General features: G+C 68.4%; 58 protein-coding genes, 1 tRNA gene and 1 riboswitch (2 of these 60 only partly in view). Of the genes, 49 read left to right on the plus strand and 10 right to left on the minus strand.

From position 1 onward, the window contains the following. The 4 genes from HBK84_RS03120 to HBK84_RS03135 form a co-directional block, all read right to left on the minus strand. Positions 1-734: the 5' portion of a thymidylate synthase gene (locus HBK84_RS03120; RefSeq protein WP_098055932.1), read on the minus strand. 85 nt of this gene lie to the left of the window's left edge; 734 of the gene's 819 nt are visible here — the first part of the coding sequence; it begins with the start codon at positions 732-734; its stop codon lies beyond the left edge, outside the window. Between the two features lie 137 nt (positions 735-871). Further along, positions 872-1822: an NUDIX hydrolase gene (locus tag HBK84_RS03125; protein WP_167318168.1), complete on the minus strand. Its 951-nt coding sequence runs from the start codon at positions 1820-1822 to the stop codon at positions 872-874. A 75-nt stretch (positions 1823-1897) separates the two neighbouring features. After that, positions 1898-2809, minus strand: coding sequence for a mycothiol synthase (gene mshD, locus HBK84_RS03130; protein WP_085108431.1), 912 nt, complete (start codon positions 2807-2809; stop codon positions 1898-1900). Between the two features lie 32 nt (positions 2810-2841). Next, positions 2842-3531 carry a response regulator transcription factor gene (locus tag HBK84_RS03135; protein ID WP_035960005.1) on the minus strand — a complete coding sequence of 230 codons (690 nt, stop codon included), beginning with the start codon at positions 3529-3531 and terminating at the stop codon, positions 2842-2844. A 181-nt stretch (positions 3532-3712) separates the two neighbouring features. Between HBK84_RS03135 and HBK84_RS03140 the strand changes: the two genes are divergently transcribed. From HBK84_RS03140 to HBK84_RS03150, 3 genes are all read left to right on the plus strand, one after another. Next, positions 3713-4321 carry a hypothetical protein gene (locus HBK84_RS03140; protein ID WP_035959995.1) on the plus strand — a complete coding sequence of 203 codons (609 nt, stop codon included), beginning with the start codon at positions 3713-3715 and terminating at the stop codon, positions 4319-4321. 115 nt (positions 4322-4436) lie between these two features. Continuing rightward, positions 4437-5045, plus strand: coding sequence for an FABP family protein (locus tag HBK84_RS03145; RefSeq protein WP_035959982.1), 609 nt, complete (start codon positions 4437-4439; stop codon positions 5043-5045). After that, complete coding sequence (locus HBK84_RS03150; protein WP_167318169.1) at positions 5042-6265, plus strand: folate-binding protein YgfZ; 1224 nt, start codon at positions 5042-5044, stop codon at positions 6263-6265. The genes HBK84_RS03145 and HBK84_RS03150 overlap by 4 nt, the downstream gene beginning before the upstream one ends. Before the next feature lie 72 nt (positions 6266-6337). On the opposite strand, the gene HBK84_RS03155 is transcribed toward HBK84_RS03150, so the two are convergent. Beyond that, positions 6338-7369, minus strand: a complete 1032-nt coding sequence (locus HBK84_RS03155; protein ID WP_085108437.1) for a 6-phosphofructokinase — start codon at positions 7367-7369, stop codon at positions 6338-6340. A 204-nt stretch (positions 7370-7573) separates the two neighbouring features. Here HBK84_RS03155 and ppk2 point away from each other — a divergent pair, with 204 nt between their 5' ends. The 3 genes from ppk2 to HBK84_RS03170 all read left to right on the plus strand — a co-directional run bounded on the left by ppk2 (position 7574) and on the right by HBK84_RS03170 (position 9836). Next, a complete protein-coding gene (gene ppk2 / locus HBK84_RS03160) occupies positions 7574-8485 on the plus strand; it encodes a polyphosphate kinase 2 (RefSeq protein ID WP_172644385.1) in 912 nt (303 codons plus the stop codon). A 71-nt stretch (positions 8486-8556) separates the two neighbouring features. Beyond that, positions 8557-8979: a hypothetical protein gene (locus HBK84_RS03165; RefSeq protein WP_167318170.1), complete on the plus strand. Its 423-nt coding sequence runs from the start codon at positions 8557-8559 to the stop codon at positions 8977-8979. After that, a complete protein-coding gene (locus tag HBK84_RS03170; RefSeq protein WP_370520581.1) occupies positions 8976-9836 on the plus strand; it encodes a PepSY domain-containing protein in 861 nt (286 codons plus the stop codon). The genes HBK84_RS03165 and HBK84_RS03170 overlap by 4 nt, the downstream gene beginning before the upstream one ends. Positions 9837-9912: 76 nt before the next feature. Here the strand turns inward: HBK84_RS03170 and HBK84_RS03175 are convergent, their stop codons facing one another. Both HBK84_RS03175 and HBK84_RS03180 read right to left on the minus strand, forming a co-directional pair. Then, on the minus strand, positions 9913-10281 hold the full coding sequence (locus HBK84_RS03175; RefSeq protein ID WP_144931497.1) for a hypothetical protein: 369 nt from the start codon (positions 10279-10281) through the stop codon (positions 9913-9915). Then, positions 10278-11489 carry a pyridoxal phosphate-dependent aminotransferase gene (locus HBK84_RS03180; protein WP_167318172.1) on the minus strand — a complete coding sequence of 404 codons (1212 nt, stop codon included), beginning with the start codon at positions 11487-11489 and terminating at the stop codon, positions 10278-10280. The genes HBK84_RS03175 and HBK84_RS03180 overlap by 4 nt, the downstream gene beginning before the upstream one ends. 323 nt (positions 11490-11812) lie before the next feature. Here HBK84_RS03180 and HBK84_RS03185 point away from each other — a divergent pair. From HBK84_RS03185 to HBK84_RS03210, 6 genes are all read left to right on the plus strand, one after another. Then, a tRNA-Trp gene (locus HBK84_RS03185) sits at positions 11813-11885 on the plus strand. A 63-nt stretch (positions 11886-11948) separates the two neighbouring features. Then, complete coding sequence (gene secE / locus HBK84_RS03190; RefSeq protein WP_064845237.1) at positions 11949-12215, plus strand: preprotein translocase subunit SecE; 267 nt, start codon at positions 11949-11951, stop codon at positions 12213-12215. A gap of 45 nt (positions 12216-12260) precedes the next feature. Next, complete coding sequence (gene nusG / locus HBK84_RS03195) at positions 12261-13133, plus strand: transcription termination/antitermination protein NusG (protein WP_167318173.1); 873 nt, start codon at positions 12261-12263, stop codon at positions 13131-13133. Positions 13134-13269: 136 nt separating this feature from the next. Beyond that, positions 13270-13698 carry a 50S ribosomal protein L11 gene (rplK, locus tag HBK84_RS03200; protein WP_035959909.1) on the plus strand — a complete coding sequence of 143 codons (429 nt, stop codon included), beginning with the start codon at positions 13270-13272 and terminating at the stop codon, positions 13696-13698. Between the two features lie 86 nt (positions 13699-13784). Then, positions 13785-14495 (plus strand): 50S ribosomal protein L1, encoded by a 711-nt coding sequence (gene rplA / locus HBK84_RS03205; RefSeq protein ID WP_167318174.1) that lies wholly within the window; start codon positions 13785-13787, stop codon positions 14493-14495. Positions 14496-14691: 196 nt separating this feature from the next. Further along, positions 14692-15858, plus strand: a complete 1167-nt coding sequence (locus tag HBK84_RS03210; protein ID WP_167318175.1) for a GNAT family N-acetyltransferase — start codon at positions 14692-14694, stop codon at positions 15856-15858. A gap of 16 nt (positions 15859-15874) precedes the next feature. Here HBK84_RS03210 and HBK84_RS03215 read toward each other — a convergent pair whose 3' ends face one another. The 3 genes from HBK84_RS03215 to moaA are packed head-to-tail and all read right to left on the minus strand — an operon-like array spanning position 15875 to position 18528. Further along, entirely contained in the window at positions 15875-17179 is a 1305-nt protein-coding gene (locus HBK84_RS03215; protein ID WP_167318176.1) for a molybdopterin molybdotransferase MoeA, read from the minus strand. Between the two features lie 4 nt (positions 17180-17183). Beyond that, on the minus strand, positions 17184-17447 hold the full coding sequence (locus tag HBK84_RS03220) for a MoaD/ThiS family protein (RefSeq protein ID WP_064845233.1): 264 nt from the start codon (positions 17445-17447) through the stop codon (positions 17184-17186). A 4-nt stretch (positions 17448-17451) separates the two neighbouring features. Beyond that, the gene (moaA, locus tag HBK84_RS03225; protein WP_167318177.1) at positions 17452-18528 is read right to left on the minus strand and encodes a GTP 3',8-cyclase MoaA; all 1077 of its coding nucleotides are present in this window, start codon (positions 18526-18528) and stop codon (positions 17452-17454) included. A 66-nt stretch (positions 18529-18594) separates the two neighbouring features. On the opposite strand from moaA, the gene glp reads away from it, so the two are divergent. The 37 genes from glp to rpsQ all read left to right on the plus strand — a co-directional run. After that, on the plus strand, positions 18595-19944 hold the full coding sequence (gene glp / locus HBK84_RS03230) for a gephyrin-like molybdotransferase Glp (RefSeq protein ID WP_167318178.1): 1350 nt from the start codon (positions 18595-18597) through the stop codon (positions 19942-19944). Then, the gene (gene moaC, locus HBK84_RS03235) at positions 19941-20438 is read left to right on the plus strand and encodes a cyclic pyranopterin monophosphate synthase MoaC (protein ID WP_167318179.1); all 498 of its coding nucleotides are present in this window, start codon (positions 19941-19943) and stop codon (positions 20436-20438) included. Before glp ends, moaC begins: the two co-directional genes overlap by 4 nt. Continuing rightward, positions 20435-21610, plus strand: a complete 1176-nt coding sequence (locus tag HBK84_RS03240) for a molybdenum cofactor biosynthesis protein MoaE (protein WP_167318180.1) — start codon at positions 20435-20437, stop codon at positions 21608-21610. The genes moaC and HBK84_RS03240 overlap by 4 nt, the downstream gene beginning before the upstream one ends. A gap of 1 nt (position 21611) precedes the next feature. Beyond that, the gene (gene fdhD, locus HBK84_RS03245; RefSeq protein ID WP_085106395.1) at positions 21612-22448 is read left to right on the plus strand and encodes a formate dehydrogenase accessory sulfurtransferase FdhD; all 837 of its coding nucleotides are present in this window, start codon (positions 21612-21614) and stop codon (positions 22446-22448) included. Between the two features lie 305 nt (positions 22449-22753). After that, positions 22754-23287, plus strand: a complete 534-nt coding sequence (rplJ, locus tag HBK84_RS03250; protein ID WP_035959878.1) for a 50S ribosomal protein L10 — start codon at positions 22754-22756, stop codon at positions 23285-23287. A gap of 122 nt (positions 23288-23409) precedes the next feature. Continuing rightward, positions 23410-23796, plus strand: a complete 387-nt coding sequence (rplL, locus tag HBK84_RS03255; protein ID WP_035959869.1) for a 50S ribosomal protein L7/L12 — start codon at positions 23410-23412, stop codon at positions 23794-23796. Between the two features lie 158 nt (positions 23797-23954). Beyond that, a riboswitch (glycine riboswitch) is annotated at positions 23955-24088 on the plus strand. Between the two features lie 162 nt (positions 24089-24250). Continuing rightward, positions 24251-27154 carry an aminomethyl-transferring glycine dehydrogenase gene (gene gcvP, locus HBK84_RS03260; RefSeq protein ID WP_167318181.1) on the plus strand — a complete coding sequence of 968 codons (2904 nt, stop codon included), beginning with the start codon at positions 24251-24253 and terminating at the stop codon, positions 27152-27154. Next, positions 27151-28296 (plus strand): glycine cleavage system aminomethyltransferase GcvT, encoded by a 1146-nt coding sequence (gcvT, locus tag HBK84_RS03265; RefSeq protein ID WP_167318182.1) that lies wholly within the window; start codon positions 27151-27153, stop codon positions 28294-28296. The genes gcvP and gcvT overlap by 4 nt, the downstream gene beginning before the upstream one ends. A 134-nt stretch (positions 28297-28430) precedes the next feature. Beyond that, positions 28431-29174, plus strand: coding sequence for an MBL fold metallo-hydrolase (locus tag HBK84_RS03270; protein WP_035959847.1), 744 nt, complete (start codon positions 28431-28433; stop codon positions 29172-29174). Positions 29175-29413: 239 nt separating this feature from the next. Beyond that, positions 29414-32923, plus strand: coding sequence for a DNA-directed RNA polymerase subunit beta (rpoB, locus tag HBK84_RS03275; protein WP_131332461.1), 3510 nt, complete (start codon positions 29414-29416; stop codon positions 32921-32923). A 65-nt stretch (positions 32924-32988) separates the two neighbouring features. Continuing rightward, positions 32989-36879, plus strand: coding sequence for a DNA-directed RNA polymerase subunit beta' (locus HBK84_RS03280; RefSeq protein WP_167318183.1), 3891 nt, complete (start codon positions 32989-32991; stop codon positions 36877-36879). 268 nt (positions 36880-37147) lie between these two features. Then, entirely contained in the window at positions 37148-37924 is a 777-nt protein-coding gene (locus tag HBK84_RS03285) for an IclR family transcriptional regulator (protein WP_167318184.1), read from the plus strand. A gap of 188 nt (positions 37925-38112) precedes the next feature. Next, entirely contained in the window at positions 38113-39312 is a 1200-nt protein-coding gene (locus tag HBK84_RS03290) for a 4-hydroxybenzoate 3-monooxygenase (RefSeq protein ID WP_167318185.1), read from the plus strand. 45 nt (positions 39313-39357) lie between these two features. Continuing rightward, positions 39358-40170 (plus strand): protocatechuate 3,4-dioxygenase subunit beta, encoded by an 813-nt coding sequence (pcaH, locus tag HBK84_RS03295; protein ID WP_085106480.1) that lies wholly within the window; start codon positions 39358-39360, stop codon positions 40168-40170. Continuing rightward, positions 40163-40735: a protocatechuate 3,4-dioxygenase subunit alpha gene (gene pcaG, locus HBK84_RS03300; protein ID WP_064845221.1), complete on the plus strand. Its 573-nt coding sequence runs from the start codon at positions 40163-40165 to the stop codon at positions 40733-40735. Before pcaH ends, pcaG begins: the two co-directional genes overlap by 8 nt. After that, positions 40735-42177: a lyase family protein gene (locus tag HBK84_RS03305; RefSeq protein ID WP_167318186.1), complete on the plus strand. Its 1443-nt coding sequence runs from the start codon at positions 40735-40737 to the stop codon at positions 42175-42177. The genes pcaG and HBK84_RS03305 overlap by 1 nt, the downstream gene beginning before the upstream one ends. Further along, positions 42174-42962 carry an alpha/beta fold hydrolase gene (locus tag HBK84_RS03310; RefSeq protein ID WP_167318187.1) on the plus strand — a complete coding sequence of 263 codons (789 nt, stop codon included), beginning with the start codon at positions 42174-42176 and terminating at the stop codon, positions 42960-42962. Before HBK84_RS03305 ends, HBK84_RS03310 begins: the two co-directional genes overlap by 4 nt. A 146-nt stretch (positions 42963-43108) precedes the next feature. After that, entirely contained in the window at positions 43109-43507 is a 399-nt protein-coding gene (locus tag HBK84_RS03315; protein ID WP_167318188.1) for a carboxymuconolactone decarboxylase family protein, read from the plus strand. Positions 43508-43648: 141 nt separating this feature from the next. Continuing rightward, positions 43649-44860, plus strand: coding sequence for a thiolase family protein (locus HBK84_RS03320; protein ID WP_085106404.1), 1212 nt, complete (start codon positions 43649-43651; stop codon positions 44858-44860). Positions 44861-44892: 32 nt separating this feature from the next. After that, positions 44893-45591 carry a 3-oxoacid CoA-transferase subunit A gene (locus HBK84_RS03325; protein WP_167318189.1) on the plus strand — a complete coding sequence of 233 codons (699 nt, stop codon included), beginning with the start codon at positions 44893-44895 and terminating at the stop codon, positions 45589-45591. After that, a complete protein-coding gene (locus tag HBK84_RS03330; protein ID WP_167318190.1) occupies positions 45588-46247 on the plus strand; it encodes a 3-oxoacid CoA-transferase subunit B in 660 nt (219 codons plus the stop codon). Before HBK84_RS03325 ends, HBK84_RS03330 begins: the two co-directional genes overlap by 4 nt. 107 nt (positions 46248-46354) lie before the next feature. Then, complete coding sequence (locus HBK84_RS03335) at positions 46355-47173, plus strand: IclR family transcriptional regulator C-terminal domain-containing protein (RefSeq protein ID WP_240919083.1); 819 nt, start codon at positions 46355-46357, stop codon at positions 47171-47173. A 230-nt stretch (positions 47174-47403) separates the two neighbouring features. Then, complete coding sequence (gene rpsL, locus HBK84_RS03340) at positions 47404-47778, plus strand: 30S ribosomal protein S12 (RefSeq protein WP_012397684.1); 375 nt, start codon at positions 47404-47406, stop codon at positions 47776-47778. Further along, positions 47778-48248 (plus strand): 30S ribosomal protein S7, encoded by a 471-nt coding sequence (gene rpsG / locus HBK84_RS03345; RefSeq protein ID WP_064845213.1) that lies wholly within the window; start codon positions 47778-47780, stop codon positions 48246-48248. The genes rpsL and rpsG overlap by 1 nt, the downstream gene beginning before the upstream one ends. Before the next feature lie 79 nt (positions 48249-48327). Beyond that, positions 48328-50442, plus strand: a complete 2115-nt coding sequence (gene fusA, locus HBK84_RS03350; RefSeq protein ID WP_085106407.1) for an elongation factor G — start codon at positions 48328-48330, stop codon at positions 50440-50442. Between the two features lie 160 nt (positions 50443-50602). Further along, positions 50603-51793 (plus strand): elongation factor Tu, encoded by a 1191-nt coding sequence (gene tuf / locus HBK84_RS03355; RefSeq protein WP_064845211.1) that lies wholly within the window; start codon positions 50603-50605, stop codon positions 51791-51793. A 514-nt stretch (positions 51794-52307) separates the two neighbouring features. Then, positions 52308-52616 carry a 30S ribosomal protein S10 gene (gene rpsJ / locus HBK84_RS03360; protein ID WP_003803825.1) on the plus strand — a complete coding sequence of 103 codons (309 nt, stop codon included), beginning with the start codon at positions 52308-52310 and terminating at the stop codon, positions 52614-52616. Between the two features lie 16 nt (positions 52617-52632). After that, the gene (gene rplC / locus HBK84_RS03365; RefSeq protein WP_035959743.1) at positions 52633-53289 is read left to right on the plus strand and encodes a 50S ribosomal protein L3; all 657 of its coding nucleotides are present in this window, start codon (positions 52633-52635) and stop codon (positions 53287-53289) included. 5 nt (positions 53290-53294) lie between these two features. After that, on the plus strand, positions 53295-53918 hold the full coding sequence (gene rplD, locus HBK84_RS03370; protein WP_035959733.1) for a 50S ribosomal protein L4: 624 nt from the start codon (positions 53295-53297) through the stop codon (positions 53916-53918). Beyond that, entirely contained in the window at positions 53915-54220 is a 306-nt protein-coding gene (gene rplW, locus HBK84_RS03375; RefSeq protein WP_035959727.1) for a 50S ribosomal protein L23, read from the plus strand. The genes rplD and rplW overlap by 4 nt, the downstream gene beginning before the upstream one ends. A 31-nt stretch (positions 54221-54251) precedes the next feature. Then, a complete protein-coding gene (rplB, locus tag HBK84_RS03380; RefSeq protein WP_035959718.1) occupies positions 54252-55091 on the plus strand; it encodes a 50S ribosomal protein L2 in 840 nt (279 codons plus the stop codon). Positions 55092-55103: 12 nt separating this feature from the next. Further along, on the plus strand, positions 55104-55385 hold the full coding sequence (gene rpsS, locus HBK84_RS03385) for a 30S ribosomal protein S19 (RefSeq protein ID WP_035959716.1): 282 nt from the start codon (positions 55104-55106) through the stop codon (positions 55383-55385). A gap of 53 nt (positions 55386-55438) precedes the next feature. After that, positions 55439-55804, plus strand: coding sequence for a 50S ribosomal protein L22 (gene rplV, locus HBK84_RS03390; RefSeq protein WP_167318191.1), 366 nt, complete (start codon positions 55439-55441; stop codon positions 55802-55804). Further along, positions 55805-56638, plus strand: a complete 834-nt coding sequence (gene rpsC / locus HBK84_RS03395; RefSeq protein WP_085106408.1) for a 30S ribosomal protein S3 — start codon at positions 55805-55807, stop codon at positions 56636-56638. Then, positions 56638-57054 carry a 50S ribosomal protein L16 gene (rplP, locus tag HBK84_RS03400; protein WP_085106409.1) on the plus strand — a complete coding sequence of 139 codons (417 nt, stop codon included), beginning with the start codon at positions 56638-56640 and terminating at the stop codon, positions 57052-57054. Before rpsC ends, rplP begins: the two co-directional genes overlap by 1 nt. 3 nt (positions 57055-57057) lie before the next feature. Next, entirely contained in the window at positions 57058-57354 is a 297-nt protein-coding gene (rpmC, locus tag HBK84_RS03405; RefSeq protein ID WP_085106410.1) for a 50S ribosomal protein L29, read from the plus strand. Next, positions 57351-57419: the 5' end (the start) of a 30S ribosomal protein S17 gene (gene rpsQ, locus HBK84_RS03410; protein WP_035959699.1), read on the plus strand. 219 nt of this gene lie beyond the right edge of the window; the window shows 69 of its 288 coding nt (coding positions 1-69); it begins with the start codon at positions 57351-57353; the stop codon falls past the right edge of the window. Before rpmC ends, rpsQ begins: the two co-directional genes overlap by 4 nt.

Consider the following 57419-nt stretch of genomic DNA (forward strand, 5'->3'; position numbering starts at 1 on the left):
TCCGGGTGCCGGCGCAACTGCAACCGGGGGTACGGGTAGGGCTCACGCGCGAGCTGGGTGCGCACTTGCTCCAAATGGTTGGAGTAGATGTGGCAGTCACCCCCGGTCCACACGAACTCACCCGGGACCAGATCGCACTGCTGCGCGACCATCACGGTGAGCAGTGCGTAGGACGCGATGTTGAACGGCACGCCCAGGAACAGGTCCGCCGAACGCTGGTACAGCTGGCAGCTCAGGGCGTCCGGACCGTCCTCGCGCGGCTGCACGTAGAACTGGAATAGCGCGTGGCACGGGGGTAGCGCCATCCGGTCCACCTCCGCGGGGTTCCACGCGGTGACCATGTGCCGGCGCGAGTCCGGAGTGGTGCGGATGGACTCGACCACGCGGGCAATCTGGTCGATCGTCTCCCCGTGTCCGGCGGGCCAGCTGCGCCACTGCACGCCGTAGACGGGCCCCAGGTCCCCGTTCTCGTCCGCCCACTCGTCCCAGATGCTCACCCCGCGCTCCTGCAGCCAGCGCACGTTGGAGGAGCCAGAGAGGAACCACAGCAGTTCGAGCGCCACCGAGCGGAAGTGCACGCGCTTGGTGGTCAGCAGGGGGAAGGAGCCGCCCAGGTCGTAGCGGATCTGGCGTCCGAACACCGACAGCGTCCCCGTGCCGGTGCGGTCCGTCTTGGGGGTCCCGTTCTCGAGCACGTCCCGCAGGAGGTCCTCGTAGGGAGTGGGGATGGGCATGGGTCTCCTCTCACGACGCCGCTGCGGCGGCCTCCGCGCGGCGCGCACCTCACGAACGGTCGGGGCGCGCCCGGGTGGGGACAGCGGCGTCGGCGTGGGCATGAACGCGGGCCGGGGGCCCGGCGGTCGGGGTGGTGTCAGTCGTCGAACGGGGAAATGATCTCGAAGCCCACGGCGCGGGCGCTCTGCGAGGCCCGGGGCATGTGCAGCACGATCATCTGACCGGGGCTCAGGTACGGGTCCGCGTCCGGCAGTTGCGCTGCGAGCGCGGGCGGCAGGTGCTTGGCGAGCACCTTCAACACGGTGGGCAGCACGGGGCGGTGGGTGCACAGCACCACGGGACGCTCGGTGTCGAAGAGCTGCTCGGTGACCTGGGCCGCGCGCTTGGGATGGCGCTTGTGGGCGGCCTCCGTCAGCTGTGAGCGCTCCTTGACCTTGATCCCGTACTTCTTGGCGTAGGGCACCACGGTGGAGATGCAGCGCAACCACGGGGACGTCACCACGCGCGTCGGTTGCCACGCGGCGAGCAACCGGGTCACGGCGAGCGCCTGACGCTTGCCCGTGGCGGCGAGCGGGCGGTCCCCCTCGGCGCGCTGCCAGGAGGAACGCGGCTTGGCCTTGGCGTGGCGGATCACGATCACGGGGCGGGTGGCCAGGGAGGCGCGCGCGTACAGGCGGGCGAGTTCGTCCAGGGGAGCGGTGTCGTCCTCGTTGGTCAGGATCGAGCGGGCCCGGGCCACGGGCAACCAGCTCATCCGGTCCACCTCGTCGTCCTCCGGGGACGTGTGGGCGAAGGGGGAGACCTCCGCGGCCCAGTAGCGCACGAGCTTGTCATGACCGCGGACGGTGTACTCGGTGTCCGCGAGGTGGACCCCCAGGGTGATGTGCAACCCCGTCTCCTCGCGCAGCTCGCGCACGGCCGTCTCCGGCAGCGTCTCGCCGTCGTCCTGCTTGCCCTTGGGCCAGGACCAGTCGTCGTAGCGGGGGCGGTGGATGACCAACACCTGGAGTTCGCCGTCCACCACCCGCCAGCACACACAGCCGGCGGCGAGGATGTCGTACTTGCTCAGGGTCTTGTTCTTCGCCATGACCTGCTCTCCGTAGTCGGACGCTCGACTCGACCGCGCGGCGCGGGCGGGGTTCGGTAACGATCGTAGCCGTCGTCAGCTGCGGTACATGACGTCCACGTGCCAGCGCTCGAAGCCCAGGGATTCGTACAGCGCCACGGCCGCGGGGTTGTCCGCGTCCACGTACAGCATGACCTCGTCCAGCCCCTGTTCGGCCAGGTGGTTGATGCCCGCCGCGGTCAGGGCGCGGCCGAGTCCGTGGCCCTGGTGGTCCGGGGCGATCCCCACGGCGTAGACCTCACCGATGGCCGCGGCGTCCCCCGAGGCCGGGTGCACCTTGGTCCAGTGGAAGCCCGCGACGTCGTCCGGGTCGTCCGCGGCGACCGCGAGCAGGAAACCCCGGGGATCGAACCACGACTCGTTCTCGCGTTCCTGCAGATCGGCGAGCGTCATGCGGCCCTGTTCGGGGTGCTCGGCGAACGCCGCGGCGTTGACCCGCAACCACGACTGCTCGTCCCGGCCCACCTCGAACGCCCGGATCTCGAGATGTTCCGGTAGGTCCACGGGCAGGGGGACGTCCTCGGCGCCGGCCACGGCGCGCTTGAGCTGGTAGAGGTCCCGCACGGCCTCGAGGCCGTGGAGCTCGGCGAGGCGTTGCGCGGCCACGTGGTTGCCGTGGGCCCAGGCCTCCACGGTGCCGTCCAGCTGAGCGCGCAGCTGCCCCGCGATCGCCGTGGCCACACCCCGGTTGCGGTGCTCGGGGTCCACCACGAGCTCCACCGTGTACGTGGACGCGCGATCCGGCTGCGGCACGACCACCGCGGCACCCACGAGGCGCTCGCCGTCGGTGGCCGCGACGCACGTGACCCCCGCACGGCCGGAGCGCACGTCCACGAGGGTCTGGTCGGAGAACGGCGGTTCGCCGTCCGCGGCGTGGGCGCGCTCGGCGAGCGCCACGAGATCGTCGGGGAACGGGATGTCGTCGTGGGCGGTCACGGTCACGGACATGGGATGCCTCCTCGGTGGGTTATGGCGCGCGATCAGGGCGTCTGGTCCCTGCCCGCGGTGTAGCTGTACCCCACGTTACGCACCGTGGTGATCAGGTGCTCGTGATCCGCACCCAGTTTGGCTCGCAGCCGACGGATGTGGACGTCCACCGTGCGCGTCCCGCCGTAGTAGTCGTAGCCCCACACCTCGGAGAGCAACTGGTGGCGCGTGAACACCCTGCCCGCGTGCTGGGCCAGGAACTTCAACAGCTCGAATTCCTTGAACGTGAGGTTCAGGGCCCGCCCGCCCAGTTTCACGGTGTAGGAGTTCTCGTCGATCACCACGGCCCCGGCGCGGATCACGGCGTCGTCGTTCTCGAGCGCGTTCGTCCCGGCGTCGGCGAGCGCGAGGCGCAACCGCGCCTCGATCTCGGCGGGTCCCGCGGTGTGCAGCAGGACGTCGCTCACGCACCATGACGGCGCCACGGCCGCCATCCCGCCTTCGGTCACCGTCACGAGCACGGGCAGCGGGCGTTCGAGCCCGGACAGGGAGACGGCCGTGTTGCGCGCCGTCACGAGGTTGCGGGTGCCGTCCACGATCACCACGTCCGGGCGCGCGGACCCGGTCAGTGCACTGCTCTCGTCCGGGGCGTGCACCCGCACCCGGTGCGGCAGCAGCTCGAGCGCGGGCAGCGCGGACTCCACGGCGGGGGATGCGGTGCTGAGCAGGGCGATGTGGGTCACTGTGGGATCCGCTCGGACGCGAGGTGACCGCTCCCGCGCGGGCACGGCCGATGACCGGGCCAGTATAGGCGGGCCCCGTGGACGTGCGGGGGTACACGTGACCCGCCGCGAGGCCCGCGCCGGTTACGCTGAAACGGGTACGCACCACACCGCCCGCCCTCGGCCCCGAAGGAACCCCGCCATGAAGTACGCGCGCATCATCGTCGCCGCCGTGGTGGCGCTCGTCCTCGCGCTCACGGCGGGCGTGATCGGCTCGTGGGCGCCGCTGCTCGTGTCCGTGGCCATGGCCGTGACGATCGGTGTGGGGTGGCCCGCCGCCGCGGGGATCCAGGCGCGGCGCCGGCACAACGTGCTCATCGCGGTGGCCGGCACCCTCGCGTGCCTGCTCGTACAACTCGTCCCGTCCCAGCGCCTCGTGTGGTTGCCCGCGATCATCGGTGTGTCCTTCATGGCCGTGTGCGTGGCCGAACTCGTGCGGGGGGAGGGTGCCAAGTACCGTCTGGAATCCGCGCTGGCCTCCGCGACGGGGGTCCTGGCCGCGGTTGCCGCCTCGGGGTGGATTGCGTTCTCCCGCGTGGCCCACGACCAGGGACTGAGCAGGTGGCTCACCGTCGCGGGCGTGGGCGCCCCGCTGACCATCATCCTGGTGGTCGCCGGTGCCCGCGTGATCTCCGCGGCCCCCGAGAACCTGCGCCGCAGGGGCATGATCACGCTCGGTGTCACACCCGTGGCACTGTTCGGTATGGTGGCCGTTTTCGCGACCCAGCTACTGGCCGCCGTGGTAGCGTGAAGCCATGCTTGCTCTCGAAATCTTCTACCTCGTCCTGCTGGGCCTCGCGGGCCTGTGCATCCTCGGAATCTCCTTGAAGGTCGTGTTCAGCCTCTTCAAGGGCCAGCTGTAACTCGTGCCCGTCGAGATCCCCACGGACCTGACCCCCGAACTCGTTCCCTTCGCATGGCTGTTGGGCACGTGGGAGGGCAACGGCTTCATGGGATACGGCGACGCCGAACAGCGTGCCTTCCGGCAACGCGTCACGTTCGAACAGACCGGCTTACCGTTCATGATCTACCGCGCGCAGACCACGCTGCTCAACGAAGAGGGCGAACCCCAGCGCGAGGCCACGTACGAACAAGGGTTCTGGGAGCTCGCCCGTCCTCGTGAGGACGGCGACATCGGACCCGGGATGCTCCCGCCGGACCCCGTGCCCGTGCTCAAGTCCGCACAGGACGTCGAGGACCTGCGCAACGCGGACGGCGGCTTCGACATCTCCGTGACGATCGCCCAGCCCGGCGGCGTCGCCGAGCTGTACCTGGGCCAGATCAAGGGCCCGCGCGTGGACCTCAGCACGGACGCCGTGATCCGCGCCCGCGGTGCCAAGGAGTACGTCTCCGGGACCCGGCTCTACGGGCTCGTCAACAACCACCTCATGTGGGCGTGGGACATGGCCGCGCAGGGCCACGAACTCGCTACGCACGCTTCCGCCGAACTGAGCAAGGTCGAACCCCAGAAGTGACTGACACCGCACCCTCATACTCCTCCGTCCTGTTGCACCGCCACGGTGCCGTGACCGCGGAAGCGCTGGACGAGGGGGTCGCGGCGCACTACGGCGCCCCCGTGCACGAACAGCGCGCCCTGGCCCGGGGGAGGGCCGTGGTGGACCAGTCCCAGCGCGGCGTCGTGACCGTGAGTGGCCCCGATCGACTGAGCTGGCTCACCACCTTGTCGTCGCAGGTGCTTACCGGACTGACCCCGGGAGTCAGTACCGAAACCCTCTTCCTGAGCATCCAGGGCCGCGTGGAATTCGCTCCGCACGTGGTTGACGATGGCGGGACCACGTGGTTGATCACCGAGGCCCGGGAGGCCGCAGGGCTCGCCGACTGGCTGACCACCATGCGCTTCGCCCTGCGGGTGGAGATCGAGGACGTCAGTGACCGCTGGGCGGTGCTCGTCGCCACGCGGGACCTTCGTGAGCTGCTTCCCGCCCAGACCAACCCCGTGCTGGTGTGGCACGACCCGTGGCCGGGCGTCGGCGCGGGCGGTCACGCCTACGCCGTGACCGAGGACCACCCGGGTGCCGCGCGCTCGTGGTACGAACACCTGATTCCGCTCGCGTCGTTGGAGACCGCGGTCGCGGCTCTCGAGGAACAGGGGTACTCGCTCGCCGGTTCGTGGGCCGCGGAGGCCCTGCGGATCGAGGCCTGGCGGCCGCGCTGGGGCGCGGACACGGACGAGAAGACCATTCCGCACGAACTGGACTGGATGCGCACCGCCGTGCACCTGGCCAAGGGCTGCTACAAGGGCCAGGAGACCGTGGCCCGCGTGCACAACCTGGGCCACCCGCCGCGCCGGCTCACGTTCCTGGACCTGGACGGTTCCCAGCACACGCTCCCGGGCCCCGGGGCCACGGTCGAGCTGAACGGCAAGGTCGTGGGTCGCGTGACCGCGGCCCAGTTGCACCACGAGGCCGGCCCCATCGCGCTCGCCGTGCTCAAACGCTCGGTCGCCCCGGACGCGGTGCTCACCGTGCGGGACACCGTCGTGCAGGGCTCGGAGCAGGCCGCATCGAACGGCAACGGCGCGTCCGACGACGCCGCGGGCGGCACGTCCGCGGACGCACCCGCCGAACAGTGGGCCGCCGCCCAGACCGTGGTGGTCCCCCCGGATGCCGGGTCCGTGGTGGGCCGGGCCCAGGGGCTCATGCGCGGTCCGCGCGGCGGCGGAATGCGGCTCTGACCTGACACGACTGACATGTGGTGACGCCCCGTTCCCCTCCGAGGGGAACGGGGCGTCACCACGAGTCGGGGCTCAGCGACCGAACAGCACCTTGGCCTCGTCATAGCGGTCCTGCGGTACCACCTTGAGCCCGTCGAGCGCCTCGGAGAAGTCCACGCGCACCACGTCCGTGCCGCGCAGCGCGCACATCTTGCCCCACTGCTTCTCGGTGGCCATCCCCACGGCGGCGATCCCCAGTCGCGTGGCCAGGACACGGTCGAAGCCGGTGGGCGCGCCACCGCGCTGGATGTGACCCAGGATCGTGTTGCGGGTCTCGATGCCGGTGTTCTCCTCGATCTCCCGCGTCACGAAGTCCCCGATGCCCCCCAGCCGCGGGCGCCCGGACGCCTCGGTGCCCTTGCCCGCGATGGCCTCCTCGCGGTCGTCGGGGATGAAGCCCTCCGCCACGACGACGAGCGGTGAGCGGCCACGCTCGTGGACCTCACGGACCCACTCGGAAACCTGCTCCATGGACTCCCGGAATTCGGGGATCAGGATGGCGTGCGCGCCGGCGGCCATGCCGGAGTGCAGCGCGATCCAGCCCACGTGGCGGCCCATGACCTCCGCGACCATGCACCGGTGATGCGATTCGCCGGTGGTGCGCAGCCGGTCCATCGCATCCGTTGCGATCGAGACCGCGGTGTCGAAACCGAACGTGAAGTCGGTGGCCTGCAGGTCGTTGTCGATGGTCTTGGGCACGCCCACCACGGGCAGCCCCGCATCCGCGAGCCGCTTGGCGCCGGCCAGGGTGCCTTCGCCGCCGATCGCGACCACGGCGTCGATCCCGTGACGCTCCAGGACCTTGGCGATGTTCTCGGGACCGCCCTGGGGGCCGTCGAAGGGGTTGGTGCGCGAGGTGCCCAGGATGGTCCCGCCCTGGCGCGCGAGGCCGCGTACACTCTGCCGCGGCAAGTCGATGATGTCCCCTTCGACGACGCCGCGCCAGCCGTCCCGGAAGCCCACGAACTCGTGATCGAAAGATTTGATGCCGTGTAACACCGCGCCGCGGATCACCGCGTTGAGTCCGGGGCAGTCCCCGCCGCTGGTCATGAGCCCGATTCGCATGTGTGCCTCAGTTCCCCTCTGTCGTGTCGTATCGTTGTTCCCTTTCCATCCTAGTAACGCGCGCTCGGCGTTGCCCGGGACACCGGATAAACGGATGCGCGGCACATGGCGGGTCCCGTCCACCCGTGGTTAATGTGGACAACTAAGATCGGGGGAGGATCTGTGAACACGCCGTTCGCGATGTCAGGCCACCAGGAGGACGTTATGACCGCCCAGCAAGAACCGGCCCGGGAGAACCTGCGCGAGTTCATCGACAAGCTCGTGGACCAGGGTTACACCGTGCGGGACGGGCAGTCCCCGGACCCCGATCTGATCGACCCGGGTGGAAGCGCGGTGGAGACGTGGCGGGAGGGGTACCCGTACGACGAGCGGATGTCCCGCGAGGACTATGAGCTCGAGAAGTACCAGTTGCAGATCGAACTGTTGAAGTTTCAGTACTGGGGTCAGGACAACGACCTCAAACACGTGATCGTGTTCGAGGGTCGGGACGCCGCGGGCAAGGGCGGGACCATCAAGCGTTTCACCGAGCACCTCAACCCCCGCGCCGCCCGCGTGGTGGCCCTGAACAAGCCCTCGGACCGCGAGCAGGGCCAGTGGTACTTCCAGCGCTACATCCAGCACCTGCCCACCAACGGTGAGATCGTGCTGTTCGACCGCTCGTGGTACAACCGCGGCAACGTGGAGCGCGTGATGGGCTTTTGCACGGACGAGCAGTACGAGAGCTTCATGCTGCAGGCGCCCGTGTTCGAGAAGATGCTCGTGGACTCGGGGATCCACCTGACCAAGTTCTGGTTCTCGGTGACGCAGCACGAGCAGCGCACGCGCTTTGCGATCCGCCAGATCGACCCGGTGCGCCGCTGGAAGCTCTCGCCCATGGACCTCGCGTCCCTGGACCGCTGGGAGGACTACACCGTGGCCAAGGAGGAGACCTTCCGCCGCACGGACACGGACCACGCCCCGTGGATCACCATCAAGTCCAACGACAAGAAGCGCGCCCGCCTCAACGCCATGCGCTTCTTCCTCAACCAGTTCGACTACGAGGACAAGGACACCTCCGTGGTGTACCCGCCAGACCCGCTGATCGTGCGCCGCGGCCGCGACGCCGTGGACGACTGATACCCGGCTCCTCCCGCCGTCCCCCGGAAGCGTCCATGGTTGGTTCCACCCCCGTGAGCCGCCCGGCCTGATTGATTCGTGGCTGGGCGGCCGCTGGCGCATCCACCCTGTGCGAGGCCACGTCCCACTACGCGGTGGATCCGAACCCGCCGAACATGGCCCTCCTGGCGTTGACCCTCTCGATCGCGGGGCTCGTGTGCGTGCTTCTCGCCGGGCGGCGTCTCGGCGCCGTACGAACCGCGTGTGTCGTGGCGCTGAGCCAGCTGCCCTTCCACGCGCCGTTCTCGCTGGGCGGTCATGCCGCGGGGTCGCCCTCCCACGTGATCGGGACGGCCCACGCCCTGCACGCCCACGCCCCGTCCCCGCACCTCACGGACGCCCAGTCCCTCGTGCCTCCCGATCCGGCGGCCATGGGTCACGACCCCATGGTGAGGGCCCACGTGGCCGCGGCCGCCCTCACCTTCGTGCTCGTGCGGCACGCGGAGGACGGGTGACGGCGGCTCGCGCACGCCGCCGCGCGTGTGTTCTTCAGCGCTCTCGCACTCGTGGCCCCGGCGCTCGTGTCGTGTCACGCCCTGCGCCCCGTCCCCCTGGCCTACCCCTCCCGCCCCCGCGCGCGTGGTCACCCGTGCGCGCCCCTCCCACGCCTGGTTCATGGCCCTGCTGCAAAGACTGCACTCTGCCGCTGCGCACCACGATCGACCGGTTGTACCGGGACCTGCTGCTGGGTGAGCCCGGGCGGCTCTACAGCGAACTCGCGGCCTCGTGGCTGGGTGTCATGGCCGTGAGCAGGATCGTGCTCGTGGTGCTGCACCGACGCCGCGTGGGGCGGGGCCGCTGCGCCCGGGTCACCCTGGTCCCGCGACCGGGGGAGGCCCATGCGTATCGCCGGACCCGGTCGTGCCACACGGCCACGGGCGTGTGGCTGGCCCTCGATTTCCTGTTTCTCGCGTCGTTGGGACTCACGTGGTCCGCGCACGCGGGGGAGAACGTCTCGCAACTGCGCAGCGCGTTGCACTGGACCGCCCCCAAGGTGTCCACGGCCCTGCCGGGGTCCGCACAGCGGCAGGGTGTCGGGGACGAGCACGCCGAGCACCGCGGGCGCGGGTTTCGGCCCCGTACCCCCGCGGCGGTGCGCTGCTGCTCGTGGTGGGTCTCGGCGCGGGGCTGTTCGTGCCGCTGCTGGGCATCTCGCTCGTGGCGTTGCTCGCGGCGGATCTCGCGGTCGCCGTCGTCGCACAACGCCGCTCGGCCCGGGAATCCGCGCACTGATCATCCGTGCGGACGGCGCTCCCCGAACGGGCCGCGCCGTCTGAACGGATGTCGCTCCCCGCACGAACAGCGCCCCTGAACGAGCAGCACCCCCGACAGCGGTCATCCGCCGTCGGGGGTGCGTGCGCTGGGGAGGGTGCGTCCGCGCGGGGGCCTCAGGCGGTCTCGCCCCGGAAGTTGTGCCGGTCCACGAGCGCCCACGACGCCGCGGCGTTGACAGCGGCCACGGTGAACACCGAGGGCCACGCGCCGATCTTCTTGGCCAGCGGGTGGGACAGTCCGAACCCGGCGAGGTACAGCACGCTCAGGCCCGCGGTCGTGGCGGGTCCCGCGGAGCGGTACCACGTGCGCCCGGCGACCACGCCCTTCGCGAGCAGGACCGCGCCGCCCAGGGCGCGCACCCCCGTGAAACGGGCCACCGCGTAACCGCCGATCAGTCCGCCGGCCACCACAGCCGAGCTGGGCATGGCCACGGCGGAGGGCAGCAATTCGTTTAGCTCGTGCAAGGTCTCTTTGACGCTCATTCGGTGCCTCCCAGGAAGTTCTGCAGACGGGACAGGCCCTCGGCGAGATCGTCGTCGCCCAGGGCGTAGGACAGGCGCAGGTACCCGGACGGGCCGAAGGCCTCACCCGGGACCACTGCCACCTCGGCCTTCTCGAGGATCAGTTCCGCGAGCTCCGCGCTCGTGGTGGGCGTGACGCCCGCGAACTCGCGGCCCAACAGCGCCGTGATGTCTGGGTACGCGTAGAACGCACCGGTGGGGGTGGGGCACACCACGCCGTCGATCGCGTTGAGCCCGTCCACGATCGTGCGACGACGCCGGTCGAAGGCCTCGCGCATGCGCTCCACCTGGTCCATGGGCCCGTTCAGGGCGGCCAGGGCCGCGCGCTGGGCCACGTTGTTCACGTTGGAACTCAGGTGCGACTGCAGGTTGGTCGCGGCCTTCACGACGTCTGCGGGACCAACCAGCCAGCCCACACGCCACCCGGTCATCGCGTAGGTCTTGGCCACGCCGTTGAGCAGGATGAGGCTCTCGTGCAGCTCGGGCACGGCGCGGGCCATGGAGGTGAACTCCACGTCGTCGTACGTGAGGTGCTGGTAAATCTCGTCGCTGATCACGAAGATGCCCTTGGCCGCGGCCCATTCACCCACGGCCCGGGTCTCCTCGGCGGTGTAGACCGCACCCGTGGGGTTGGAGGGCGAGCAGAACAACAGGGCCTTGGTGTGCTCCGTGTATGCGGCCTCAAGTTGTTCGGGCGTGACCTTGTACTCCTGGTCCGCACCCGCGAAGACCTCCACGGGGTTGCCGCCGGCCAGTCGGATGGCTTCAGGGTAGGTGGTCCAATATGGGGCGGGCAGCAGGACGTCGTCGCCTTCGTCCACGACCGTCTGGAACGCCTGGTACACGGCCTGCTTGCCGCCGTTGGTCACGAGCACCTGGGAGGGCTCCACGGCCCATCCGCTGTCGCGCTGCGTGGCTTTCGCGATCGCTGAACGCAGCTCGGGCAGTCCCGCGGCGGGGGAGTAGCGGAAGTTCTTGGGGTCCTGGAGGGCCTCGGCGGCGGCATCCACGATGTAGTCGGGGGTCGCGAAGTCCGGTTCACCCGCGCCGAAGCCGATCACCGGCCGCCCCTCGGCCTTGAGGGCCTTGGCCTTGGCGTCCACGGCGAGGGTCGCGGACTCCGCGATCGCCGAGATCCGATGCGAGATGCGCTGCTGCGCTGGTGACATGGTGATCATTTCTCCTGGGCTGACTGGGCTGCTTGGACTGACCGGGTCGTCCCGGCGGGCGGGCCTCTCACTGGCCCGCGCACGGATCCGTACGGGAACCTGACGGGCCCGGGGTCCGACCGGGGACGCGGACACCACTCCCAGCTTAGGTGGCCGGACCCTTGCTTTGCACGGGACGCGGCGGGCGCGTACCATGGTCTGTTGGTGCCGCCACCAGTGCGGTGCGCTCTGCCCCGGGATGGACTCCCGACGGCGGGATGACGGGCCGATGATAGGCTCGGGCACCGGATTTCGTGTCGCGCACGGCTGCGGCGCGGTGTCGAAGGGCAGTGGCGCAATTGGTAGCGCAGCGGTCTCCAAAACCGCAGGTTGCAGGTTCGAGTCCTGTCTGCCCTGCTTCAGGACCCACAACGGCACGCACACCACCGCCGAGAAGTTGCTTCACGCAGGGGAGAGCCGATGTCGCACACCGTCACAGGACAGACCCCGGGTCAACCTGCCGGTTCCGATCACAAACGTGGGATCTTCGGCCGGATCTGGCTGTTTATCCGTCAGGTCGTGGGAGAACTCAAGAAGGTCGTCGCCCCGTCCCGCCGGGAACTGGTCAACTTCGTCCTGGTCGTGCTGGCGTTCGTGGCGTTCATGATGGTGTTGATCTCCCTGTTGGACCTGGGCTTCGGTCAGGTGGCCATCTGGCTGTTCGGGAACGGCGACCAGGCCCAGTAAGTCCTTCCACCACTTCCAGACGTCCACAGAAAGCAGGAATCCCCGGTGACCGATCACGAGCTCGATAACGACGACACCCAGCCCGCTCAGTTCGACTCCCTGATGGCGGACGCTGCGCGGGACGAGTCGGCGCAGAGCACGTCCGAGACCACCGAGACCACGGATCCGCAGCAGGACTCCGACGAGCGCACCGTGCAGGAAGCCGACCTCGACGCCGCCGAGGGTAACGGCGAGGCCGTGCCCGTCCCCACCGAGGACGCCGTGGCCACGGCGGAATCCGCCGAGGACGACGTCGACCCCGCGGTGGAATTTAAGGCCAAGCTGCGCCGCCAAGAGGGCGACTGGTTCGTGATCCACACGTACGCGGGGTACGAGAACCGTGTGAAGACCAACCTCGAGACCCGCATCCAGTCCCTCAACATGGAAGAGGACATCTTCCAGATCGAGGTGCCCATGGAAGAGGTCGTGGAGATCAAGAACTCGCAGCGCAAGACCGTGCGCCGCGTGCGGATCCCCGGGTACGTGCTCGTGCGCATGAACCTCACGGATGCCTCCTGGGGCGCTGTGCGCCACACCCCGGGTGTCACGGGCTTCGTGGGCCAGGACGCCTACAACCCGGTGCCGCTGCGCCTGGACGAGGTCTTCGACATGCTCGCCCCCACGTTCGAGACCCCCGAAAAGGCGAAGGGCCTGGGCGAGACCGCCGGTTCCGGCGCGGGTGCCCAGGGCGGCGCCCAGCAGGTCACCGTGGACTTCGAGGTCGGCGAGTCCGTGATCGTGAAGGAGGGCCCCTTCGAGACCCTCCCGGCCACGATCTCCGAGATCAAGGTGGAATCCCAGCAGCTCGTGGTGCTTGTGTCCATCTTCGAACGCGAGACCCCCGTGACCCTCAGTTTCGACCAGGTCACCAAGATTTAGTCCCATCAGGTTTCGGAATCCGGCCTCGGATGTGCTTTGGTCCGGGGTGTTTCCGTTCGGTCGCCGCGCCACGGCGACCACTCGCCGTCGTACGCTCCTGTGCGGCGGTACGCACAGCTAGAAGAAGGACCATCACATGGCTCCCAAGAAGAAGGTCGCAGGCCTGATCAAGCTGCAGATCCAGGCGGGCGCCGCCAACCCGGCTCCCCCGGTGGGTCCCGCGCTGGGTCAGCACGGCGTCAACATCATGGAATTCTGCAAGGCCTATAACGCGGCCACGGAATCCCAGCGCGGCAACATCGTGCCGGTCGAGATCACCGTGTACGAGGACCGCTCGTTCACGTTCGTAACCAAGACCCCGCCGGCCGCGCAGCTGATCAAGAAGGCCGCCGGCGTCGCCAAGGGCTCCGGTGTCCCCCACACCAATAAGGTCGGGAAGATCACCATGGACCAGGTCCGTGAGATCGCCGAGACCAAGAAGGAAGACCTCAACGCCAACGACGTCGAGGCCGCCGCGAAGATCATCGCCGGCACCGCCCGTTCCATGGGCATCGAGGTCAACTGAGCTCTTCCGAGCTCGTACCGAAGACAACCATCGTGGCAGGGCCGAGCGCGGCCCGCTGACCACAACTGCACAAGGAGAACAAGCAGATGGCAAAGCGCAGCAAGGCATACCGGGCAGCTGCCGAGAAGATCGAGGCGGGCAAGTTCTACGCTCCCGCCGAGGCGGTCGCCCTGGCCAAGGAACTGGCCGAGAACAGCAAGTCCGATTCCACCGTCGAGGTGTCCATGCGCCTCGGTGTGGATCCCCGCAAGGCGGACCAGATGGTCCGCGGCACCGTGAACCTGCCCAACGGCACGGGCAAGACCGCTCGCGTGGTCGTGTTCGCAACCGGTGACAAGGCTGCCGCGGCCGAGGCCGCCGGTGCGGACTTCGTGGGTTCCGACGACCTGATCGCCAAGGTCCAGGGCGGTTGGACCGACTTCGACGCCGCCGTGGCCACCCCGGACATGATGGGCAAGGTGGGCCGCCTGGGCAAGATCCTGGGTCCCCGTAACCTCATGCCGAACCCCAAGACCGGCACCGTGACGATGGACGTGGCCAAGGCCGTGTCCGACATCAAGGGCGGTAAGATCGACTTCCGCGTGGATAAGCACTCCAACCTGCACTTCATCATCGGCAAGGCGTCCTTCGACGCCCAGAAGCTCGCCGAGAACTACGGTGCCGCGCTGGAAGAGGTGCTTCGTCTGAAGCCGGCTGCGTCCAAGGGCCGTTACATCACCAAGGCCACCGTGGCCACCACGTTCGGCCCGGGCATCCCTGTGGACCCGAGCGCCACCGAGGTCACCACCCAGGCGTGATCGCGGGTACGTAACGAGGGAACGCTCGCATTCCCTACCGTCGAGGGAAGGGTCCGTGCCGTCACCGGCCGGACCCTTCTTTCGTGGGACGATGGAAACACCGTTACGAATTCTTGATGTACTTGAGGCCGGGTTCCGTGGACGGGGCCCGTCGCCCGGGTGCCGTCCCGGCCGGGCGGCGCGGAAGGAGAGCACTGTGACGGAGCCGTCACCGGTACGCATCGAGTTGTTGTGCATCCCCGACACCTTCGATGACGAGGCGCAGCGGGTCCTGGGGCGCGTGGCCGCGCTCGTGCAGTCCTCCCGGCGACACGTGTGGGGCACCGGTCAGCTCAGCAACGGCGCCCACGACATCTTCCGGGACCTGCACGACCCCTACGAGCGCGTGAACATCCTGTGCGCGTACCTCGACGACCGCCTCGTGGGGCGCGCCGAGGTGCGGATGCCCCTGATCACGGACACCGACATGGCGCAGATCGCGGTGGATGTGGCCCCGGACGAGACCTCCGAGGGGATCGGGCGCGCTCTTCTGAGTGCTGCGGAGCAACTTGCGCGGGGTGAGTCCCGCCGGTTCATCCGCCTCGTGACCGAGCACCCCGCGTCCGAGGCGCGCGATCCCTCCGGCCCCGGGGACGGCAGCGCGGACGGCACGGCCGACGGCGGTGCGAGCCCCGTGGCTCCCGTCCCATGGCTCGACGCCGCCGATGGTTCCGGGCGCCTGCCCGCGAGCCACCGCCAGACCCGCTTCGCCCAGCACGCCGGGTACACCCTGCGCACGGTCAGCAGTTTCGCGCTCCTGCCCGTGCCGCTGGACGAACAGCGCACCGCGCGCATCCACGAATCCCTCGAGGCCGTGCCCTTCGCGGACCACTACCGCCTGCACACGTGGGTGGGGGAGGCCCCGGACGAGCTCCTGGCCCCGCTCGCGCAGCTGCACGCCAAGATCCCCACGGACTCGTTCGTGCGACCGATCGTGGCGGACCCGGACCCGTGGGACGGCGCGCGGGTGCGCCGCACGGAACAGCTGCGTCAGGAGGACGGCGACCGGTCCCTGATGGCCGTGATCCAGGACGTGCGCACGAGCGAGCTCGTGGGGATGACCGAACTGATCCTCGCGCAGCACCGCCCGGCCCTGGCCCTGCAGGACGAGACCCTCGTGGTGCGCACCCACCGCGGGCACCGGTTGGGGATGCGGCTCAAGCTCGCCAACCTCGAGCAGCTCGCGAACGCGGCCCCCGAGGTCCGGACCGTGTACTCGTGGACCCACAGCGGCAACGACCGAATGAACTGGGTCAACGCCCAGCTAGGCTTCCGGGACGCCGGTCAGTCCGCGATCTGGGAGCAGGACTTCAGCATCCACTGACCACCGGGCCGGTCACTCACCACGGCAGGGGCAGCACCACGGTCTCCTGTCCGCGGGCCAGCCCATCCCGGGGCACGGACAGCAGCCCTTGCGCCGCGGCGAGTCCGCGCACCATGTTGGAGCCCACCGCGCGGCACGGCACCCAGCCGTCCTCGTGCCGCCGGGCCGGTAGCAATCGTTCGGAGCGGGCGTCGGCCAGATCCTCCCCGGCAATCGCGGGGGCGAAAGGCTGGGCATCGCGGCCCAAGTGGCCGGCCAGGAACGCCCCACCCAGCAGCAGGAACGCCACCATGGCACCCAGGGGATTGCCGGGCAGCGCGAGCACGGCAGTGTCCCGCGCGGCTGCGAACAATGTGGGGTGACCGGGCATGAGGTCCAGCTGGTCCACGAGCACATGGCACTCGTCCTGCACCAGGGGGCGCACGAAGTCCGCGCGCGAGCGGGACGTGCCACCCGTGGTGACCACGAGGTCGTGCTCGGTACTCAGTTCGCGGAGCAGGGAACGCAGCGCCGCGGCGTCGTCGGGACCGCGGCGCACCGTGACCGTGCGCCCGCCGAAGGCCTTCACCATGGGCGGCAGGGACATGCTGAACGCATCGCGCACGTACCCGGGAGCCGGGAGCCCGCTGGTGCGCACCTCGGAACCCGTGAGCAGCAAGGCCACGCGCGGGACGGTACACACGGGCACGTCGTCCCGTCCGGCCACGGCCAGGAACGCCGCGTGCGCGGGGGAGAGCACGGCGCCCGCCCGCACCACGGTCTCACCCTCGGCGCATTCCGTTCCGGCCGGGCGAATGTGCCTGCCCGCGAGTTCCGTGCGCGGGCTGTCGGGGGACAGCTCAAGGAGCTCGCCGCGGCGGGTTGCGAATTCCTCGCGGATGACCGTGGTGGTGCTGTCCGGGATCACGCCGCCCGTGACCACGGGGACGGCCGTGCCGGGCGCAAGCGTGACCGCGGACGCGGCACTTGGCAGCGGCGCGGACGGCGCAGCGCCGTCGGCCAGGTGATCATCCAGTCGCCGTCCGTCGGATGCCCCCGCACGGGAGCCCGGGGCGACGACGCGCCACGGTCCCGGTCCGTGGACCGCGTACCCGTCCATCGCGCTCGAGGCGTAGTGCGGGACGGAACATGCCGCGCGGACGTCGTGGGCCGCGGTGCGACCCGCCGCCCGGTCCAGGGGGACGATCTCGATCGCGCCGCCGGGCCGGGAGTCCGCGAGCGCCGAACCGGCCCGGTGTGCGAGGGTCCGGGCGGCGTCACGCGCCGCGTGGTGCAGGGGTTCGAGACCGCTGCTCCACGCGGGTGGGGTAGGACCAGGCATCCGATCAACCCCCCGCGAAGGGCGGGAGGACGTCCACCGTGGCGGCCGGGGCCAGCGGGGATTCCTGGTCCCGGGCGGCCACACCGTCCACGAGCCACGAGCATTGCGGCAACACCTGGGCCAACGTGCGTTCGCCCGGTGGGGCCACGGGGTGCAGGGTGACCAACAGTTGCTGCAGCTCGGAGCGGGTCAGCGCCGTGGTGGTCTCCACGTGCTCTTCCTCTGTCCCGGCCGCGGCAGCGGCCGCCGCGAAATAACGCACGAGCACGGTCTCAACCCCCGATCGCGCTCATGCTGCGGTCGGGCTGGACGTAGTCCCCGGAGTCGAGGCCCGCGTGGTCCATCCCGTGGGCGCGCGGCTTGACCCACATGGCATCGCGCCAGCGTTGGGCGATGTCCCGGTCGGTCGCGTTCGAGCGCAACAGGTGCATCAGATCCGTCTCGTGGTGGGAGAACAGACACGAGCGCACGTGGCCGTCCGCGGTGATCCGAGTGCGCGTGCAGTCCTCGCAGAACGGTTCCGTGACGGACGCGATGATCCCCACGGTCCCCAGCACGGTGTCCTGACCGCGTTCCCGCACGAGGTACTTCTCCGCGGGGGCGCCCGCTCGGGGTGCGGTGTCCGGGGTGATGTCGAAGTCCCGGGACAGGGACTCGCGGATCTCGGTGGCCGTGACCATGTTCTTCCGGGTCCAGCCGTGGTCCGCGTCCAGGGGCATCTGTTCGATGAAGCGCAGGGCGCAGTCGTGGTCCAGGGCCCAGCGCAGCAGCGCGGGCGCCTCGTGGTCGTTGACCCCGCGCATCAGGACGGCATTGAGCTTGACCGGGCTCATGCCCGCGTCCTGGGCGGCAGCCACGCCCTCGAGCGTTTGGGTGAGCCGCCCGCGGCGGGCGAGCTTCTCGTAGGTGTCCGCGCATAGGGTGTCCAGGGAGATATTCACGCGGGTCATCCCGCCGTCCGCGAGGGCCTGGGCACGCCCGGCGAGTCCGATGCCGTTGCTCGTCATGGACACGGGGATCCCCGGCATGCGCTCGGTCAGGGCGGCCACGAGTTCCTCGAGATCGGGGCGGATGAGCGGTTCCCCGCCCGTGAGTCGGATCTCCCGCACCCCGAAGTCCGAGACGGCGATGGCGGCCAAGCGCACGATCTCCGGGACCGTCAGCAATGATTCACGCGGCAGCCACTGCATGCCCTCCGCGGGCATGCAGTACGTGCACCGGAGGTTGCACTTGTCCGTGAGGGAGATGCGCAGGTCCGTGGCGGTACGTCCGAAGCGGTCCGTCAACGGCCCCTGCGTGGGCACCCCGCGAACGGGGAGGACATGGGGATTACCAAGGAAAACGGACATACCGTCCAGTGTAGGTGCTGCCCCCAGCACGGGCGGAACCCCCGTCGGGGTGGCTACCCTGGAGCCATGTCCCGCTGTATCGAAACGCACCAGCGCACGCTGGTCGAGTTGCTCAACTCGGCGTCCCACGACGACGCCGCACTCCTGCCCCTCGCGCGCGCCGCGGGACGCGTGCTCGCTCGGGACCTCGTGGCGAAGGCGGACCTGCCACCGTTGGCGAACTCGCAGATGGACGGGTTCGCGGTGCGCGTGGCCGATCTGACCCCCTCCGTCCCGCCCCAGCCAGGGGATGCTGAAGGGATCGAACTGCCCGTCGCGGACGTGCGGCCCGCGGGTGCCGAACCGGCGCGGCACACACCCGGTACTGTGACCGCCGTGATGACCGGGGCCGTGCTCCCCGAGGGCGCGGACGCGGTGATCCCCGTGGAACGGGTGCGTCCCCCGCGCTTCGACGTCCCGGCCGTGACGATCAGCCCCGACGTCGCCCGGTCCGTCACCGAGGGCACCTTCGTGCGAGCGGCCGGGAGCGACGTCGCCCGCGGCGCCGTGGCGCTGCCCGCCGGAACGCGGCTGGGGGCTGCGGCGCTCGGTGCGTGCGCCGCGCTCGGACTGGGCCCGGGAACCGAGATGTCCGTGCGCACCGGACCGCGTGTGGTCGTGGTGAGCGGAGGGGACGAGATCGCGCCCGACGGGCACGCGCCGCGCCCCGGGATGTACCACGACGCCAACGGCCCCTTGCTGGCCGCATGGTTGTCCGAGGCGGGCGCCGAATCGGTGACCCGGGTCCGTGTGGACGACGACCCGGACGCCTTCGTGCGAGCCCTGGATCACGTTGTCACCGAGGCACGACCCCACCTCGTGATCACGAGCGGCGGGATCAGCGCGGGTGCGTTCGAGGTCGTGCGCCAGGGCCTCGAGCGGGAGGGCCGGGACACGTGGTTCGACCACGTGGCCATGCAACCGGGAGGCCCCCAGGGACACGGCACGTTCCGTGGCGTGCCCGTGATCTGCCTGCCCGGTAATCCCGTGAGCACGTGGGTCTCGTGCGAGGTCTTCGTTCGTCCCGCGCTCGCGGCCGCGTGGGGGTGTTGCCCGTCGCCGCGGTGGTTCACGGCCGAATTGGGCGAGGCGGTTCGACCGCTGGACACCAGGACCCAGCTGCGCCGCGGGAGTATGGAACACCCGGGGGACGGAACGGTCCCGCGCGTGCGTCTCGTGGGGGGAGCGTCGTCGCACCTGCTGAGCGCCGCCGCCCATGCGGACGTCCTGGTGCGCATCCCGCCCGGGGAGCACGAACTCGCCGCCGGGACGACCGTGGCGGTACTGCCGGTGGACGGCGGCGTGCTGCCCGCGGACGACGACCCGGTGCCCGCGGGCGCAGCAGACGGAACGGAACGAACAGGAGAGCCAGCGTGAGCGAACGAGAGCCGGAGCCCGGACAACAGCACCTGACACACGTGCGGGAGGACGGCACGGCGCACATGGTGGACGTGAGCGAGAAGGCGGTGACCTCGCGCGAGGCCACCGCCCAGGCCGTGGTCATGACCCGCCCGGATGTGATCGACCTGCTGGCCTCGGGGGGGCTGCCCAAGGGGGACGCGCTCGCCGTGGCGCGCGTGGCCGGGATCATGGCCGCCAAGCGCACCCCGGACCTCGTGCCCCTGTGCCACCCGCTACCCCTGAGCAAGGTGACCGTGGACCTCACCCCGCGCGAGGACCGTGTGGTGATCGAGACGACCGTGCGCACCCGCGGTGTGACCGGCGTGGAGATGGAGGCCCTCACGGCGGCGAGCGTGGCCGCGCTGACCCTGTACGACATGATCAAGGCCGTGGACAAGGCCGCCACGATCACCGACACCCGCGTGCTCGCCAAGTCCGGCGGCAAGAGCGGCGATTGGAGCGCCCGATGAGTGAGCACGCGGAACCGGCCCACGGCCGTCCCTTCCGTCGACACGAGGTGGGCGACACCCACCTGGAGGGGCGCAGCGCCGTGGTGGTCGTGGTGTCCAGCTCGGCGGCGTCGGGCACGGCGGAGGACCGCTGCGGGCCGCTACTGCGGGACTGGTTGCGGGGCCGCGGCCTGGACGTGACGCTGCGCGTGATCCCGGACGGGCCCGAGGTCCTCGAGCTGCTGCGCGACCTCACATCGGCGTCCGGGCCTGCCGCCCCGCGGTTCGTGATCACGACCGGGGGCACCGGACTGAACTCGGACGACGTCACGCCCGAGTCCACGGCCCGGGTGCTGGAGCGCGAGTCGCCGGGGATCATGCACGCGCTGTGGAGCGCGGGGCTGCAGAAGACCCCCACGGCCGTGATGAGCCGCGGGGTCGCGGGGCACACCGGCCAGACCTTCATGGTGAACCTCCCGGGCTCGCGCGGGGGCATCAAGGACGGGATGACCGTGCTGGACCCCCTGCTGGACCACATCAGCGCACAGCTCGAGGACGTGCACGGTCACGGGGAGGACCGCTCCGTGACGCGCTCCGCGCAGGGGGAGGTCGTCCCCGCGGCGGTCCCGGACTCCCCGGGCCACGCCGAGCGCACGGACGTGCCCGGCCATGACGCCGCCCCCGCCGCGGGCACGGTCGGCGCGCGGGTGCCCGCAGCGTCGTCGTCGTCCGACGACGACGCCGCGCCGGGCGCCGAGCCCTCGACGGGCGAGGTGCTGCTGGCGCTCGTCACGACCGACCCCCTGGATGCGGCCGAGGCGCAGCGTGCGGTCCAGCATCCGCGGTGCGGGGCGGTCGTCGGGTTCAGCGGCGTGATCCGCGACCACGACGGCGGCAAGGACGGTGTCACGGCGCTTGAGTACAGCGCCCACCCCAGCGCGGGCGAGGTCATGCGGGACGTGGTCGGTGAGATCGCGAGCGCCCACCCGGACGTGCGCTTGTGGGCCGCGCACCGGATCGGCGCGCTCGCCGTGGGGGACAGCGCGCTCGAGGTGGCCGTGGCCGCGGGACACCGTCGCGAGGCGTTCGAGGCGTGCGCGCAGCTCGTGGACCTCATCAAGGAACGCGTGCCCATCTGGAAGCGGCAGAGCTTCGAGGACGGGCAGCACAACTGGGTGGGGCTGGACGCCTGAGATGGCCGCTCGGATCATCGTCCCCGCCCGCGTGCGCACGTTCGACGCCCACGGGGAAGTGCGCGCGGGTCCGGACCGGCTCGCGGGGGAGGAACCCCTGGAGATCCGGCTGAACGGGCAACAGTTCACCGTGACCATGCGCACGCCCGGGGACGACTTCGAACTCGTGACGGGGCTGCTGCTGAGCGAGGCCGTGATCACGGAGGTCTCGCACATCGTGAAGATGGACTACCGCTCGGGCGTGGACCAGGACGGGCACCGCACGTACAACGTGGTGGACGTCCGGCTCGCACCGGCGGCCCCGGGGCCGCGCGCGGACGCCCAGCGCCAGGTGTTCACATCCTCGTCGTGCGGGGTGTGCGGCACGCCGTCGTTGGACGGGGTGGTCAAGTCCTCCGCGTACCCCGTGGCGCACCCGCGTCCACTCGTCACCGCGGCGCGGCTCGTGTCCCTGCCGGATGAGTTGCGGGAGCACCAGCGGGTCTTCTCCGCCACGGGCGGGGTGCACGCGGCGGCGCTGTTCCCCGTGGGCCGGGACGAACCCCTCGTGGTCCGGGAGGACGTGGGCCGGCACAACGCCGTGGACAAGGTCATCGGGTGGGCGGTGCAGCGAGGACTGCTGCCGCTGCACGAAGCGGTCCTGCAGGTCTCCGCTCGGGCGTCGTTCGAGCTTGTGAGCAAGGCCGCCATGGCCGGGATCCCCGTGCTCTCCGCGGTCAGCGCACCCTCCGCGCTCGCCGTGACCCACGGGCGGGAGCACGGGGTCACGGTCGTGGGGTTCAACCGCAAGGGTCGGTGCAACGTCTACACCCACCCGGAGCGCATCACGGGGGAGTGAACCGGGCCCTGACGATTTGATGGGCACCCGCGCCCCGCTGATTTGGTGGGCACCCGCGCCCTGGGGTACGATGGAGGCACCAAAGACCGCCGGTCATCACGCGTGCCCCGGTACGCGCGATCTAAGAGGTTCTCGGAAACGTGAACCGTCCAGCGCAGGTGAACCAGCACGAATTTCGCTCCTCAACACCGCAGCTTCATGCGTGTGATCAGGGCGTGGTCTCGAGCCCCGGGCATCTGCGCGGGGCTTTTTTCGTGTCCTCGTACGGGACGCGGGCCGGCACCCACATGTAAGGAAGGAGCACCATGGCGAATCCTGAAAAGGCTGCCGCGGTTGCGGAGTTGAAGGAATTCTTCTCCAACTCGCACGCTGCCGTCCTGACGGAGTACCGCGGTCTCACCGTGGCTCAGCTGAAGACGCTGCGCCGTTCCCTCGGTGAGAACGCCGAATACGCCGTGGTGAAGAACACGCTCACCGCCATCGCGGCTCGCGAGTCCGGTATCGACGCGTTCGAGGGCAAGCTCACGGGCCCCTCGGCCATCGCGTTCGTCTCCGGTGACGCCGTCGAGGCCGCCAAGAGTCTGCGTGACTTCGCCAAGGACAACCCCCAGTTGGTCGTCAAGGGCGGTTACCTGGATGGCGTCGCGATGGACGAGTCCGAGATCAAGAAGCTCGCGGACCTCGAGTCCCGCGAGGTTCTGCTGGCCAAGGTCGCCGGCGCCGCCAAGGCGTCGATGTCCAAGGCTGCTGCGCTGTTCCAGGCCCCGCTGTCCAAGACCGTGCGCACCGCCGAGGCCCTGCGCGCCAAGCTGGACGAACAGGGCGAGAACGCCGCCTGATCCCTTCGGGGACCCGGTTGCGGGGTCCCGGGCGAGCGCCCGGGAAACACCCGTGTTCTTCCCACGCACACCTCGCCGGTGCCACCAGCACCGGCACCACGTACAAGTAAGGAGCCAATACCATGGCTAAGCTGACCACCGAAGAACTCATCGAGGCCTTCAAGGAACTGTCCCTCATCGAGCTGTCCGAGTTCGTGAAGGCGTTCGAGGAGACCTTCGACGTCACCGCTGCCGCCCCCGTGGCCGTGGCCGGTGCCGCTCCCGCCGGCGGCGACGCCGGTGGGGCCGAGGAGGAGAAGACCGAGTTCGACGTCATCCTCGAATCCGCCGGTGACAAGAAGATCCAGGTCATCAAGGAAGTTCGCGGCCTGACCTCCCTGGGCCTGAAGGAAGCCAAGGACCTCGTGGACAGCGCTCCCAAGGCCGTCCTCGAAGGCGCCACCAAGGAAGCCGCTGACAAGGCGAAGGAAGCCCTCGAGGGCGCCGGCGCCTCCGTCACTGTCAAGTGATCCACGGCGCCTCGTGCGCCCGCCGTGTCCCGTGACGTGACCCCCGGGTCCGTCCGGCACGACATCCCCGCGAAACCCCGCACCGATCATCGGTGCGGGGTTTCGCGCATTCCCCGCAGCGGTGTGATGTGCGAAACTGTGTGTGACCATCTGGCCGTCACCGTACGGCGGGAGAGCATGGCGGATCCTCGTGAGCCGGAACCACGTGAACCGGTACCGCGGGCATCGCGCCATCGCCGAAGGAGCAAACCCTCCCCGGGAATCTCTCAGGCACCCGTACCGCCGCACCGGGCCACTCTGAAGAGCTCACCCCTGTCACGGGGAGAGCACCGACGGGGCAGGTCGACGGGCGCGAGCTGCTGCGCCCGCCGGCGAAATCTCTCAGGTTGCGATACAGAGCGGGGAGGACTCACCGGGCCCTCGCGCGCCCACAAGCAGCCCAGGAGACCCTCGTATGTCCTTCCTGTCACGCCACATCGGCCCCGACGCCGATGACATGGCCGTCATGCTCCGCACCGTGGGGGTAGCCAGCCTCGACGAACTGATCGACCGCGCCGTCCCCGAGAGCATCCGTGTCCGGGACGCCCTGGACCTGCCGGAACCCCTCGACGAGCCCGAGGCCCTCGCAGCCCTGCGCTCGATCGCTGCGCGCAACACCGTGATGCGCCAGATGATCGGGCAGGGCTACCACGACACCGTGACGCCCGCGGCGGTCCGTCGCAACATCCTGGAGAACCCCGGGTTCTACACGTCCTACACGCCGTACCAGCCCGAGATCTCCCAGGGCCGGCTCGAGCTGCTGCTCACGTTCCAGAACGCGGTGATCGACCTCACCGGCCTCGAGGTGGCCAACGCGTCCCTGCTGGACGAGTCCTCCGCCGTGGCCGAGGCCGTGCTCATGATGCGCCGCGCCAACCGCCGATCCAAGAGCCTGCGCGTGCTCGTGGACAGCCGCAGCCTGCCCCAGACCCTCGCCGTGCTCGCGGGCCGCACCCGTGCCGCGGGTATCGAGCTTCTCATGGCGGACCTCGGTGATCCCGACGCCGCCGCGCGGGCGGTCTCGGAGGGTGACGTCTTCGGCGTCGTCGTCGCGCAGATCGGTGCGGACGGGGACGTCACGGATCCCACCGCGGTGATCGACGCCGCGCACGAGGCGGGCGCGCTCGTGACCGTGAGCACCGACCTGCTCGCCTTGACCATGCTGCGCAGCCCGGGTGAGCTGGGCGCGGACATCGCGGTCGGTTCGGCCCAGCGCTTCGGGGTGCCCCTGTTCTTCGGGGGCCCGCACGCCGCGTTCATGGCGACCCGCAAGGGTACCGAACGCTCCCTGCCGGGGCGCATCGTGGGGGTGTCCACCGATTCCTCGGGCGCACCCGCGTACCGGCTCGCGCTGCAGACACGTGAGCAGCACATCCGCCGCGAGAAGGCGACCTCCAACATCTGCACGGCGCAGGCCCTGCTCGCGATCGTGGCCGCGGCCTACGCGGTGCACCACGGTCCCGTCGCACTGCGTGCCCTCGCCGAGCGGCTGCACGGTCTCGCCACGGAGCTCGCCGCCGGGCTGCGGGAGCGCGGGATCGACGTCGCCCACGAGCGGTTCTTCGACACCGTGACCTTCTCCGCGCCGGGCCGGGCGGACGGCATCGTGGCCGCGGCCGCGGACCGCGGGATCAACCTCCGCCGCATCGACCAGGACACGGTGGGCGTGAGCTTCGGTGAACCCCATACGCAGCGGGACGTCCAGGACGTGCTCACCGCGGTGTCCGAGGCGTGCGGCGCGCGCATCTCGGACTCCGGGGAAGCCGCGAGCGCGGACGCACTGCCGGACGAGTGGCTGCGCACGGACGAGTACATGTCCCACCCGGTCTTCCACACGCACCGCTCCGAGACCTCGCTCATGCGGTGGCTGCGCGAACTCTCCGACAAGGACCTGGCGCTGGACCGCACCATGATCCCGCTGGGCTCGTGCACCATGAAGCTCAACGCGGCGGCGGAGATGGAACCCATCTCGTGGCCCGAGTTCGCGAGTATCCACCCGTTGGCCCCTGCGGATCAGACCCGGGGCTGGACCGAACTGATCGAGCAGTTGCAGACATGGCTCGCGGAGATCACCGGCTACGCGGCGGTGTCCGTGCAGCCCAACGCCGGTTCGCAGGGTGAACTCGCGGGTCTGCTGGCCATCCGGCGGTACCAGCTGGCCCGCGGCGAGGGTCAGCGCAAGACGATCCTCATCCCGTCCTCCGCGCACGGGACCAACGCGGCGTCGGCCGTGCTCGCGGACCTCAAGGTCGTGGTCGTGGCGACCGCCGCGGACGGCACGATCGATCAGGCGGACCTCGCGGCCAAGATCGAGGCGGTGGGGGACGAGCTCGCGGGCATCATGGTCACCTACCCCTCGACCCACGGCGTCTACGACACGGACATCACCGAGGTGTGCGCCGCCGTACACGACGCCGGTGGTCAGGTCTACGTGGACGGCGCGAACCTCAACGCGCTCATGGGGCTGGCACGGCCCGGCCGCTTCGGCGGGGACGTCTCCCACCTGAACCTGCACAAGACCTTCTGCATCCCGCACGGCGGCGGCGGGCCCGGTGTGGGTCCCGTGGCCGTGGCCGAACACCTCGTGCCGTACCTGCCGGGCAACCCGGCGGACGCGGACCTGGACGAGCACGGCGCGGGCTTCCCCGTGGCGCAGGCTCCCTACGGTTCCGCGGGGGTTCTGCCCATCACGTGGATGTACATCGCCATGACGGGCGCGCAGGGGCTGACCGAATCCACGCGCACCGCGGTGCTCGGGGCCAACTACATCTCCCGCGCGCTCGCGGACGTGTTCCCCACGCTGTACACCGGGGACGGCGGGCTTGTGGCCCACGAGTGCATCCTGGACCTGCGGCCCATGACCAAGGCCTCCGGCGTCACGGCCGAGGACGTGTGCAAGCGCCTCGTGGACTTCGGGTTCCACGCGCCCACGCTCGCGTTCCCGGTCGCCGGGACCCTGATGGTCGAGCCCACCGAGTCCGAGGGCCTCGAGGAGCAGGACCGGTTCATCGCCGCGATGCGCACGATCCACGCGGAGATGCGGGAGATCGCGGACGGCACCGTGTCCCTCGAGGACTCCGTGATCCGCAACGCCCCGCACACCGCCCAGGTGCTCACCGCGGACGAGTGGCAGCGCGCCTACCCGCGCTCGCAGGCCGCCTACCCGGTCGCGTCCCTGCGCCGGGTCAAGTACTGGCCCCCCGTGGGCCGGATCGACAACGCCGCGGGGGACCGCAACCTCGTGTGCGAGTGCCCGCCCATCGAGGCGTTCGACGCCGCGTACAACACCGCAGCAGTAGCACAGGAGGAGACTCGATGAGCGAGCAGCGCACCGCACTGTACGAGGCCCACGAGCGGTTGGGGGCGCGGTTCACCGACTTCGGTGGCTGGACCATGCCCGTGCGCTACGCGAGCGACACCGCCGAGCACCACGCGGTGCGCCGCGGCGCCGGGATCTTCGACCTGTCCCACATGGGGGAGGTCTCGGTCTCGGGTCCGCAGGCCGGCGCGTTCCTGGACTACGCCCTCGTGGGTGTACTCTCCGGGGTCACGGTGGGCCGCGCCAAGTACTCGATCATCGTGGACGAACAGGGCAGGATCCTGGACGACCTCATTACCTACCGTACGGACGAGGACGAGTACCTCGTGGTGCCGAACGCGGGCAACCAGGAGACGGTCGTGCGTGCGCTCCAGGAGCGCGCCCAGGGCTTCGACGTGCGCGTCACGGACAACGGTCCGGCGACGTCGCTGATCGCCGTCCAGGGTCCGCGCGCCCTCGAGGTGCTCGAGGCCACGCGTTTGGAACCGGCCGAGGACGTCGCCGCGCTGAAGTACTACGCGTGCGTGCGCGCACGCTGCGCGGACGTGGCCGTGCTCGTGGCCCGCACCGGGTACACGGGCGAGGACGGTTTCGAACTGTACTGCGCCAACCAGGACGCCCCCGTGCTGTGGGACGCGCTCCTGGCGACCGCGGCCGAGCTCGGCACGGAGGAGGCTCCCGTGGGAGCGGCGGGTCTCGCGGCGCGCGACTCCCTGCGGCTCGAGGCCGGGATGCCGCTGTACGGTCACGAACTGTCCACGGAGATCACCCCGGTCGAAGCGGGACTCGGCAAGCTCGTGGAGATCGCCCTGCGCAAGAAGGCGGAGGCCGGCACCACCACGGTCGGCGGGGACGTGCTCGCGGCGATGCTGGAAGGCACGCCCGAACGCACCCTCATCGGTCTGGAGGGCCTGGGTCGCAAACCCGTGCGCGCGGGCTACACCGTGCATGTGGGGGAGCGCACCGTGGGTGAGGTGACGAGCGGGCTGCCCTCGCCCACGCTGGGCAAGCCGGTGGCCATGGCGCTCGTGGCCACGGACGCCGTCGACGAGATCGACGCCGGTGAGGTGAGCGTCCAGGACGCACGCGGGCGCGCCGTGGAGGTCACGCGCACCGCGCTGCCCTTCTACAAGCGGTCCTGAAGGGTGGTGTGGGGAGCGAGCCGCCCGGAGTAGTCTCTAGGCAGGCCCGCTCCGCCGTGCACGTTCCGAGGACCGCGCGGGCCGGTGAGGGTCCCGCCCCGTGTGATCGGGGCGGGACGGACAAGGAGAACGCCGTGTTCCTGCGCGACGTCGCCCCCGGGATCCATATGATCCAGAACCACAACGTGAACTGCTATGTCCTGGAGGACTCGGACGGCCTCACGGTCGTGGACGCCGGTCTGCCCAGGGTGTGGAACGAACTCGGGTGGGCCGTGCGCGAACTCGGCCACGCCCCCGAGGACATCAAAGCGCTCGTGTTGACCCATGCGCACTTCGACCACGTGGGGGTCGCCGCGAAACTCGTGGACCGGCTCGGGATTCCCGTTTACGCCCACCAGCGGGACAAGCACCTCGCGGCACACCCTTACAGCTACGCGCACGAGAACCCCACGGCCGTCTACCCGCTGCGTCACCCGCGCGCCGTGCCGATCCTCGCGTCCATGATCGCCGGTGGCGCCGCGATGGTGCGGGGCGTGACCGTGACCCGCGAGCTGACCGCGGGGGAGACCGTCCCCGTCCCGGGCCGCCCGCGGGTCGTGTTCACCGCGGGCCACACGTACGGGCACTGCGCGCTGTACGTCCCTACAGCGGACGCCGTGATATCGGGGGACGCGCTCGTGACCCTGGACCCCTACTCGGGTCTCACGGGCCCCCGCATCGTGGCCCGCGCCGCCACCGCGGACAGCGCGATGGCCGTGGAATCCCTCGCCGCACTCGAGGTCACGGGAGCCACCCTGGTGCTGCCCGGACACGGCGACCCGTGGCGTGAAGGCGTGGGACGCGCCGTCGAACTGGCCCGGGAGAACGGGGTCGCCTGAGGGGGCGCCGCCCGAGGGGCGGGCATCTTACGGCCCGGACGGGATTTCGTCCAGCACCGGTGTGGACAAACGGGCGCAGTTCGCCTAAGCTAGTACTTTGCGTTGTCCCTTATGCATGCGTGCCTTCATATAGCGGTGGGCGCCACAGGGGCGGTTGTCGACGAGCATCGAAAACCGGCCCCTTTTTCTCTCCCCGGGAACCTCGCGTATTCACTGCATGTCTGTGGAAGGATCACATCTTGGTCGCCTCGAGCACCGATACGAACGTCTCCGCCAACCACCCCACGAGTGATAACACTCCTCGCCGCGTTTCTTTCGCGAAGATCCACGAACCGCTGGACGTCCCCAACCTGCTTGCTCTGCAGACCGACAGCTTCGATCGGCTGGTCGGCAACGAGCGCTGGCAGGCACGCGTGGTCGAAGCCCAGGAGACGGGTGACACCAGCGTTCCTACGACCTCCGGTCTGTCTGACATCTTCGAGGAGATCTCCCCGATCGAGGACTTCCAGGGCACCATGTCCCTGTCCTTCTCCGAGCCGGAGTTCTACGACCCCAAGTACACAATGGTCGAGTGCAAGGACCGCGACGCGACCTTCTCGGCCCCGCTGTACGTCAAGGCCGAGTTCATGAACAACAACACGGGCGAGATCAAGCAGCAGACCGTGTTCATGGGCGACTTCCCCCTGATGACCGACAAGGGCACGTTCGTGATCAACGGCTCCGAGCGCGTCGTCGTCTCCCAGCTCGTGCGTTCCCCGGGTGCCTACTTCGAGAAGGGCCAGGACCGCACGTCCGACAAGGACATCTACTCCGCCAAGATCATCCCGTCCCGCGGTGCATGGTTCGAGCTCGAGATCGACAAGCGCGATCAGGTGGGTGTGCGCCTGGACCGCAAGCGCAAGCAGTCCGTGACCGTGCTGCTCAAGGCGCTGGGCTGGACCGAGTCCAAGATCCTCGAGGAGTTCGGCGAGTTCGACTCCATCCGCGCGACGCTGGAGAAGGACACCACGGAGACCCGCGAGGAGGCGCTGCTGGACATCTACCGCAAGTTGCGCCCGGGGGAGCCGCCCACGGTGGACGCCGCCCAGTCCCTGCTGGACAACATGTACTTCAACCCCAAGCGCTACGACCTCGCCAAGGTGGGCCGCTACAAGCTCAACCGCAAGCTCGGTCTGGACAAGCCGTTCACGGACTCGGACGCCTCGGTGCTGTCCCTCGACGACATCGTCGCCATGATCCGCTACCTCGTGACCCTGCACGACGGCGGCTCCACCATGCCCGGTACGCGTGACGGCGAGGCCCGTGAGATCCACGTGGACGTGGACGACATCGACCACTTCGGCAACCGTCGCATCCGCGCGGTGGGCGAGCTGATCGAGAACCAGATCCGCACGGGTCTGTCCCGCATGGAGCGCGTGGTGCGCGAGCGGATGACCACCCAGGACGTCGAGGCGATCACGCCGCAGACCCTGATCAACATCCGCCCGGTCGTGGCCGCGATCAAGGAGTTCTTCGGAACCTCCCAGCTGTCGCAGTTCATGGACCAGAACAACCCGCTCGCGGGCCTCACGCACAAGCGTCGTCTATCCGCGCTGGGTCCCGGTGGCCTCTCCCGCGATCGCGCGGGCATGGAGGTCCGTGACGTGCACCCCTCGCACTACGGCCGCATGTGCCCGATCGAGACGCCGGAAGGCTCGAACATCGGTCTGATCGGTTCGCTCGCGACCTACGCGCGGATCAACCCGTTCGGTTTCATCGAGACGCCCTACCGCCGCGTCGTGGACGGCACCGTAACCAACGACGTCGTCTACCTCACCGCGGACGACGAGCGCGGGCTCACCATTGCGCAGGCCAACGCCCCGTTGACCGACGACGGTCGCTTCGCCGAGGATGCCGTCCTCGCGCGTGCCTCCGACGGCTCGGGTGAAGCGGTGCTCGTGGCCCCCACGGACATCGAGTTCATGGACGTGTCCCCGCGCCAGATGGTGTCGGTGGCCACCGCCCTGATCCCGTACCTCGAGCACGACGACGCCAACCGCGCGCTCATGGGCGCCAACATGCAGCGTCAGGCCGTGCCGCTGCTCACGTCCGAGGCGCCGCTCGTGGGCACAGGTATGGAGCGCTACGCGGCCCTGGACGCCGGCGACTCGGTGCTGGCCACCAAGTCCGGCGTGGTCGAGGAAGTCTCCGCGGACCTCGTGACCGTCCTGAACGACGACGGCACCACCAAGCTCTACCCGATCAACAAGTTCGTGCGCTCGAACCCGGGCAACACGTACAACCAGCGCGTGATCGTCTCCGAGGGCGACCGCGTGGAGCCCCGCACCGTGATCGCGGACGGACCCTCCACCGACCACGGTGAACTCGCACTGGGCAAGAACCTGCTGATCGCGTACATGTCCTGGGAAGGCCTCAACTACGAGGACGCCATCATCCTGTCCCAGCGCATGGTCTCCGAGGACGTCCTGACGTCCATCCACATCGAGGAGCACGAGATCGACGCCCGCGACACCAAGCTCGGTGCCGAGGAGATCACCCGTGACATCCCCAACGTGTCGGAAGAGGTGCTCTCCGCCCTGGACGAGCGCGGCATCATCCACATCGGTGCCGAGGTCCAGGCCGGTGACATCCTCGTGGGTAAGGTCACGCCCAAGGGCGAGACCGAACTGACCCCGGAGGAGCGGCTGCTGCGCGCGATCTTCGGTGAGAAGTCCCGCGAGGTCCGTGACACCTCCCTCAAGGTTCCCCACGGCGAGTCCGGCACCGTGATCGGTGTGCGCGTGTTCGACCGCGACGACGAGGACGACGACCTCCCGGCCGGCGTCAACCAGGTCGTGCGCGTGTACGTGGCGCAGAAGCGCAAGATCACGGACGGCGACAAGCTCGCCGGTCGTCACGGCAACAAGGGCGTCATCTCCAAGATCCTGCCCATCGAGGACATGCCGTTCATGGAGGACGGCACCCCCGTGGACGTGATCCTGAACCCGCTGGGCGTGCCCGGTCGTATGAACCTGGGCCAGGTGCTCGAGGTCCACACCGGCTGGCTCGCCAAGCAGGGCTGGAACATCGAGGGCGACCCCGAGTGGCTGCACGGTCTGAGCAACTTCCCGAAGTCCACCGGTCCCACTAACGTGGCCACCCCGGTGTTCGACGGCGCGCGCGAGGACGAGATCTTCGACCTGCTGGACCACACCAACCCCACGCGGGACGGTGACCGCTTGATCGGGCGTTCCGGCAAGGCCAAGCTCTACGACGGCCGTTCCGGTCAGCCGTTCCCGGACCCCGTGTCCGTGGGCTACCAGTACATCTTGAAGCTCCACCACCTGGTGGACGACAAGATCCACGCGCGCTCCACCGGCCCGTACTCCATGATCACCCAGCAGCCGCTGGGCGGTAAGGCGCAGTTCGGCGGTCAGCGTTTCGGTGAGATGGAGGTGTGGGCGCTCGAGGCGTACGGCGCGGCCTACACCCTGCAGGAACTGCTCACCGTCAAGTCGGACGACGTCCACGGCCGCGTCAAGGTGTACGAGGCGATCGTCAAGGGCGAGAACATCCCTGAACCGGGTGTGCCCGAATCCTTCAAGGTGCTCATCAAGGAAATGCAGTCCCTGTGCCTGAACGTGGAGGTCCTCTCCGCGGACGGTAACGCGGTGGAAATGCGTGATTCCGAGGACGACAGCTTCCGGGCTGCGGACGAACTCGGTATCGACCTCTCCCACTCCGAGCCCAGCTCGGTCGAAGAGGTCTGAGACCCCTTTCGTTCATCGATCAGCCCGAACACACTTCAGGATTTTAGAAAGAGGGACAGGACCTTATGTCCAACGATTCTTCACTGGGCCTCATGCGTATCGGCCTCGCGACCGCGGATCAGATCCGCGGCTGGTCCTACGGCGAGGTCAAGAAGCCCGAGACCATCAACTACCGCACGCTCAAGCCTGAGAAGGACGGCTTGTTCTGCGAGAAGATCTTCGGCCCCACCCGGGACTGGGAGTGCTACTGCGGTAAGTACAAGCGTGTGCGCTACAAGGGCATCATCTGCGAGCGCTGCGGCGTGGAGGTCACGCGCGCCAAGGTGCGTCGTGAGCGGATGGGTCACATCGAGCTCGCCGCTCCCGTGACCCACATCTGGTACTTCAAGGGCGTGCCCTCGCGCTTGGGATACCTGCTGGACCTCGCCCCGAAGGACCTCGAGAAGGTCATCTACTTCGCGGCGTACATGATCACGTCCGTGGACGAGCAGGCCCGTCACGACGACCTGCCCAACCTGCAGGCCGCGATCGACCGTGAGAAGAAGCAGCTCGAGGACACCCGCGACGCGGACATCAACGCGATCGCCCGTGACCTCGAGAACGATCTCGCGCGCGTCGAGGAAGAGGGTGGCAAGGCCGCCGAGAAGCGCAAGCTGCGCGACTCCGCGGACCGCCAGATGGCGAACGTGCGCAAGCGCGCCGATCGCGAGATCGACTACCTCGAGAAGGTCTGGGACCGCTTCAAGAACCTCAAGGTCAACGACCTCGAGGGCGACGAGGCCCTGTACCGCCAGATGGTGGACCGCTACGGCATGTACTTCGAGGGCTCCATGGGCGCCGAGTCCATCAAGAAGCGCCTCGAGACCTTCGACCTCGCCGCCGAGGCCGAGGCCCTGCGCGAGACCATCGCCACTGGCAAGGGCCAGCGCAAGACCCGTGCGCTCAAGCGCCTCAAGGTGGTCAACGCGTTCCTGACCACGGACAACTCGCCGCTCGGCATGGTCCTGGACGCCGTCCCGGTCATCCCGCCGGAACTGCGCCCCATGGTCCAGCTGGACGGCGGCCGCTTCGCGACGTCCGATCTCAACGACCTCTACCGTCGTGTGATCAACCGCAACAACCGCCTCAAGCGGCTGCTGGACCTCGGTGCGCCCGAGATCATCGTGAACAACGAGAAGCGCATGCTCCAGGAGGCCGTGGACTCGCTGTTCGACAACGGCCGCCGCGGTCGCCCGGTCACGGGCCCCGGCAACCGTGCGTTGAAGTCGCTGTCCGACATGCTCAAGGGCAAGCAGGGCCGCTTCCGTCAGAACCTGCTGGGCAAACGCGTGGACTACTCCGGTCGTTCCGTGATCGTGGTGGGCCCGCAGCTCAAGCTGCACCAGTGCGGGCTGCCCAAGCAGATGGCGTTGGAGCTGTTCAAGCCCTTCGTGATGAAGCGCCTCGTGGACCTCAACCACGCGCAGAACATCAAGTCCGCCAAGCGGATGGTGGAGCGCTACCGCCCGCAGGTGTGGGACGTGCTGGAAGAGGTCATCACGGAGCACCCCGTGCTGCTCAACCGCGCACCGACCCTGCACCGTCTGGGCATCCAGGCGTTCGAGCCGCAGCTCGTGGAGGGCAAGGCCATCCAGCTGCACCCGCTCGTGTGCGGCGCGTTCAACGCCGACTTCGACGGTGACCAGATGGCCGTGCACCTGCCGCTGTCTCCGGAGGCGCAGGCCGAGGCGCGTGTGCTGATGCTGTCCTCGAACAACATCCTCAAGCCCTCGGACGGCAAGCCGATCGCCCTGCCCTCGCAGGACATGATCATCGGCCTGTACCACCTCACCACCGTGCGTGAGGGTTGGGCCGGGGAGGGCAACAGCTACTCCTCCGTGGCCGAGGCCATCATGGCCGCGGACTCCGGTGAGCTGCACCTGAACTCGCGCTGCAAGATCGAGCTCGAGGACTTCGTGCCGTACGCCGGGTGGGAAGCGCCCGAGGGCTGGGAACAAGGTCAGCCCGCCGTCGTGGAGACCACGCTTGGTCGCGTGCTGTTCAACGAGACGCTGCCTGCCGACTACCCGTGGGACGAGAACGTCGCGGACAAGAAGCACCTGTCCGCGCTCGTGAACGACCTCGCAGAGCGTTACCCCATGACCCAGGTGGCCAAGACCTTGGACAACCTCAAGGACGCCGGCTTCCACTGGGCCTCCCGATCGGGTGTCACCGTGGCCATCTCGGACATCGCCACCCCGCCGGAGAAGCCCGCCATCATGGAGGGCTACGAGGCGCAGGCCGCGCGGATCCAGGGCCAGTACGACAAGGGTCTGATCGACGACGACGAGCGCCGCTCCGAGCTCATCGACATCTGGTCCAAGGCCACCGACGAGGTCGCCGAGGCCATGCGCAACAACCTGACCGCCGGGAACACGATCAACCGGATGGTCTCCTCCGGTGCACGTGGTAACTGGATGCAGGTGCGTCAGATCGCGGGTATCCGTGGTCTGGTGGCGAACCCCAAGGGCGAGATCATGCCCCGACCGATCAAGTCCTCCTACCGTGAGGGCTTGTCCGTGTTGGAGTACTTCATCGCGACCCACGGTGCGCGTAAGGGCCTCGCGGACACCGCTCTGCGTACCGCCAACTCGGGTTACCTGACCCGTCGTCTGGTGGACGTCTCGCAGGACGTGATCGTGCGAGAGTCCGATTGCCAGACGGTGCGCGGGTTGACCCTGCCGCTCGCGGACATCACCGACACCGGTGTGCGCACGCTGCACGAGGACATCGAGAACACGGTGCACGGCCGCGTGCTGGCCAGCGCCGTGGCGGACGAGAACGGCGAAGTGCTTGCCGAGGCGGGCGCGGACATGTCCGATGCCATAATCAACAAGCTCTACAACGCCGGTGTGGACCAGGTGCGCGTGCGCTCGGTCCTCACGTGCGAGTCCGCCGTGGGCGTGTGCGCCGCGTGCTACGGCCGTTCGCTGGCCACCAACCAGTTGGTGGACATCGGCGAGGCCGTGGGCATCGTGGCCGCCCAGTCCATTGGTGAGCCCGGTACCCAGCTGACCATGCGTACGTTCCACACCGGTGGTGTGGCGTCCTCGGACGGTGACATCACGCAGGGTCTGCCCCGTATCCAGGAGCTGTTCGAGGCCCGCACGCCCAAGGGCGTGGCCCCCATCTCCGAGGTGGCCGGCCGGATCCGCATCGAGGACACGGACAAGTCGCTGAAGATCGTAGTGGTCCCGGACAACGGTGACGAGGAGTTCGCCTACCCGGTGCTGCGCCGCGCCAAGCTGCTCGTCGCGGACGGCGATCACGTGGAGGTCGGTCAGCAGCTCGTGACCGGTGCCGTGGACCCCAAGGAGGTACTGCGTATCCGCGGTCCTCGTGAGGCGCAGAAGCACCTCGTGGATGAGGTCCAGGGCGTGTACCGCTCCCAGGGCGTGGGTATCCACGACAAGCACGTGGAGGTCATCGTGCGCCAGATGCTGCGGCGCGTGACCATCATCGAGTCCGGCGACACCTCGTTGCTGCCGGGTGAGCTGGTGGACAACGTGCGCTTCCTCGAGGCCAACCGCGCTGCGGTGGCGGAGGGCAAGCGTCCCGCGGCCGGGCGTCCGGAGCTCATGGGCATCACCAAGGCCTCCCTGGCCACGGACTCGTGGCTGTCCGCCGCGTCCTTCCAGGAGACCACCCGTGTGCTCACGCAGGCCGCCATGGAGGGCAAGTCGGATCCGCTTCTGGGTCTGAAGGAGAACGTGATCATCGGTAAGCTCATCCCCGCCGGTACCGGTCTGGAGCGGTACAACAGCGTGGACGTGGAGCCCACCGAGGAGGCCAAGGCCTCCATGTTCACGGATCCCTCCGCGTTCACCGATTTCAGCTACGCCGAGGAGAACGCCGGGGGGCTCGGTTCCGAGTTCCATGCGATCCCCCTGGACGACTACGATTTCGGCGGTCACTGAGCCGAGTAGGCGTGTGATCTGAGAGCCCGGGTGGGCTTCCCTTCGGGGAGGGCCACCCGGGCTCTCGCGTACCCGGACCCGTTCCGGACGACGGCGCGGTACCCGGCCACCGCGCCCCGGTTGCGACCGACCCGAACGCGTTCGTCCCGGTCGCGGCCACCCTCGCCGCGGCCTCGTGCCGGGAGAGGCACGGCCGCGGGGTCGTAGGCTGGAGCGGGCAAGGATCCCGCGGTTCGGCTTTCGCGGGAGCCATGAGCGGAGGCGAAGCATGGCCAACTCGGCGTCCGGTGAATCACTGATCACCCGGTTCGATCGCGTCCTGGACGCGTTCGGCCCCGCGCGTCCCGAGCTGACCTTCCGCGAGATCTGCGCGGCCACCGGGTTGCCATCCTCCACGGTGCACCGGATCCTGGGGGACATGAAGCGCGCGGGATGGCTCGAGTCCGGTTCCGCGCAGACCTACCGGGTGGGGACCCGGTTGTGGGAGCTCGCGTCCCGCGCGGCATCCGCCGAGAACCTCGCGGCGGTCGCGATCCCGTTCATGTCGGACGTGCACGCGGTGTTGCGCCAACACGTGCACGTGGGGGTGATCGAGGGCCACGACGTCCTGTTCGCCGAGCGGATCGCCGCGAGTGACTCGGCGGTCCCACTGCGCTCGATCGTCGCCGGACGCCTTCCACTGCACCGCTCGGCCACGGGTCTCGCCCTGTTGTGCCACTGTTCGGACGAGTTCATCGCGCAGTACCATGACGTCGCCGCGGCGCGGGCGGTCGCGGACGAACCGGGCGGTACCCTCGTGGGCAGGGAACGCTTCGCGGAGGACCTGCGGGTCTTCGCGCAGCGCGGTTATGCGATCCAGCGCGAACGCATCGACGAGGGCAGTGGGGGAGTGGCGGTCCCGCTCAAGGTCCCCCCGGGGCACCGCGCAGCGGCCCTCGGAGCGGTGCTGCCCCTGAGCGACATGCGGGATCCGGATGTCTCGGCCATCGTGCAAACGTTACGGGTTGCTGGCCACGGGATCTCCCGCGCCCTGGGGGCATTCTGACAACCCCGTGTGGGTGATCTTCGCGGGAAACACCTCCGCCCAAGGCGCAACGGGGAGCCGCGTACCGGCCGCAGCGATGTCGTACCCCGCGTCACAGACGCGGCCCCCGTCCCATTGAACGGAATCAATGAGATACGCGCCATATGGCTCCAACATAATGTGACCCACGACGTGCGCAAGGAGGACACATGCTCGAGGAGCGAACGATCATCGACACCCAGGTGGCCATCGTGGGGGCGGGGCCCGCCGGACTGATGCTCTCCCACCTGTTGTACCGGGCCGGGATCGACAACGTGGTCGTGGAGAAACGCAGCCACGACGAGATCGCCAATACCCACCGTGCGGGCATCCTCGAGGCGGGGACCGTGCAGATGCTCGCCGAGACCGGCGTGGACGGGCGCGTGCTGTCGCACGGCCACGAGCACGAGGGCACCGTGCTGCGCTTCGAGGGCGAGAGCCGTCGCATCGACTCCCAAAAGCTCGTGGGTCAGTCCGTGTGGCTGTACCCCCAGAACGAGGTATTCGCGGATCTTGCGGCGGCGCGCGAGCGCGACGGCGGTGACGTGCGCTGGGAAGTCACGGACACCGAGGTCCGGGACCTGACCACGGAGCAGCCCACGGTGCTGTGCACCACCAAGGAGGGCGAGAAGCTCGAGATCCGTAGCCGCCTGCTCGTGGGCGCGGACGGTTCCAAGGGCATCTGCAAGCGTCAGATCCCGCAGGACGTGCGCACGGACAATTTCATCGAGTACCCGTTCGCGTGGTTCGGGATCCTGTGCGAAGCGCCGCCGTCGGCACCCGAGCTGATCTACGCGAACTCGCAGTACGGTTTCGCGTTGATCTCGCAGCGCAGCGGCACCGTGCAGCGCATGTACTTCCAGTGCGACCCCAACGAGAACGTGGACGACTGGGACGACGAGCGGATCTGGACCGAGTTGCAGCGGCGCATCGACGGCCCGGACGGGTTGCAGCTGCAGCGCGGGCCCATCTTCGACAAAACCGTGCTGCCGTTCCGCTCGTACGTGTGCGAGCCCCTGCGCTACGGGAACATGTTCCTGGTGGGGGACGCCGGGCACACCGTGCCGCCCACGGGCGCCAAGGGTCTGAACCTCGCGTTCTGCGACGTGCGGGTGCTCGCGCCGGCGATCATTGAGTTCTTCGGTTCCGGTGACGAGCGCGGGTTGGCCGGGTACTCCGCCAAGGCCCTGGACCGGATCTGGAAGGCCCAGAACTTCTCGTACTGGGTCACCAACCTGATGCACGTCCAGCCGGGGGAGAACCCCTTCAACATGAAGCGCCGCCGGGGCGAGTTCGAGACCGTCACGAACTCCACGTACGGCTCGGGCTACTTCGCCGAGTCATACACCGGCTGGCAGGACCGCACCTGAGCACACCGGACCCAGACTCCGATCCACTCACCCAAGGAGATGATCATGACCACCGAGAACGACGACACCTTCGACCCGCCGTACGTCAAGGGCGCGGACGACGCCGCCGACACCCAGAACCAACTCAACGACGAGATGGCCGCCATCAGCAAGCAGTACGAGAAGGCTGGCACGGAGGAGACCCAGCCTCGTCTGGACTACGCCCCGTACCGCAGCTCGATCCTGCGTCACCCCACCAAGGACCCCCGTCACGCGGACCCGGAGACCATCGAGCTCTACGCGCCGGCCTTCGGCCAGCGGGACGTGCACGCGCTGGAGTCGGATCTGACAATCCAGGACGGCGGCGAGCCCATCGGTGAGCGGATCCGGATCTCCGGGCGCATCCTGGACGGCGACGGCCGCCCCGTGCGCAACCAGCTCGTGGAGATCTGGCAGGCCAACGCCGCCGGTCGCTACATCCACAAGCGCGATCAGCACCCGGCCCCGATCGACCCGAACTTCACGGGCGTGGGCCGCTGTCTGACGGGTGACGACGGTTCCTACTCGTTCATCACCATTAAGCCGGGCCCGTACCCGTGGAAGAACCACCTCAACGCGTGGCGCCCCGCGCACGTGCACTTCTCGCTGTTCGGCACGGACTTCACGCAGCGCATGATCACCCAGATGTACTTCCCGGGTGACCCGCTGTTCGCGTTGGACCCCATCTACCAGTCGATCGTGGACCCCAAGGCGCGCGAGCGTCTCGTGGCGGACTACGACCACGACATCTCCGAGCACGAATGGCTGCTCGGTTACCGCTGGGACATCGTGCTGAGCGGTTCGAACCGAACCTGGACGGAGGACGACAGCAATGTCTGAGAACACTGAGCGCCTGGTGCCCACCCCGGGCCAGACCATCGGACCCTTCTACGGCTACGCGCTGCCCTACGAGGGCGGGGAGTTCCTCGTGGATCGTTCGCACCCGAACGCCGTGCGCCTGCACGGCACGGTGTATGACGGCCACGGCACGCCGGTTCCGGACTCCATGCTCGAGATCTGGCAGGCGGACGAGAACGGCCAGGTCTCGCAGGAGCCCGGTTCGCTCAAGCGGGACGGCTACACCTTCACCGGTTTCGGCCGCGTGGCGGTGGACAACGTGGGGCACTACGACTTCACCACGGTCAACCCCGGCCCCACCGAGGACGGCAAGGCCCCGTTCATCTGCCTCACGGTGTTCGCGCGCGGTCTGCTGAACCGACTGTTCACCCGCGTGTACCTCCCCGAGGATACGGACGCACTGACCAACGATCCGCTGCTGTCCTCGCTGTCCGAGGCCGAACGCGCCACGATGATCGCAGAGCGTCAGTCGGACGGCTCGTTGCACTTCGACGTGCACCTGCAGGGGGACCGCGAGACCGTGTTCCTGGCCTACCCGGGGATCTGATGATCTTCACCGGTCTTCTCACTCCGGGGAGCCACCGAGCCGCAGAGCTCGCCGACGACCGTGCCGTGGCCCGCGCGATCCTCCGTGTGGAGGACGCGTGGGTCGCGGCCCAGTCGCGGTCCGGGCTCGTTGCGCCCGGCGCCGCTCGGGCGGCCCACGCCGCAGCTGAAAGCGTGGCGCTCGACGAAGCGGCCCTGAACGACCTCGCGGTCGCGTCCGAGGGCGGAGGCAATCCCGTGATCCCCCTGCTCGCGGCCTACCGTGCAGCGGTCACCGAGGAGAACGGCGCGCCGATTAGTGCGGTGCACGCCTCGTTGACCAGCCAGGACGTCATGGACACGGCCCTCGCGCTGGTGATGCGTGACGTCCGCTTGAGCATCCTCGCGCACCTCGCTCGCACGGGGGACGCTCTCGCTCGCATCGTGGCTGAGCACCGCGACACCGTGATGGTCGGACGGACCCTCACCCAGCACGCACTCCCCATTTCTTTCGGTCTCAAGGCCGCCTCGTGGCTCGCAGCGGTCGACGACGCCGTGGACGCCGTACTCGCCGCACGGCTTCCCGTGTCGTACGGCGGGGCGTCCGGGAGCCTGGCCGCCACGATGGCCCGCTGCTCCGATGGCGGAACGTCGGAGCAGACTTTCGGGCGGGTCACCGATTTGCTGGGCCACTGGGCGGACGAGCTCGGCCTGGAGCTGCCGAACGGTGTGTGGCACACCGACCGCGTGCCGGTGCTGCGGGTCGCGAGCGGCTACGCGCAGACCACCGCCGCGCTGGCCCGCATGGCCAACGACGTCCTCATGATGTCCCGGCCGGAGGTGGGGGAGCTGCGCGAACCCACCGCGGAGGGGCGAGGTGTTTCCTCGGCCATGCCGCAGAAGCAGAACCCCGTGCTGAGCGTGCTGCTCAAGCGCACGGGCATCGCGGCCCCGGGGCTGCTGTCCCAGGTGTTCGCGGGTGCGAGCGCCGCGGACGACGAACGCCCGGACGGCGGCTGGCATGCCGAATGGGCCGCGTTGCGCGAGCTCGCGGTACTGGCGACCGCGGCGTCGTCGCACGCTGCCGAGTTGGCCGGGGGGCTCACGGTGGACACCGAGCGCATGGCGCAGAACCTCGAGCGCGCGGGAACGGGCGTGATGGCGGAACGGCTGGGCGCGGCACTCGCGCCGGTGCTGAGCGAGCGCGAGGGCAAGAACGCGAAGCAGCGCGTGCAGGCCGCGGTGCGCGCTGAGCCGTGGGACGCGGACGCGCTCGCGAGCGCCCTGGCGCGGGAGATCGCGGCGGAAGAGGACCCGACTCTGCCCGAGGGAGTGTCTGTCGGGGATCCGCAGTCCGTGACCCGCTGGGTCCGGAGCCTGCTGGACCCGCGCGGTTACCTGGGCGCGTCGGGCGAACTGTGTGACCGGGCCGTGGCCCGGCACGAGGAAAGGACGACGGCATGACGGTTCCCGCACCGGGGCTCGTGGAATTCACCCGACCGCAGGACCTCGCGGAGGGTGCGCCCCTCGTGGTGCTCGGCCCCGCACTGGGCACCTCGGTCACCCATCTCTACGCGGCCGTGGCCCCGCTGCTGGCCGAGCGGTTCCACGTGATCGGCTGGGACCTTCCGGGCCACGGGGTCAGCGATCCCGCGCAGGAATTCACGCTCGGAGAACTCGCCCGCGCCGTGGCGGACGCCGTCACCGAGCACGCCGGTGCGCGGTCGTGGCACATGGCGGGGACCTCGATCGGGGGAGCGGCGGTGCAGCAATTGCTCGCCCAGGATCCCGAGCGGGTGGCGTCCGCGGCGTTGATCGCCACGAGCAACTACTTCCCGGACCCGCGGATGTGGCGCGAGCGCGCCGAGCTCGTGGCGAGTGCCGGCACACCCACCCAGGTGATCGGGTGTGCCAAGGCGTGGTTCGCCCCCGATTTCCTGGCCGAGCACTCGGAACGCGGGACCCCGTTGCTGCACGACCTGCAGGGGACGGACCGGTTCAGTTACGCCGCGGCCTGCCGTGCGCTGGGTGGTTTCGACCTGCGGGAGCGCACGCGCCCAGCGTCCGTCCCCACCGCAGTCGTGGCCGGTGCGCAGGACGCCATGGTGGGGCCCGACGTCGCCCAGGGTCTCGCGGACGCGCTGCACGCGCGCTGTGAGGTCGTCGACGACGCCGCCCACCTCGTACCTGTGGCCGCACCCGAGCTCGTGGCCCACACGATCGCGGAGCTCGTGGCGGCCGCGCGCTGACGCGGTCCACGCGCGCTCGATCGATCCGCGGCACCTGCGGGGAGCCGCAAGCGCACGAGACACGGATTCACGGGACGCGGCATGACGGGCCACGACCTCGGGAACGACGACACGAACCAGCACGAGACCAGGAACGAGGAACAGACATGAACCCACGCTCGCAACGCACCGAAGCACAGGCCCTGCAGGACGGGATGACCGTGCGCCGGGAGGTGCTCTCGGACGCCCACGTGGACCGCGCGGAGTCCGGCAAGACCGAGTTCACGGAGGACTTCCAGGACTTCATCTCGCGCTACGCGTGGGGTGAGATCTGGACCCGGCCCGGTCTGGACCGCCGGATGCGCAGCGCGTGCGTGTTGACCGCGCTGATCGCCGCCGGTCACTGGGAGGAGTTCGAGATGCACGTCAAGGCGGCGTTGCGCAACGGGCTGAGCAAGGACGAGATCAAGGAGATCCTGCTGCAGTCCGCGGTCTACCTCTCCGTCCCGTCCGCCAATAACGCGTTCAAGCACGCGCAGAAGGCGCTGTCGGAGTACTCGGGCTGACCGGAATTGTTCGTCATGCGAACAAGTGTTCACATGGCGAGCACCGCGCTCTAGACTGAACACATGCAACGCGGTGACCGGACACCCGAGCCCGGCGCCGCCCCGGCCGCGGCCGGGTGAGTTACCACGGTGAGGATCCCCATGAACCACGCATACGTCTACGACGCCATCCGTACCCCGTTCGGGAAGGTGGGAGGCGCGCTCGCGAGCCACCGTCCCGACGACCTCGCGGCCCTCGTGGTGCGCACGCTCGTGGAGCGCGCACCCGAGCTGGACCCCGCCACGATCGATGAGGTCTACTTAGGCAACGCCAACGGCGCCGGTGAGGAGAACCGCAACGTGGCGCGCATGGCCACGCTGCTCGCGGGTCTGCCCGTGTCCGTTCCCGGCTCCACGATCAACCGGTTGTGCGGTTCGTCCCTGGACGCCGCGATGATGGGCTCCCGTCAGATCGAGGTGGGGGAAGGGGACTTGCTGCTCGTGGGCGGCGTCGAGTCCATGTCCCGCGCGCCGTGGGTGCTGCCCAAGACCGAGCGGCCCTACCCCATGCAGAACCTCGAGCTCGCCAACACGACCCTGGGCTGGCGCCTCGTGAACCCGGACATGCCGAGCGAGTGGACGGTGTCCCTCGGTGAGGCCACCGAGCAGTTGCGCGAGAAGCACGGCATCTCGCGCGAGGACCAGGACGCGTTCGCGGCCACCTCCCACCAGCTTGCGGCCAAGGCGTGGGACGAGGGCAAGTACGACGACATCACGGTCAGCGTGGCACCCAACACCAAGAAGGGCGTGGAGCTCACCCGGGACGAAACCGTGCGCGGGGACTCCACCCCGGAGACGCTCGCCGGTCTGCGCACCGTGTTCCGCAGCGGTGACAACGCGACCGTCACCGCCGGTAACTCCTCTCCCATGAACGACGGCGCGTCCGCCGTGTGGCTCGGCAGCGAGCGCGGTGCGCAGCTGCTCGGTCGAGAGCCCATCGCCCGTATCGCCGGCCGCGGTGCCGCCGCCAACGAACCACAGTTCTTCGGTGAGGCGCCCGTGGAGGCGGCCAACATCGCCGTGCGCCGCGCGGGGATCACGTGGGACGACGTCGCCGCCGTGGAACTCAACGAGGCCTTCGCCGTGCAGTCGCTTGCGTGCCTGCGCCAGTGGGGTGTGGACCAGAGCATCGTCAACCAGTGGGGCGGGGCCATCGCGATCGGCCACCCGCTCGGCGCCTCCGGGACCCGCGTGTTGGGGACCCTGGCCCGCCGGTTGCAGGAGAGCGGGCAGCGCTGGGGTGTGGCCAGCCTGTGCATCGGCGTGGGGCAGGGCCTCGCGGTGGTGCTCGAGAACGAAAACGCCCAGGGCTGAGACCCCTCCAACCTTTTCGAGAAAGGCACACCATGCTCAACATTGCAGACAGCGCCGCGGCGGCCGTGGAGCTCATCCACGACGGTGCGTGCGTGATGATCGGCGGCTTCGGTGTGGCCGGTCAGCCCGTGGAACTCATCGACGCCCTGATCGAACACGGCGCCAAGGACCTCACGGTCGTGAACAACAACGCCGGCAACGGGGACGTGGGTCTCGCCAAGCTGATCCAGCTGGGCCGCGTGCAGAAGATCATCTGCTCGTTCCCGCGCCAGTCGGACTCGTGGCACTTCGATGAGAAGTACCGCGCCGGTGAGATCGAGCTCGAGGTCGTCCCGCAGGGCAATCTCGCCGAGCGGATCCGCGCCGCCGGTGCCGGGATTGGGGCGTTCTTCACGCCCACCGGTTACGGCACGCCCCTGGCCGAGGGCAAGGAGGTGCGCGAGCTGGACGGCAAGCACCAGGTGCTCGAGTACCCCATCCACGCGGACTTCTCCCTGACCAAGGCGTATCGGGCGGACAAGGCCGGCAACCTCGTGTACCGCAAGACGGCGCGCAACTTCGGCCCCATCATGGCTGCGGCGGCCACGCACTCCATCGTGCAGGTCGGCGACATCGTGGAGCGCGGGCAGATCGATCCCGAGGTCGTGGTGACCCCGGGGATCTACGTGGACACCGTGGTGCAGATCAACCGGCCCCAGCAGCAGGACCCGCGAGAGGAAGGTGCGGCATGAGCGTTCCGCAGAACAGTGATCACCCGTTGAGCCCGGAGGAACTCGCGGAGGTCGTGGCGCGGGACATCCCCGCCGGGGCGTACGTGAACCTGGGCATCGGCCAGCCCACCCTGGTCTCCAACTACCTCAGCGCCGAGGACGACGTCACCCTGCACACCGAGAACGGGATGCTCGGGATGGGTGCGGAGGCCCACGGGGACGAGGTGGACCCGGACCTGATCAACGCCGGCAAGATCCCCGTGGTCGAGACCGAGGGCTGCTCGTACTTCCACCACGCAGACTCGTTCGCCATGATGCGCGGCGGTCACCTGGACTGCTGCGTGCTGGGTGCGTTCCAGGTGGACCAGCAAGGCAACCTCGCCAACTGGCACACCGGTAAGCCGGACGCGATCCCCGCCGTGGGCGGTGCCATGGACCTCGCCACCGGCGCCAAGCAGACCTTCGTGATGATGACCCTGAAGGCCAAGAAGGGTCAGTCGAAGCTCGTGAAGGAGTGCACCATGCCGCTCACGGGCGTGGGCTGCGTGTCCCGGATCTACACGGACCTCGGCGTGTTCCTCCTCGAGGACGGCAAGGTCACGGTGCGCGAGACCTTCGGTGTCGGCTTCGACGAACTCGCCCAGCAGGTGGAGGTGGAGCTGACCCCCGCCCAGTGACCCGCGCGGTAGTCTGCCGGGTAGTGTGCCGATGGTGTCGCGCGGACCGTTCGCGGTGCCATCGCCGTGTCGATCAGTGACCCACGCGGCGTCGTGGGGGAGAGAGGGTGGTCACCACGACCGGTAGCAACGACTCCGCCCCCGGGGACGGTTTCGTGCAGTCGCTCGCGCGCGGGCTCGCCGTGATCGGGGCGTTCGACGCCGAACGCCCCGCCATGAGCCTGTCCGAGGTGGCCCGGCAGACCCAGCTGACCCGCGCGACCGCCCGTCGGTTCCTGCTCACGCTCGAGTCCCTGGGTTACGTGCGCTCGGACGGGCGGCGCTTCGAACTCACGCCCAAGGTACTGAGCCTGGGCTACTCCTATCTCTCCGCGCTGTCGCTGCCGCAACTGGCCCAGCCCCACCTGCGCTCGTTGTCGGAGGAGCTCGGGGAATCCACATCCATGTCCGTGCTCGACGGCGCGGAGATCGTCTACGTCGCGCGCGTGGCCACCCAGCGGATCATGAGCGTGAGCATCTCGCTCGGCACGAGGTTCCCGGCGTACGCAACCTCCATGGGCCGGGTCCTGCTCGCGGCACTGCCCCCCGAGGAGCTCGCGGAACTGCTCGAGCGGGCGCAACCACGCAGCCTGACCCCGCTGACACTCACGGACCACACGCAGCTGCGGGCGCAGATCGCCGCCGTGCGTCGTGCCGGCCACGCCGTGGTGGACCAGGAACTCGAACTCGGGCTGCGCTCCGTGGCCGTGCCGGTGACGGACGGCGCGGGAGCGGTGGTGGCCGCGATCAACGTGTCCATGCGCGTGGGCCTCGGATCCGGGGACGTGGAACACCCGGACCGCCGCGTGGTCCCCGCACTGCAACGGTGCGCCGCCGCCCTGTCGGCAGACGTCGTGACCTCCGGCAAAAGCGATTTTCCCTCCTGAGGCGCGAGCTGCTATGCTGAGGAAGAATTGCTCCATTCCGGGCAATCCTCAGATGGCAAATCGGACACCGTCCTGTGGTACGCACCTTGTACCTAGATGCCATCTTTCGTCATGCTCGGACACGGTTTCGTCGCGGTCACTAATGCTGATCCGTCCCGGCGGGCCCGGGATCAATATTCCGCCATCAACGGGGGGCGGCCACCGCCGGTCCCGTTCCAACAGGAGGCACTGTGCCAACTATCCAGCAACTGGTCCGCAAGGGCCGGCACTCCAAGGTCGTGAAGACCAAGGCCCCCGCGCTCAAGGGCAACCCCATGAAGCGCGGCGTCTGCACCCGCGTGTTCACCACGACCCCCAAGAAGCCGAACTCGGCGCTGCGCAAGGTGGCCCGTGTGAAGCTCAACGGCGGCGTGGAAGTCACCGCCTACATCCCGGGTGAGGGTCACAACCTTCAGGAACACTCCATCGTGCTCGTGCGCGGTGGTCGTGTGAAGGACCTGCCGGGTGTCCGTTACAAGATCGTGCGCGGCGCGCTCGACACCCAGGGTGTCAAGGGCCGTCAGCAGGCTCGCTCCCGCTACGGCGCGAAGAAGGAGAAGAAGTAATGCCTCGTAAAGGTCCCGCTCCCAAGCGCCCCCTCGTCGTCGATCCCGTCTACGGCTCGCCCGTGGTCACGCAGCTGATCAACAAGGTCCTGCAGGACGGCAAGAAGTCCACCGCCGAGCGCATCGTCTACGGTGCCCTCGAGGGTGTGCGCAACAAGACCAACTCCGATCCCGTGGCCACCCTGAAGAAGGCCCTCGACAACGTCAAGCCGGCCCTCGAGGTCCGCTCCCGTCGTGTTGGTGGCGCCACCTACCAGGTGCCGGTCGAGGTCAAGGCAGGCCGCGCCCAGGCGCTGTCCCTGCGCTGGCTCGTGGGCTACTCCAAGGCGCGTCGTGAGAACACCATGACCGAGCGTCTGCAGAACGAGATCCTCGACGCCTCCAACGGCCTCGGCGCCGCTGTGAAGCGCCGCGAGGACACCCACAAGATGGCCGAATCCAACAAGGCCTTCGCCCACTACCGCTGGTAAAATTCGGTAGTCCTGTCGGCCCCGCCCTGCGCGGGGCCGACACCAGGGCCCGGCACTACCTTTTACGAAGGGAACCATCGTGGCACTCGACGTGCTTACCGACCTCAAGAAGGTCCGCAATATCGGCATCATGGCTCACATCGATGCCGGTAAGACCACGACCACCGAACGAATCCTGTTCTACACGGGCATCAACCACAAGCTCGGCGAAACGCACGACGGTGCATCCACGATGGACTGGATGGCTCAGGAGCAGGAACGCGGCATCACCATCACGTCCGCCGCGACCTCGTGCTACTGGCACGACTACCAGATCAACATCATCGACACCCCGGGTCACGTGGACTTCACGGTCGAGGTCGAGCGCTCCCTGCGCGTGCTCGACGGCGCCGTGGCCGTCTTCGACGGCAAGGAGGGCGTGGAGCCCCAGTCCGAGACCGTGTGGCGCCAGGCCGATAAGTACGAAGTGCCCCGCATCTGCTTCGTCAACAAGATGGACAAGCTGGGCGCCGACTTCTACTTCACCGTGGACACCATCAAGTCCCGCCTGGGCGCGACCCCGCTCGTGCTGCAGCTGCCGATCGGTGCCGAGAACGACTTCGTGGGCGTCATCGACCTGGTGACCATGAAGGCTCTCGTGTGGGAGGGTGACTCCAAGGGTGACGTCTCCCTGGGCGCCAAGTACGAGACGCGCGAGATCCCCGAGGACCTGAAGGACCGCGCGGATGAGTACCGCAACCAGCTCGTCGAGGCCGTCGCGGAGGCGGACGACGAACTCATGGAGAAATACCTCGGCGGCGAGGAGCTCACCGAGGACGAGATCAAGGCCGGCATCCGCAAGCTGACGATCACCTCCCAGGCCTACCCCGTGCTGTGTGGCTCGGCGTTCAAGAACCGCGGCGTTCAGCCCATGCTCGATGCCGTGGTGGACTACCTGCCCTCCCCGCTCGATGTGGAGGACGTGCAGGGCCACGCCATCAACGACGAGGAAGAGGTCATGACCCGCACCGCGGACGCCAACGGCCCCTTCGCGGCGCTGGCGTTCAAGGTCGCCTCGCACCCGTTCTACGGCCAGCTCACGTATATCCGCGTGTACTCCGGCAAGGCGAAGGCCGGCGAGCAGGTCATGAACTCCACCAAGGGCAAGCGCGAGCGCATCGGCAAGCTCTTCCAGATGCACTCCAACAAGGAAAACCCGGTGGACGAGATCTCCGCCGGTCACATCTACGCCGCGATCGGTCTGAAGGACACCACCACCGGTGACACCCTCTCGGACCCGAACAACCAGATCGTGCTGGAGTCCATGAGCTTCCCCCAGCCTGTGATCTTCGTGGCCATCGAGCCCAAGACCAAGGGTGACCAGGAGAAGCTGTCCACCGCCATCCAGAAGCTCTCCGCGGAGGATCCCACCTTCACGGTGTCCCTCAACGACGAGACCGGCCAGACCGAGATCGGCGGCATGGGCGAGCTGCACCTGGACATCCTGGTGGACCGCATGAAGCGCGAGTTCAAGGTCGAGGCCAACGTGGGCAAGCCGCAGGTGGCCTACCGCGAGACCATCAAGAAGGCCGTGGACAAGGTCGACTACACCCACAAGAAGCAGACCGGTGGTTCCGGCCAGTTCGCCAAGGTGCAGGTTTCCTTCGAGCCGCTGCCGCTGGACGCGGAGGAGCTGTACGAGTTCGACAATGCCGTGACCGGTGGTCGCGTGCCGCGCGAGTACATCCCCTCGGTGGACCACGGTATCCAGGACGCCATGCAGTTGGGCATCCTCGCGGGCTACCCGGTGGTGGGCGTCAAGGCCACCCTGATCGACGGTGCCTACCACGACGTGGACTCCTCGGAAATGGCGTTCAAGATCGCCGGCTCGATGGTGTTCAAAGAAGGTGCCCGGCGTGCCAACCCGGTCCTTCTCGAGCCGCTCATGGCCGTGGAGGTGCGTACCCCGGAAGAGTACATGGGTGACGTCATCGGTGACCTGAACTCCCGCCGTGGCCAGATCCAGTCCATGGAGGACGTCGCGGGTGTCAAGCTCGTGAAGGCCCTGGTGCCCTTGTCGGAGATGTTCGGCTACATCGGTGACCTGCGGTCCAAGACCCAGGGTCGCGCGGTGTACTCGATGGAGTTCGACAGCTACTCGGAGGTCCCCAAGGCCGTGGCCGAGGAGATCATCCAGAAGAACCGCGGCGAGTGAGCCGGCGGGGCCCACGCCCCGTGATTTCAGTAAATTCGTAATCCAGAAGTAGACTTGCACAGGTTTCGACACGCGCAGCGTCTGAAGCGCTGTGGTCCCACGCTCCGTGGTCCGGAGCAGTCGAGCAAGTCTCACCTCAATGTTCTAGGAGGAACACATCATGGCGAAGGCCAAGTTCGAGCGCACCAAGCCGCACCTCAACATTGGCACCATCGGCCACGTTGACCACGGCAAGACCACGCTTACCGCTGCGATCTCCAAGGTCCTGGCCGACAAGTACCCGGACGTCAACGAGCAGCGTGACTTCGGTGCGATCGACTCCGCCCCGGAGGAGAAGCAGCGCGGCATCACGATCAACATCTCTCACATCGAGTACCAGACCGACAAGCGTCACTACGCCCACGTGGACGCCCCCGGTCACGCCGACTACGTGAAGAACATGATCACCGGTGCTGCTCAGATGGACGGCGCGATCCTCGTGGTCGCCGCGACCGACGGCCCCATGGCCCAGACCCGCGAGCACGTCCTGCTCGCCCGCCAGGTGGGCGTGCCCTACCTGCTGGTGGCGCTGAACAAGTCCGACATGGTCGACGACGAAGAGCTGCTCGACCTCGTCGAGATGGAGGTCCGCGAGCTGCTGTCCGACCAGGGCTTCGACGGCGACAACGCCCCCGTGGTGCGCGTCTCCGCCCTGAAGGCCCTCGAGGGCGACGCCGAGTGGGTCAAGTCCGTCGAGGACCTCATGGAGGCCGTGGACGAGAACGTCCCGGACCCCGTGCGTGACACCGACAAGCCCTTCCTGATGCCCATCGAGGACGTCTTCACGATCACCGGTCGCGGCACCGTGGTGACCGGCCGCGCCGAGCGCGGTACCCTGCCGATCAACTCCGAGGTCGAGATCGTGGGCATCCGCCCCGTGCAGAAGACCACGGTGACCGGTATCGAGATGTTCCACAAGCAGATGGACGAGGCCATGGCCGGCGAGAACTGCGGTCTGCTGCTGCGCGGTCTCAAGCGCGACGACGTCGAGCGTGGCCAGGTCGTGTGCAAGCCGGGTTCCATCACCCCGCACACCGACTTCGAGGCCAACGTCTACATCCTGTCCAAGGAAGAGGGCGGGCGTCACAACCCGTTCTACTCGAACTACCGCCCGCAGTTCTACTTCCGCACCACGGACGTCACCGGCGTCATCACCCTGCCCGAGGGCACCGAGATGGTCATGCCCGGTGACAACACCGAGATGACGGTCGAGCTGATCCAGCCGATCGCCATGGAGGAAGGCCTCGGCTTCGCCATCCGTGAGGGTGGCCGCACCGTGGGCTCCGGCCGTGTGACCAAGATCAACAAGTAAGACCCGTTGATCCGGTGAGGCGCTGAGTCGAACCTTCGAGAACCCCGTGGTCCATTCAGGACCGCGGGGTTCTCGCATGTCCGGGCGGCGGCGTGCCCGCCGGACCGGGGGAGTAGGGGCGTGGCCGGTTTGCGCGCTCCCCCGGATCTCTGGCAGAATGGTCGCTGTTGTTCGCTCAGCGACGCGGGATTCCGTGCGCCGGTCGAGCGCGTGGAGTCCATTGCGAGAACCGGGTGCGGAGCAGTCGCGCAACCGAAGCAAACGCAATGCAGCGAACTTCCACGCAGATATCACCGCGGACAACCATTTTTCAACCGGCACCGCATCATTGTGTGGACCGGGCGGCGCGCTCCTCGCGCGACACGCCCGAGTTCGGGTGCCGGGGCCCCGACAGGGTGAGGAACCCGGAAGTTTCCGGATTCAGTCTGTGCGGGGTGGCGAGCACGATCGCCGAGCACAAGGAGTCCGCGGACTCCATACAGGGAAGTACTTGAAGAAAGAGAGTCACGACGCCATGGCGGGACAAAAAATCCGCATCCGGCTGAAGTCCTATGACCACGAGGTCATCGACGTCTCGGCCCGGAAGATCGTTGAGACGGTGACGCGCGCAGGCGCCACGGTGGTGGGACCCGTCCCGCTGCCCACCGAGAAGAATGTGTACTGCGTGATCCGCTCGCCGCACAAGTACAAGGACAGCCGTGAGCATTTCGAGATGCGCACCCACAAGCGGCTGATCGACATCATCGACCCCACGCCCAAGGCCGTCGACTCGCTCATGCGTCTCGACCTGCCCGCTGACGTGAACATCGAAATCAAGCTGTAAAAAGGATCGCACCCCAATGACTACCACTTTCGAACGCCAGGTGAAGGGCCTGCTGGGCACGAAGCTCGGCATGACCCAGGTCTGGGACGAGAACGGGAAGTTCGTGCCGGTGACCGTGGTCAAGGCCGACTCCAACGTCGTGACGCAGCTGCGCAACGAGGACAAGGACGGCTACAACGCCGTGCAGATCGGCTTCGGTGCGATCGATCCCCGCAAGGTGACCAAGCCACTGGCCGGTCACTTCGCCGCTGCAGGCGTGACGCCCCGTCGTCATGTCGTCGAACTTCGTACTTCCGACGCCGCTGAGTACGAGCTGGGACAGGAACTGTCCGTCGAGCTCTTCGAGGCCGGTGCCAAGGTCGACGTCGTCGGCACCACCAAGGGCAAGGGCACCGCGGGTGTCATGAAGCGCCACGGCTTCGCCGGTGTGGGCGCCTCCCACGGTGCACACAAGAACCACCGCAAGCCGGGTTCCATCGGCGGCGCATCGTACCCCGCTCGCGTGTTCAAGGGCATGCGCATGGCCGGCCGGATGGGCAACGCCCGTCACACGACCATGAACCTGACCGTGCACGCTGTCGACGCCGAGAACTCCCTGCTGCTCATCAAGGGCGCCCTGCCGGGCCCCAAGGGATCGGTCGTCCTCGTCCGTTCCACCGTGAAGGGAGCCTGATACTCATGGCAACTGAAACCGTCAACGTCGAGCTGCCCGCTGAGATCTTCGACGCCCAGACCAACGTGGCGCTGCTGCACCAGGTCGTCGTCGCACAGCTGGCCGCCGCCCGTCAGGGCACGCACAAGACCAAGACCCGCGCGGAGGTCTCCGGCGCCGGTCGCAAGCCGTTCAAGCAGAAGGGCACCGGCCGGGCTCGTCAGGGCTCCATCCGTGCCCCGCACATGACCGGCGGTGGCGTGGTGCACGGCCCCACGCCGCGTGACTACTCCCAGCGCACGCCCAAGAAGATGAAGGCTGCCGCCCTGCGCGGTGCCCTCTCGGACCGGGCCCGTAACGGCCGCATCCACGTGGTCGCGGACCTGGTGAGCGGCGAGCAGCCGTCCACGAAGGCCGCCAAGGAGGCGCTGCGTTCGCTCACCGAGCGCAAGAACCTGCTCGTGGTGCTGAACCGTGGCGAGGACAACGCCGCGCTGTCCGTGCGCAACCTGGTCAACGTGCACGCCGTGTACGCCGATCAGCTCAACACGTACGACGTGCTCGTCTCGGACGACGTGGTCTTCACCAAGGCCGCTTACGACTCGTTCGTCGCAGCCGCGTCCGGTAGCAAGCAGGAGGACGCCAAGTGAGCGTTATCTACAACAAGGACCCGCGCGACGTCATCATCCGTCCCGTGGTCTCCGAGAAGTCCTACGGTCTGATCGACGAGGGCAAGTACACCTTCCAGGTGGCCCCCTCCGCCAACAAGACCGAGATCAAGTACGCGATCGAGCACATCTTCGGTGTCAAGGTCGCGTCCGTGAACACCCTCAACCGTCCCGGTAAGCGTAAGCGCACGCGCTTCGGCTGGGGACAGCGTAAGGCCACCAAGCGTGCCATCGTGTCCCTCCGGGAAGGCTCCATCGACATCTTCGGCGGTCCGCTCTCTTGAGCGGAGACCACTTTAACGAGGAACTCAAAACATGGCTATCCGTAAGCACAAGCCGACAACCCCGGGCCGTCGTGGCTCGTCGGTTGCGGACTTCGTAGAAATCACGCGCACCACGCCCGAGAAGTCCCTGGTGCGTCCGCTGCCCAAGAAGGGCGGTCGTAATAACACCGGCCGCATCACCACCCGTCACAAGGGTGGCGGGCACAAGCGCCAGTACCGCGTGATTGACTTCCGTCGTCACGACAAGGACGGCGTGGACGCGAAGGTCGCCCACATCGAGTACGACCCGAACCGTACGGCTCGGATCGCGCTGCTGCACTACGTGGACGGCACCAAGCGCTACATCATCGCGCCGAACCGCCTGCGTCAGGGCGACGTCGTGGAGTCTGGCCCCAACGCCGACATCAAGCCGGGCAACAACCTGCCGCTGCGCAACATCCCCGTGGGTACCGTGCTGCACGCGGTGGAGCTGCGTCCGGGTGGGGGAGCCAAGCTCGCCCGTTCCGCCGGCGCATCCGTGCAGCTGGTCGCCCGTGAGGGTAAGTACGGTCAGCTGCGCCTGCCCTCCGGTGAAATCCGCAACGTGGACGTGCGCTGCCGCGCGACCGTGGGCGAGGTCGGCAACGCCGAGCAGTCCAACATCAACTGGGGCAAGGCCGGACGTAACCGTTGGAAGGGCATCCGCCCGACCGTCCGCGGTGTGGTCATGAACCCCGTGGACCACCCGCACGGTGGTGGCGAGGGCAAGACCTCCGGTGGTCGTCACCCGGTCAACCCCAACGGTAAGCCCGAGGGACGCACCCGTCGCCCCAACAAGGAAAGCGACAAGCTCATCGTGCGTCGTCGTCGTACCGGCAAGAACAAGCGCTAAGGAGCCTGACTAATGCCACGCAGCCTCAAGAAGGGCCCTTTCGTTGATCAGCACCTCTTCGTGAAGGTCGCCAAGGAGAACGAGAAGGGCACCAAGAACGTCATCAAGACGTGGTCCCGCCGCTCGATGATCGTGCCCGACATGCTCGGACACACGATTGCCGTGCACGATGGACGCAAGCATGTCCCGGTGTTCATCACTGAGTCGATGGTCGGGCACAAGCTCGGCGAATTCGCCCCCACCCGCACGTTCCGCGGCCATGTGAAGGACGACAAGAAGGGCAAGCGTCGCTGACCCCTCGGGGTAAGCACGTTGCACTTCTTCGACAAGACGAGAGAAGGAAAGCAATGGAAGCCAAGGCATCTGCGCGCTACATCCGCGTGACGCCTATGAAGGCCCGGCGCGTCGTCAACCTGATTCGTGGCCAGCAGGCGAATGAGGCGTTGGCGATTCTGAAGTTTGCCCCGCAGGCAGCTTCAGAGCCGGTGTTCAAGGTTCTCGAATCCGCCGTGGCCAACGCCCGGCAGAAGGCCGACCGCGAGGGTCTCGCGTTCAAGCAGGAAGACCTCGTGGTCTCCGCGGCCTTCGTGGACGAGGGACCCACCATGAAGCGGTTCCAGCCGCGTGCCCAGGGCCGTGCGTTCCGCATCAACAAGCGCACGAGCCACGTGACCGTGGTCGTGGCGACCCCGGAGAAGGAGGAGGTCCGCTAAGTGGGACAGAAAATCAACCCCAACGGATTCCGTCTGGGTATCACCACCGACCACGTCTCGCACTGGTACGCGGACTCGAACCAGCCGGGTCAGCGCTACAAGGACTACATCCGCGAGGACGTGAAGATCCGCGAGCTCATGTCCACGGGCATGGAGCGCGCCGGCATCGCCAAGGTCGAGATCGAGCGCACCCGTGACCGCGTCCGCGTGGACATCCACACGGCGCGCCCGGGCATCGTGATCGGCCGCCGCGGCGCCGAGGCGGACCGGATCCGCGGTGAGCTCGAGAAGCTCACCGGCAAGCAGATCCAGCTCAACATCCTCGAGGTCAAGAACCCGGAGACCGATGCCCAGCTCGTCGCTCAGGGTGTCGCCGAGCAGCTGGCCTCCCGTGTCGCGTTCCGTCGCGCCATGAAGAAGGCCATCCAGTCCGCGCAGCGCGCCGGTGCCAAGGGCATCCGGATCCAGTGCGCCGGCCGCCTCGGCGGGGCGGAGATGTCCCGTTCGGAGTTCTACCGCGAAGGCCGTGTGCCCCTGCACACCCTGCGCGCGAACATCGACTACGGCTTCTTCGAGGCCAAGACCACCTTCGGCCGCATCGGCGTGAAGGTCTGGATCTACAAGGGCGACCTCACCGACAAGGAACTCGCTGCCCAGCAGGCCGCTGCTCCCTCCTCGCGGGGTCGCAACGACCGTCGCGGTGGCGGCGGGGGCGAGCGTCGTCGTCGCCCGAATGACCGTAACGACCGTGGCGGGCGCCGTGAGCGCGACTCCGCCGCAGCCCCGCAGCAGAACACCGCTGCGGAGGCGACCAACGCAGAGGGTGGTAAGTAATGCTCATCCCACGTCGTGTGAAGTTCCGTAAGCAGCACCACCCGCGTCGTCGGGGTCAGGCCAAGGGCGGAACCCAGGTCACGTTCGGCGAGTGGGGCATCCAGGCGATGAGCCCGGCGTACGTCACGAACCGTCAGATCGAGGCCGCGCGTATCGCCATGACCCGTCACATCAAGCGTGGCGGCAAGGTCTGGATCAACATCTACCCGGACCGTCCCCTGACCAAGAAGCCCGCCGAGACCCGCATGGGTTCCGGTAAGGGTTCCCCCGAGTGGTGGATCGCCAACGTCAAGCCCGGACGCGTCATGTTCGAGATCTCGGGCGTGAGCGAGGAAGTGGCCCGTGAGGCCCTGCGCCTGGCAATCCACAAGCTCCCGATGAAGGCACGCATCGTGCGTCGCGAAGGCGGTGAATGATCAATGGCTATTGGATCCAAGGATCTGAACATGGAGAACCTCGCGGCTCTCGACACCGGTGCCCTCACCGACCAGCTGCGCACGTCCAAGGAAGAGCTGTTCAACCTGCGCTTCCAGGCCGCGACCGGTCAGCTCGAGAGCAACGGGCGTCTCAAGTCCGTCAAGCGCGACATCGCCCGGATCTACACCGTGCTGCGTGAGCGCGAGCTCGGGATCCGCGAGGACGTGGCGCCGGCTGCTGAGAAGACCGAGAAGAAGGCCTCGAAGAAGGCTGCCAAGTCTGAGGATGATGCCAAGTGAGCGAGCAGGTTAACAACGAATCGGCCGCGGCCGAGCGCGGTGACCGCAAGACCCGCCAGGGCTAC

Source organism: Kocuria sp. KD4 (genome assembly GCF_011769905.1).
Lineage (GTDB): Bacteria > Actinomycetota > Actinomycetes > Actinomycetales > Micrococcaceae > Kocuria > Kocuria marina.

Excerpts from the sequence above, each read along its gene's own strand:
- rplC (WP_035959743.1), top strand. The coding sequence starts at position 52,633 with ATGACTACCACTTTCGAACGCCAGGTGAAGGGCCTGCTGGGCACGAAG.
- rplB (WP_035959718.1), top strand. The coding sequence starts at position 54,252 with ATGGCTATCCGTAAGCACAAGCCGACAACCCCGGGCCGTCGTGGCTCG.
- secE (WP_064845237.1), top strand. The coding sequence starts at position 11,949 with ATGTCGCACACCGTCACAGGACAGACCCCGGGTCAACCTGCCGGTTCC.
- rplA (WP_167318174.1), top strand. The coding sequence starts at position 13,785 with ATGGCAAAGCGCAGCAAGGCATACCGGGCAGCTGCCGAGAAGATCGAG.
- HBK84_RS03310 (WP_167318187.1), top strand. The coding sequence starts at position 42,174 with ATGACGGTTCCCGCACCGGGGCTCGTGGAATTCACCCGACCGCAGGAC.
- tuf (WP_064845211.1), top strand. The coding sequence starts at position 50,603 with ATGGCGAAGGCCAAGTTCGAGCGCACCAAGCCGCACCTCAACATTGGC.
- rplL (WP_035959869.1), top strand. The coding sequence starts at position 23,410 with ATGGCTAAGCTGACCACCGAAGAACTCATCGAGGCCTTCAAGGAACTG.
- mshD (WP_085108431.1), bottom strand. The coding sequence starts at position 2,809 with ATGTCCGTGACCGTGACCGCCCACGACGACATCCCGTTCCCCGACGAT.
- HBK84_RS03125 (WP_167318168.1), bottom strand. The coding sequence starts at position 1,822 with ATGGCGAAGAACAAGACCCTGAGCAAGTACGACATCCTCGCCGCCGGC.
- HBK84_RS03155 (WP_085108437.1), bottom strand. The coding sequence starts at position 7,369 with ATGCGAATCGGGCTCATGACCAGCGGCGGGGACTGCCCCGGACTCAAC.
- rplJ (WP_035959878.1), top strand. The coding sequence starts at position 22,754 with ATGGCGAATCCTGAAAAGGCTGCCGCGGTTGCGGAGTTGAAGGAATTC.
- gcvT (WP_167318182.1), top strand. The coding sequence starts at position 27,151 with ATGAGCGAGCAGCGCACCGCACTGTACGAGGCCCACGAGCGGTTGGGG.
- rpsJ (WP_003803825.1), top strand. The coding sequence starts at position 52,308 with ATGGCGGGACAAAAAATCCGCATCCGGCTGAAGTCCTATGACCACGAG.
- HBK84_RS03315 (WP_167318188.1), top strand. The coding sequence starts at position 43,109 with ATGAACCCACGCTCGCAACGCACCGAAGCACAGGCCCTGCAGGACGGG.
- HBK84_RS03280 (WP_167318183.1), top strand. The coding sequence starts at position 32,989 with ATGTCCAACGATTCTTCACTGGGCCTCATGCGTATCGGCCTCGCGACC.
- rplV (WP_167318191.1), top strand. The coding sequence starts at position 55,439 with ATGGAAGCCAAGGCATCTGCGCGCTACATCCGCGTGACGCCTATGAAG.
- HBK84_RS03240 (WP_167318180.1), top strand. The coding sequence starts at position 20,435 with ATGAGTGAGCACGCGGAACCGGCCCACGGCCGTCCCTTCCGTCGACAC.
- rpsG (WP_064845213.1), top strand. The coding sequence starts at position 47,778 with ATGCCTCGTAAAGGTCCCGCTCCCAAGCGCCCCCTCGTCGTCGATCCC.
- HBK84_RS03330 (WP_167318190.1), top strand. The coding sequence starts at position 45,588 with ATGAGCGTTCCGCAGAACAGTGATCACCCGTTGAGCCCGGAGGAACTC.
- rplP (WP_085106409.1), top strand. The coding sequence starts at position 56,638 with ATGCTCATCCCACGTCGTGTGAAGTTCCGTAAGCAGCACCACCCGCGT.
- HBK84_RS03140 (WP_035959995.1), top strand. The coding sequence starts at position 3,713 with ATGAAGTACGCGCGCATCATCGTCGCCGCCGTGGTGGCGCTCGTCCTC.
- HBK84_RS03325 (WP_167318189.1), top strand. The coding sequence starts at position 44,893 with ATGCTCAACATTGCAGACAGCGCCGCGGCGGCCGTGGAGCTCATCCAC.
- rpmC (WP_085106410.1), top strand. The coding sequence starts at position 57,058 with ATGGCTATTGGATCCAAGGATCTGAACATGGAGAACCTCGCGGCTCTC.
- pcaG (WP_064845221.1), top strand. The coding sequence starts at position 40,163 with ATGTCTGAGAACACTGAGCGCCTGGTGCCCACCCCGGGCCAGACCATC.
- ppk2 (WP_172644385.1), top strand. The coding sequence starts at position 7,574 with ATGACCGCCCAGCAAGAACCGGCCCGGGAGAACCTGCGCGAGTTCATC.
- HBK84_RS03320 (WP_085106404.1), top strand. The coding sequence starts at position 43,649 with ATGAACCACGCATACGTCTACGACGCCATCCGTACCCCGTTCGGGAAG.
- rplD (WP_035959733.1), top strand. The coding sequence starts at position 53,295 with ATGGCAACTGAAACCGTCAACGTCGAGCTGCCCGCTGAGATCTTCGAC.
- gcvP (WP_167318181.1), top strand. The coding sequence starts at position 24,251 with ATGTCCTTCCTGTCACGCCACATCGGCCCCGACGCCGATGACATGGCC.
- HBK84_RS03290 (WP_167318185.1), top strand. The coding sequence starts at position 38,113 with ATGCTCGAGGAGCGAACGATCATCGACACCCAGGTGGCCATCGTGGGG.
- glp (WP_167318178.1), top strand. The coding sequence starts at position 18,595 with ATGTCCCGCTGTATCGAAACGCACCAGCGCACGCTGGTCGAGTTGCTC.
- HBK84_RS03285 (WP_167318184.1), top strand. The coding sequence starts at position 37,148 with ATGGCCAACTCGGCGTCCGGTGAATCACTGATCACCCGGTTCGATCGC.
- fdhD (WP_085106395.1), top strand. The coding sequence starts at position 21,612 with ATGGCCGCTCGGATCATCGTCCCCGCCCGCGTGCGCACGTTCGACGCC.
- moaA (WP_167318177.1), bottom strand. The coding sequence starts at position 18,528 with ATGTCCGTTTTCCTTGGTAATCCCCATGTCCTCCCCGTTCGCGGGGTG.
- rplK (WP_035959909.1), top strand. The coding sequence starts at position 13,270 with ATGGCTCCCAAGAAGAAGGTCGCAGGCCTGATCAAGCTGCAGATCCAG.
- HBK84_RS03175 (WP_144931497.1), bottom strand. The coding sequence starts at position 10,281 with ATGAGCGTCAAAGAGACCTTGCACGAGCTAAACGAATTGCTGCCCTCC.
- rpsS (WP_035959716.1), top strand. The coding sequence starts at position 55,104 with ATGCCACGCAGCCTCAAGAAGGGCCCTTTCGTTGATCAGCACCTCTTC.
- HBK84_RS03305 (WP_167318186.1), top strand. The coding sequence starts at position 40,735 with ATGATCTTCACCGGTCTTCTCACTCCGGGGAGCCACCGAGCCGCAGAG.
- HBK84_RS03215 (WP_167318176.1), bottom strand. The coding sequence starts at position 17,179 with ATGCCTGGTCCTACCCCACCCGCGTGGAGCAGCGGTCTCGAACCCCTG.
- pcaH (WP_085106480.1), top strand. The coding sequence starts at position 39,358 with ATGACCACCGAGAACGACGACACCTTCGACCCGCCGTACGTCAAGGGC.
- HBK84_RS03180 (WP_167318172.1), bottom strand. The coding sequence starts at position 11,489 with ATGTCACCAGCGCAGCAGCGCATCTCGCATCGGATCTCGGCGATCGCG.